Consider the following 56,130-nt stretch of genomic DNA (forward strand, 5'->3'; position numbering starts at 1 on the left):
ATATCATATATATATCGATTAAATGGTAAATAAAATAATCCCTATTTACGCTAAATAAAAACGTTACCATATTCAATTTAAAATAAATTCATGCACTTAAGTCAAACCTATTAAATGGTAAAAATATTTTTACCATTTATAATGTAGTCCCCCATGTGGCCACTTTCGTAACATTTGACATACAACCCAACAAATCAATCACTTAGAGCTATCAAGCGTGATTTCCGTTTCTCTTTATACTGTAAGCATAAATAGTTATTGGAGTTGTTATGGATATTAAAAGTGCATTTGATGGAACGAGGTTTACGTTTCAGAACAATGATTCTCTAATCGAGGGTATTTATAGTGGTGTCCCAAATCATATTTACCACCAAATACCAGCAATTAATCACTCAACGATAAAGCCTGCTTTTATTACGTTGGCTCATTACTTTGAGGAAGTTAATAATAAAACAAAAGACAAAAATACAAAGCCAAAATCAATTGGATCGCTATTTCATTGTATGTCATTAACTCCAACCAATACCTATGATGATTTCTTTGCGTATCCAGAAGCCCTGTATTATCCAAACGATATTCATACCACCAGCCAATTAAACCACGCGCTTATGCTTAAAGGACGCTCTCAAAGTGGAAATAAGCAGGACTTAATAACCGCTCTGCTTGAAGCTGACCCCCAAGCACAGATTTTTGATAACCGTCTTAAGGAATGCTTGATAAGCAATATCGGTTGCGATGCGTTTAATGCCGCGTTGGAGTTGGCAGGTGGTAAATTTGCCTCAATTCTTAGCCAATTAACAAAGCCTGAGTTGGCCAAATTTCACCTTAAGCAAGCTATGAGTCAGTCGGATTGGGATCTTGCTGAAACTATGGCAACCAAGTTTTTATCAAAGGCCGCTAACTGTGAGCTATTAAGTAATGGATACCCGGAGTTAACGCTGATCGCTTTCGACAAACATAGAAATATTTGGGTTAAATGTAAGATTGATTACTTAAAAACTAACTTAGTGCCGGTAGACCTCAAATCTACAGAAAATGCCTCTCCATCCAGGTTTTCGTATTCAGCCAAAGAGTATTTTTACGATACTCAGGAAGCTTTCTACGGATATGTGGCATCTTTACTAGGCCTAGAACTTTTACCAATGAAATTCGCTGCAGCAGAGAGCTTTGCGCCCTATGTGAGCCAAATTTATACCTTGCCTGATGTGGTGCGTTTAGATGCAAAAAACTTGGTTCAACGCACCTTGAACCAGATTATAGACGCAGAAAGAAGCGGTGTTATTACCGGCTATTGTGCAAATGAAATGGTATTGCCGTTTAAGAGGCGTGCTAATCCAAGGGCTGCTAGTCAACCTCACAGTACCGAATCTTATTTTTAGGAGAAATTTATGCACGATACCGCTCTAGCACCATACATTACGCAACTTAAGTCTATCGAGTTGGAATACAAACAGGCTGCGCGTCAATATCCTAAATATCGGCTCAACTACCGTGACGAGGCTAACGCACTTATTCGCGAGTTCGTGCGAATTGGTGGTTTACAACTTCAGATCCCAAAGTCAGCTCTTAGTACAGCTTTGATGCTCGCTGTAAGGCTTGGAATTTCGGTATGCCCGCTTAAAAAGCAGTGCTACCTTGCAGTAACATACTTGGAAAGTGGTATGGCTACTGTTGATTTGGCCATTGGTTATCGCGGATATGAGGCTATTTTTTGTGGCTCTGGCTTACTTACTCGAATTGATGTCGGTTTAGTCTATTCAAAGGACAATTTTACTTACCAAGGACCGCGACAAGAAGTAATTCATACATCTAGCACTTTATCTACCGACGTGGATAAAAGAGGGCAATTGGAGTGCGCCTATTGCATGGCAGAGCTAAGCGATGGTTCAATAATGACCTCAACTATGAGTATCGATGAACTCAATGCAGTTGAGGCCATGGCGAGAGAGTATGGCCATTCAAGTTCATGGGATTCAGCTTTTAGTAATGAGTGCCGTAGAGCTGCAATTATCAGATATTCCGCTAAAGATTGGTTCCGCATTGCTGAACATCACGACTGCGATACTTTACCCATCAAAGAGCTCGAAGAAAATGAGAGTGCTAGGGAGTACTTATGACTATATCTTGCTTTGCAAATAGAGGCGGCAAAATCCAAATAATTCCACCTAGCATCGAGTTAAATGCTAAAGCGAGCAGTCTGGATTCTAAGTTACTTTCAGATGGCTACTTACCAACTGACTACCAACTTAGATTGGTTAAGAACATTAGAAATGAAGACGCCGTGACGTGTGAATTTACCTTTAGCTTTTACGAGCGAATAGTTCGTGAATGCGGTTTCACATCACTTGATGGTTATCTACTTTCTAAGTTTGATACTTATGAGTATCAAGGCCCTAGAAAACCGATCCGTATCATTGAGTTATTGACGAGCCCCTTGGAAGCGCTAGATTGTGGTGTTTTTGAAGTGCGGTCAACTAACAATGTGCATACTGGGGTAGTCAGTAGAGAGGAAATCGAAGGCTTTTGGAATAGAACGCTATTACATAGGTTTAACCACGCTAAGCCAATTAGCAATATTCAGGTGGCGACATTACTCAAGTCATTTTTGGGTTATAGGGCAGTTAAACGACTTGCCAGCACACATTCAGAGCTTGATGCAATCAAGCTATTTCACCTTTCAGAAAAGCTCATGGATTCCGAGGACTTTGAATGAACAAACAAACTCACTTTTCAAGCATCAAATACTCAACTGATAACGACTTTATTGAAACAGTCATTGGTGAGCAGCTAGTCGTTGTTTGTCCTATTGGTGTGCCGCTATCTTGCGAATTTAGAGTACATAATAGTAATGAGTATGACTTTTACCTGAATGGAGAACAGTTTTCTTTGGGGTTAGCTGCAGCCAGTGAAAATCTTCTCTTAAACCGTTTGATTCGTACTAAGTGTAATGTGATCCGCTTTGATGCCATTAAGAGTAATGGACTAATCAATATTATCAATTACTACGATACAGATAGTAGCGGTGCATCTTACTCAGAAGATATGGAAAAGGCTGAAATGCTATTCACTTCAATTTTCCATGTTCTTAGGCCAAAGGTAGTTGATTTGGTCAAAATTAAGGATCTATTGAAGTCGCACGTTATCGTTACCCGATTTTCAAAAACAGAGCCCACCGGGATTTACCTTTGCCATAACCATAAAACGCTACAAGCTAAGGTTAAGCGAAGAATAGCGTCACGAGCACACGTTAGAACGGAGTGTGGCACTGATGCTGTCTACAGCGCTCCACTGACTTTTGAAGCGTCAGATAGCGTAGTTCTACTAGATGAATGTGAACAAACTAAAGGCATTCTAGGGCGAGATATGTTGGAGACCTTAAATGGGTAGATGCGCGCAAGCCCTTTTAAATGGGAAAAAGTATACAGAGTGTAGAATGTTAAAAGAAAATGTATTTGAATAATCAAACTACTCGCTTAACTTCACTGAGGATAAATTTGGTATGGATAAGGTAATATTTCCAATTATCTTTGCTATTGCAGTAATGGGCTCTCTAGCATATATGGAATACGTCAAAGCTCATGAAGCCTATTTAAATAACTTCCCCTATTTAATAGAAACTGAGCAAGGTGAGTTTGGAGTTGAACTGGCGATTAATGAAGATAAAAAGTTTATTGGTCTACCTAATGAGTGTGTATGGCAACGAGTTGGTACAAAAATTACTATTCTAAAAAATGAAAACATTATTCAGATTGATGCCTCAGAAGATGCTAAAGATGCTGGTTGTAAGCCTCGAATGTTTTTAGCTGCTAACTCAGAAAGGGATGAGGTAGCAAAGGCATTCTTATTAGCTTTTAACGCTCCTAAGCGTGAAAGTGATCTGAGTTTAGAGTTTGAACCGATTAATAGTGGTTCTTCTATTGAAGCTGAAACACATGGCAACACTAATTGAAACCTAACATGGGAAAACAAGAATGAAATTCTCGATGCTGCATTGGAATGTACAAGCAATCGAGTAGGCCTAAGAGCTGCTGTTAAATTTCAAAAAAACTATACGGGATAAGATCTTAATATTTATATGATGGTGAAATAACATGGCAAGACGACCAGTAGGCCAATTTGTTGGATATAGACAGTTCGCTGTAGACCATAAGTGGTTGGCCGAGAAGCGGGAACGTGAAGCCGCAATGGATCGAGCCGCTTGGCATTCTAAATGGATTACAGTATGGCGTCTAAAAACAGATCGCCTTTGGACTGACTGGGCTATTTGTCAATGGTTGGGTAAGCCAGCTAGCCAAGGTAAGTACAAAGTGTTTGCGGTGGTTGATGTAAAAGCCGCAGAGCGCAAGAAAACATTCAAGGAATGGCATACTCCACGATTAGAAAAAAAACAGCTAAAAAACCCTTTTTTTGAGATTAAAAAACTATAGGAAACAAGCATGACCTCGAAACCGTTCAGGAGAAAAATTTACACACTGGTTCTAAATGGACAAAAATTCTCTCTATATCTTGATGGTTATTGGGGTTTGATATTGAGAACAGAGATTTCAATAAATGCTGAAGTATTGTATAGCCAGATCTGGCATACGGGTGTGAATAAATATCTTGGCTTATCTGGCACTGGTTGGCATTTGACTAGGTGGCGTAATGAAGCTGTTGAAGATCTCAATGGGTTATCTGACAAGGAAAGGCGAACGTTGTCTACTGAGTTTGGCCTGCCAATTTGTACGAATTATCTTGAACTTCCATATAGTAACGAAGAATCGTTTCTGGCATCGCGTTGCGCTATCAAGGTTAGAGATTGGATAAAAATGCACCCGATAGTCTCTAAACGTCTGCTAAACAGTGGTGAGAAGGTCAAAGAGGTTTTTGAACTGCTGGGTGTGCCAACTATATAAAGGGAAGAAGATCATAATGGCTCAATGGATTGAAAACCACGGTAAGCAATCTAAATTGTCATTTGTCTCAGTGTGATTTGATAACTGCACAGGCAACTTACTAAATTAATCGAACTAAACTATGCGAATTTCAATCTGTGGATCGTAAAATTGCGCACTTAACAACGATCAATATAATTTGTGACTTATTAGTGACTTAGCAGCAATCCAAATTAAATCAAGTCTTTGCAGATACCTTTCAATTAACGTTAAGATTATCCTCAAGATATCCACAACTTGCCCCCCAAATTCCCTCTTGCAATAAAGCCAGAGCCTCATTATCTTGTATATAGAATAAGTATTAGCAACTATATGTAGTAGTTATATATTCTTTGAGGCTGTATTGGATTTTACGTTTTAGCCAGGATTGAGGATCTGTGAATATTAACAGCTTAGGTAAAAAATAAATCACTCGCTAATTTACCATTAATAATGGAACTAAAAAGTAAGTCCTAGAGCTTAACCCTCATTTCTTACTATTTAAAAAAACATGTATTGTTAGCTTCAAGAGGTCAACATTAAAGCGACAAATTAAGTGTTTTATTGCGAAACCAATGGATTGAATTGTACTGATAGGGATATTGAAAGGGCGTGAAAGCTAACCGCGGGAACGGCTAACTTTCACATTGTAAATTCACCGGAGCAAAAATACTTTTCGTACACAAGATTAACGGAAAACCGTTAAAACAACTCTATTATAGAGTTGTTCACGAATCAAAGTCTTTTTGCTCCAATGTTTGGGAGTAAATCATGAAAAAGCCAAAAGAACCGGATTACCACATTGTAGTTCATCATAGGCACTACCATGAGATCTCAATCTCTTCAGTAGGTATTGGCCGCTACTCTAGCGCCGCTTTTATCCTATTTTCGTTGATTGAGACAGCGCTACAAATGTTCTAAAAATAGAAACGGCCACAACACTCAAGAGTGCAGTGGCCGTTTGGTGTTTCACCAAAGAAGCTTTAGTTTTTGCTTTTGGTAAGCGCGAATCTCCACCATTCTAAATCACCATCAAGAGCAAGTTCCGTTGATAACTGCGTTGCATACGCATTGCCATTAGCATCGGTTTCTACTTTGACTGTAATCTGTTCTGGCACCATTAAATTCGCCTCGAATAGCGCTCGACTATAGGCATAGTCAAAGCTACCAAGAGCAATTGCATCATCTACCATCAATTGACTTACTACCTGCTGCAAAAGAAGTTCTTGCTGCACTAGTGAGTCTGGTGTTGGTATCGCTAATTCTTCTGTTAACTCGATCACCGAATTGAGCATACATTTTCTCCTTTGGTTGCGGGATGCTCTTTGGAGTCACCTAAATAAGAAACTCTAAAGAGCACCCCACAGGGATACTCGTATGCTGTTAAATCAAGTAACTGTCTATCTCACGGCTTATAGCCGTAGAAATATCACTTACCTGGTCAACTGTTATAAAGCGATTGAAGCCTGCCACAAATGAAGTCTGCAAGCCTACGGCTATTGTCGTAATACCACTGGTTTTAGCAAAAAATAATGCTTCTTCAATTGGCGAATTTGAATCAGGGTAGCCATCAGTTAACACAAATAATAATTTGCGTTGCTCTGGTCTCTTGATTAAATCTGCCACCGCACCAAAAATTGCCTCTCCTGTAGGAGTTGTACCGTCTGCACTGACCTTAAAATCAGCCTCTAAAGCTTGGCCATCAAATTTTTTAGCTTGGTGAATACCCCAAGTGTATTTATCTGATTTTGGATCTATAGGTCTCGTTAGCATTGGGTAATACAAGACTTCTGTATTGATATGGTTAGCAAGTGAAAGTCCTTTAACAATGCCAAATAACGTGCCATTGACACTGGGCATTAGGTCATTCATTGAACCACTTCTATCCACAAGAAAAGAAATAGCGGTTGGAGTACGTTTGCGAATCGGCACTCTCTTTGAAAAAACGCTAGTATCACCGGCAACGATCTGCGCAAAGCGATTGCGATGTAATCTAGCTCCAACATCGCTTGGCACTTCACGACACTTCACTGGTGAAACTAATTTCGCAATTAGTGCGCTAGTATCTGAAACCGAACCCAAATCAAGTGAACCCGTTAACTTCATTTGCTTAAGCTCTACCGGAGCATCAAGGCCAGCGATAACATCGCCGCTCTCTCTTGCATCCTCAGCTTTTGAATTAACGGTTTGCTTCAGCTTGTCATGCAAATCTTTAGGGCGCTCTTTGCACTTTAAGATTGCTTCAATTGCTGCTTTTTCTTCACTTGAATCACTCAACACTAATTGATCGTTTAAAATCGCAATCAATTGCTCGCTTAAGGAGAGAGTGTCTGCACAACTCACTGGAACATTATCTAGGATCAGTGCTTTGATTCTCTCAATTGTTGGCGCCAAATCAGCTAAAAGATATTCTTCAGCGTTGGCAATGCTAAGTAGTTTCTGTTGGCTTCGTATGTTGCCTCGAACCCAGTTCAGTAACCAGTTATGAAATATGATTTCAATTGGCAAATCGACATTTTGAGTACCAAAAAAGCCGAACTCGATAGCCAGGTCTTCTAACTTATCCAGTGCTTCTTTTGCTACATAGGTTTTTCTAATTCGTTCATTTTCCATTCGGGGATCTTCAAAAAGGTTTGTTAACCACTTTGTAAGACCACCAGCTTTAGATGATTTCTGAACGATATTAATGTCAGTTTCGATTAGATGACCTATCTCATGCTCAAGAAGGCCTTCAAGTAAATCCACGTATTGAGGATCGCTTAAATCTCCTTCAGGCAGAGTGATAGCCCCACTTCGCATATCGGCTAGAGCCTTACTACCCGCGATTTGAACTGTGACACTTGAATTTCGTGTTGAAATTCTCGACCACGCTCGAAACTTGCTGGTTAATTGGTTTTGAAAATTCATTTGACCTCCCATAAGACCATAGGAGATACCATGACGGTATATCGCCATGGGCATGAGTTTAAAGTTTATGGTGTGTATCATCGATACGTCAGGAATATTCCCCGCTAATTAACGCTAGCTACGCATTGCCATTGGCAAAATTCTTTATATAACACGCTTATCTAATCATTCCATTAGATAAGCGCCCTAAAGGGCGCTTGTACGGTTGGTAACGTCTAATTGATATTACATACCGGTTTTGTTGTTGTTTCTTTCCATACTTCCTTAACTAGCTTGATAGCTATTTCTCTCTCTACGGATTTCAACGAGTTGAGATAGATACCTTTTAGTGCATCAATAGGCGACTGACTTACGTCATAGGCCATTTCGAGAGTCCAAGCAATTGAATCGCCAGGTCCGAACGGTGCATTAAAGTCGGGTTCTACCAAAGCCTCTCTTAGTAACGAGGCAGTTTTTACTACTCTTAACGCAATTCCATTTGGAATATCAGGGCAAGCCTTTTTAATAATCGACATTTCCTGTTCTGGTTGAGGGTAGAATGTCTCAAGCATCTTCATGCGTCGCGCTAACGAGCGATCATACGTCTGAGATGAATGATAGCGTTGGTTTTCACCTGTACCGTTAGTGTTTGCCGTGGCAACAATAACCGCCATTGGTGATGCTTTTACGCTCATATTCAATGAAGTTAAAGACAGTTCTCTACGATCTAAAAAAGCATGTAGAAAGTGTTGAACACCAGCCGGTGCTTTGTCTATTTCATCAATTAGAGCAATACCACCCTGCTCGTAAACTTTAACAATTTCTGACAACTTCGAAATTGTTTGACCGTTTACTAGCTCCTTACTGCCCTCTAGTTCAGCTGAAAGCATATCTTCTCTCATGTTCACCCTTTTTAAAGGGATACCCATTCGAGCTGACACGTACTCAAAGAACAATGTCTTCCCCGTTCCAGTCTCACCATATAAGCACATAGGCTTAAGTTTCTGGTGATTATCGCAATGGGTAATCCAAGTCTTAACTAACGATTCTGGCGGCAAGATCCCCGTCCAAACATCAATTGTTTTAGAGGTAGCTGGTACTGTCAGAAACTTTTTCCCACGTGGTAAATCATAGTCGTAGAAAATGTCAGCAACGTCCTTTTTGACTACTTTAAGTTGGATGCTATTTAGTTTGGTGTGTGCTTGTGTATTGGCCATTTCGAGCCTCCTGTTTTATAAAGAAGACTCCCCTAATGGGAAGTCTCCCATTGGGTTAAATGCCAACTACTTCGGCAAGATTATTTAATACCTCATTATATTCATCGTATTGTTCGAGAATATATAAGTCTGAAATCAGACTTTTGAGGATTTCCATATTGGCTTCTATATCACTGTCGTCAACAATTTTGACGATCCTTGATGGTAAACCAGCTATGGGTTGGTTGCGGTTGAAGCGGTATCGCGTTGAGTATTCTTTAGCGAACCAAATTGCTTTGGTTTCATCAATGATGGCCATCGCTCGATTAAAAACCGATTGACTGTCATCATTTTCAGAGTACTTAAGAAACAGCTCAGTAGGATCAATTCCTACCAGCTGACAGACTATCTGGAAGTGCTCTGACTTCAAGTAACCTGTTATCTCATTTCGAGTTTGTTCCTTTGCTTTCAACAGTTGTTTGAAATGGATATCGATAAACCCGAGCCAAAACTGCAAACAGTCTTGTTCAGTCCATTCAATCCAATATTCACAGTTTTGACCGTCAAGATATGGATTGTTAATGTCCATAATCGCGTCTTCAAAACCACTCATTCCTTTTCTAAATTGCTTTAGAAAATCTTCGCCTAAATCGTGAGCAATGAAATCTTGCTCATACGCCCAACATAATTGCGGCACCATCTTTAAAGCTGCCATAGAACCTCCCATATAGAGAGAAATCCCTTTTAGGGGATTTCCCCCTAAAGGCTGATGTTGCTAGTTGGACATACTTCTGATTATGTCGATTTGTTTTGATAGTCTGTTTTTCTCAATATGAGAGTTACAGACCCGCTTACAAATTTTACGTCTACGACGCGAAAGGTAAGCTGCCAGTTTTTTAAGGTCTTTTCTATTTTGAGTTACCATTTTCCGCTCCCCCATGTTCCAGTGTCTTCTGACTCCGCAGCATTTGCAGGTTCAGCGTTCAATGTCGTCACGTTTGAAGATGTTTGTGTATTAAGAGTCGGCAAAGTATTTGGCATGACACCGGTAGCTTTACGTGATTCATTAATAGCAAACTGCTTCAGCTTGTGCGGATCGGAAAGCTCAAAATATAGCTCTCTCAAAGTAAGCAAATCTTTATCAACTAAATAGCCACTGTCAGGCAGGCTATTCATTACCGCTTCGATGTAATCAACAACGTATAAAATGTCGTCATCAAGGAATGATAAACGTGACATTTTGGTTGTCATTTGTGCTAACTGAGTACGAAAAGACTGATTTTTCTTGTCTTTCAGCTCGTTTAGCATTTTTAGTGCATCTTCAACGACTTCGATATAAAGCTGTCTTGTTTGAGTTTCGGTGAGACTTTTCGCATCTTCTAGGTACACAGGAGTTACGTGCATCGGTCTAGGTGCTTTAAAGCTAAACTTTGAACGCCATTCAGCAGCGGTCAAAGAGTGCGCTTTTATTAAGTCAGCAATCGCAAGATTGTCAGGGTGAGTCATGTGTTCTTCAAGGATTTGATCCCATTGATAAACCATATCGTCTAACCGACTTTCTGCAGTTTCAATCACTTCTGCTAGTTCCTGGTCAACTTTTTCCAGATCGTTTGTATTAACAAAATAAATATCATTAATACATACTGAGTATTCTCTCAGAATCCGGCGAAATGCAGACGAGACATACGAGCTTACCTTAGTGCTTCTAAGCGTATGTTTGTCAGGATTACTCCTGTCCATATACTTAGATGGCATCCAAACGATGGTATTTTTAGTGATGTTTTTGTTTTTGACTTTGACACCGGCAATTGTAATTTCTGCTTCAGGTACAGTACTAGTACCGTAACAGCCAGAAGAGTTTTCAGTGCCAATATGGTACATGGCCACAGTAGTATTTTGGTCTGTGATGCTCATAGAGCCTCCTTGTTTTGGAATGAGTTAGCCCCTAAGGGTTTTCCCATTGGTGGTAGTGGTTGGCATATAAAATATGCGTCAGGCATAAGCCCCGCTGAAAGATCGTCAGCTCGATTTGTCTGCAGAGCAGTCAAATTTTAAAAAGTCATTCGATTGAGTTATCGAATAATTTTTTGGAGGTGTTGAGGGGTGATTGGTTTACCAATGGAGGCATACATAACAAGTAAAAGTATTATTGTGAGTTACTTACTTAGGATTAGTTATGAATATGGTGTATTGGTTGCGACAAGTTACTTGTCATAGGTAAGTAGGTTTTAACCTACTTAATACGATAATGCGTGGTTAATAAAAAAGCAATTAATTTACGCCCCAATGGGGCGTAAATGGCTAATCAAAAGCTGTAAGATATTCTAAAGATTCACTCTCAATATCTCGTATAACAGCTTTCCACTTATCTAGCTCAGTTTGTTTATGCTGTTGGTCATAACCTTTGGGAAGACTAAGCTTAGGTATTTGACATCGTTCAACGTCAGTCTTGACGTTCGAATATGCTTTATACCAACTTAAGATCCCCGTTTGGTCACTTCCAAAAGTTATACGTCTAGCAGCGGCTAAACCTAACGCTTTCTTTCGGTTTATATCCATATCGACCTCGTAGTTAGAGGAAGCCCCCCTATCGGGAGTTACCCCCGATAGAGCAGGCAGATTATTAAACTTGCAGCGTTACTTTTGATGTTGCTATTGCACAGCAAATGAGCACGTCATTCTTGTCCAATTCAGCAAGTGGTGCTTGTACGTATTTAACCGTCCCACTCAGGAGCTTTACTCTGCATGAATTACAGAATCCAGCTCTGCATTGAGAGTGAGTTCGTATATTCAACGCTTCAAGGCGGGTTAATAGTAGGCCGTTGCTTTGAGTCAGTTCGATCTTCATATATCCCTCCTTATTAACTAATGGCAAAATAGTCATTGCGGCGAGCGTTAAAAACACTAGTCGGTATATCAGTAATAAATGCATCACGATATTCAATTACTACCCCCGATTCATGCAGCTTATACAACTCTTCAATGCTTGATATAGCGGTTTTTCTAATGAATAGGTTTTCAGGTAAATCCGCTGGCCAATGTAGGATCTTGTATCCTCGTAAGCCTCTAGATAACATGCCTAAATCTCTATCAATAATTGGTTTTACTATCATGTGTGTGCTCATTTTGCCTCCGGCTGTTTAAGGGAGGCACCCCTAACGGGATTCCTCCCATTAGGTTGAGTTAACTGATTAAATGATGGTTAGTTCTGCGTAAGCTTGTTGTGTTGTTGCCACTTCCACCCCTAGTTTGCCACCAGCAAGCAGAATGTCGGCTTCAATCTTAAAGCTCAAAGGTAAATGATATGTCGCTCTTTTTTTCAAAGTACGTTTATCATTTTTGGTGTTGTTCTTCATTACTCGCCGGTAAACATCAACCTTACAAAAGCTATCCTGAATAGAAAGCTCTAAGTTGCTGATGTCCCCAGGTCTCGGATTAAACTCAGTGCAAAAAAGTGAATTACTCATAGTGCTAAAGTTAATACCCAAGGTGTCTGCAAGCCCCCCCCCACAGACTAGTCCGTCGAGGTTTAAGGCTTTTGGTTTGTTTATCGAAACGGCTACACAATTCTTTAAACTCACTCAGAGAGTGAATTTCCGTCACTGTGCCTTGGTTTGGACTAGTACAAGAGATGTGGAAACATCGGTCATCATCGCTGATTATTGATTCACGCCACTTGTTATCATCGCAAGCCGAGAAAAACCAAGTCCCACAACCATTGGATTTTAAAACCCAAATATAATTGCTGCCTTGTTGAGAGTCGAAAAGTAACTGCTCTCTATCAATCTCGAATAGATCTTCAGAATGGTGTTGTAGAAATGGCGCGCCAGCATTATTAGCAATGGCGCAAAGTTGATCGTAAATTTTCATAGTATGTCCTCAGATTAGTTAGAGGACAGCCCTAAGGGGAGTCCCCTTAGGATGAATTTACATGTGTTGAGCACTAATAAAGTGCGACAGGAATAATCCCCGCTGAATGCATCAGCTTGCTTTTACTGCTTTGCAGTGAAAATCAATAAACTCATAATAGCAATTCGAATCGACTAGTCAAACTCAGCTCTAGCGAACGTTGTAACTAATGTGCGTTTGGTGTTTTCTTTGATAACCAAAAAGTGAATGTTGGACACTGGATTCTTCCACACTTCAACATTGTCAGAGGTGCCGTATTTACGAGCTTTATGCTTTAAAACCGAGCTTGGAAGTTGCACCTTCATTATCGCTGAGCTTTGAAGTCGCTTAATCAATGAACTCCATGGCTTAGTCAGTGGTGACTCATTCACTCTTCGGCTCATTTCAAGCTCATACTTATCTACCGCGTGTGTTGTGACATAGACATCTGCAAATGCCGCTTCAACTAAACAATGCATTTGACCATGAATCGATGGATCCAATGTTACTGACTCAACGGCTTCTACTTCATCAAAATCTTTATCTAGGCCATCCAAGTTTTTCGACACTACAACCTCTACACCATGCATACTCAAGCCGAGAAATGCTGCATATTTGATTAAATGTTCTTTGGTTGATTTGCGTTGAATTAACTTTTTAATTGCCCCTTTTGAGACTACAAGCTTGTAGCCAATACCTGAAATTGGATAACGGTCATGGATTTTGGCTGTAAACAACAAATGCTGAATCGCCACCAGCTCGGAAATTACTTCTGCATCAGCTAACAACGGATCATGTATGACATCAAGGATCCCTTTGGTCTTAATCCCTGTTCGCCATTCGACTCGGCAGCGGCCTTTTTCCATTGCTGTTGAGCGAGTTAATAGTGTCATCATATCGTTATTTTCCTTGGGAAGATTAGCTTGCATAACCAGTACTATCTCATACTTTAAAAATTACGCTTATTCAAACATTTCAGCAACACCCGCATACAGCTCAAGCTCTTTCCATACATCTTTATAAACGATGCCTTTGCCAGAGTCTAAACCAATGACTTTAGTGTTCGAGTTAGCCTCTTTAACCAAGTTAACACGCTGATCGTTTTCTTCTTCGTTCAGTACGACCAATAACCTTGTTTTAACACCATCATCATCAATAATACCTAGTACCAGATCGGCATCTGAGTCGGAGATTTGCGTTACCGGCTTACTAATAAAAAAGTTGTGTTCACTACTTTTTGAAGTAGCTATTAAGCCTTTAGTAACAGCTTTCTCAGTGCGAGTTCTTGTTAATAAAGGCACATCTGTACTTAATACTGGATGAAGCCAGATTGTATGCGGCATATATTCTGAAGTTTTTTCATGGCGAGCAATAGAAAGCATGACAACGGCCTCCCCCTCAAAACTCTCTTTTGGAATAATCAAAGAATGAAAAGATAGCGTAACAGCCCCCTCCTCATTACTTAAAAAGACACTCTCAGAGTTTTGTACTTGATAATCGTTTAACACCATAAATACGAGTGCATGAGGTCTACCGCTGTTTGCAGGCCAATCTTCTTCGACTTCGATCAGCTTCTCTACTGCCATTTCTATCCCTTGTTTACCAAAGAATAAATACTCACTTAACGTACTATCGCCAAATTCAATGTCATCAGCCACACCCAACATAGTTTTGAACTTGTTCTCTATGCTTTTATTCTGCCTATTCGTCCATGTAGTCATACCTGAGCGCCTTAAGAGGTATCTCGCGACCCTTTCTATTAGAGGCGCCTTTTTAGTTGATAATGAGCAGGCTGAGGAAGAAGTGGTTTTGGTAACACTATCGAATATTGATTCGTTTTTAAAAGCGTTATGCAGCTTTACTTTTGATAAATCATCGGATTGATGGCCCAAATCGGTCCATAACGGACAGGACTTGTCATGATGGCCTAGTTCATGGTGATTAACCAATGTATATTTTCCATGCGACAATCTTGCAAACATTACCACGCCAGGATTACAACACATGCACGATAGATGCCTTATTCTATGGATGCTTTTTAAAAATGCTTGCCCTTCACTGCTTTGCCTCGCTAGTGGCAGCACTATATTAGGCTTTTCCATAAACATGATCGTCTGATTTTCTAAATTATCTTTGACTGCAATTTTCATAGTATTCAATGCCTCCTAATACGCATTTAATCATAGTTTTCGAACGATTCAGGCCGAATTAGGTAAGCGCAATTCTGATTTATAGTTACTATGTATTCATTTGATAACTTAAAGATATGATGATTATGATTGGCATTATTTCGAAAGATGTTGAAAGGCTTGCTGGCAAGGCCGCTAGCGTTAAAAATTCATCTGCAAAAGATTTAAAACATCGCGCAAGTTACTGGGTAAACCAAGCCAATTCTATGATGTTTAAAGCTGATGAAAACTCCGAAGCATATAAGCTGGCAGAGTCTTTCGCACACATCATGATTTATGTTCATAACAGCAGTTCAAGTAAGACAGTTGCAGAGTTAGTTAGCTGCGTACCAACAGTGAAGTGCTGGCTTATTCAGCTTGAGCAGTCGCTAAAGAAGCTAACCGATGCAAGCAAAGAGAATCACAGGCAATTAGAAATGATAAGTGACGGTGTGATGGTAGAGAGGTGCATCATAACTGGTATGGTAAGAACGACTAAGCTAGATCAAACGTAAAGCCATACGAACATCGATAAGCCAATCTATGAATACCTGAGTTAAATCCAACGTGCCCTCTAAATCAGTCGCTTTGACCGTTTGAATGAAGTGGATACCTTTTGCATCTTTAATTAACTCGATTGACTCAGATGCGTTGATTCCTCTAATGATATTGTCATCAACAGATTTACCCGTTGAGTAGAACATTGACAAATGAGGGCAGCCAATATTTTCCTGTCCAAGTGCAGACCACGTTAATAGCTTTACCGTTGCAGTTGGATCGATTTTATCAAACTTGACCACTACATGATTACCGGATAATTGGGCTTCAGTAACCCCTTTATCACTCAAGGTATCGAGCCATGTTTTGATATTAAGCAGCGTAAAATCTTGCATTGCTCTGACCTATATTGTCTAAAACTAGTCTATCGATTGAATCATGTAATACTTCGTTCGATTTGGGATCTTGAAAAACGGTTTTGATTGTCTGTTTATAGAGCTCAAAATCTACTCCCCAAGTAATCGCTATTATCTCCAAAATAAGGCTAGTTTCTCTTGTCGTTACAGGGAAGTTTTGGCCGGACTCTTTTGAAACATTAACGCTCAGTTCGATAGATAAGAGAATTAGCCATCCTCTAATTTGGTCTTCAATAGACATAGTACTTGCCGCTTCAATCCATGAATTAAAACAGCTTTTATCAACGGACAATGAAAAACCCGAATCTAATCTAATGACAGCAGAAAAAATTGCTAAATGACTCTTAGCGACCAAAGGTGCACCTTGAGCTTGGCAATTTATAGCATTATAAAGCCGATTCCAAACACTCAAGTTATAAGCGCAATTATGTGCAACTCCATAGTCTTCCATTGACGCCTCTAAAAACCTTATGGTGGTCCTTTTAATGATCCTTAGGCGAGCAGACTTAGCAACTATCCCTACCATGCAATAACCTTATTTCCTAAACTTTTTTGCACTGTTAACTTTTTAACTGAAATGTCAATGAATTGACGTTGCAGTGATAATAAACAGTTAAGCAGTCAAAAAACAATATTTTGACAATATATTCCCGTAGACGGGAATATGCAGGTGAAAGAAAAGTTTACACCTGCAACAATTGTTAACTATGTGTTTCGCGTCGAGTTGACAGTTTTATTTGCCACCAGCGCCTTTAGCAAACGATGTAACTACTTGTTGGGTTTGCTGCGCTGTTTGCATCGCTTCTTTTGCCATTGATGCGACAGCTGGCTGCATAGAGTTCATTATTCCGTTTAATTTAATTCCAGCTAAGGCCATTAATGCCATATAAATTATCGGGCTAAATGAGTGCACTTTTTGACCAACTCTTACTGAAATCACTGAGTTAGCGACTCCATTAGTCGCGATGGCATCAAAAAGAGTGTCATAAACCACATCGACCAAATCTTCTATGTAATCATTTAAAACGAAGACCATATTCATAAACTCAAGGGCGAAAAGTACCCCTAAAACTTGTAAAACAGACTTAGGGTTATAGCCAGTGAAGATGATGAAGATAGGCAACATCATGTAAAAGATCATCTGAAAAACATTCAACATTACGGGATTTGAAGCCTTAACGACTTTAGTTTCGAATGCACCTGTAACAATTTGAGTAGAAGTGCTAAATGATAAAATCGTGTCTCGTAGGTCTTCGAATACCTTCCCGCTGGCGAAATATGGAACGGGTGATATCGGAATATTTATGTCTGTACCTTGAACCTCCCAAGAGCTTACTCCCTCAGTTCGAGCGCGATATTTACCTATTAATGCTTCATTGATGATCATCTCTTTGACCAATTCATCATCAGATATTGAGTTGTTAAACCCTGAAGATTCTAAGAACTTTTCAATAAACACAGTTGAAGACGCCATAATACGGTTATACCAAGTGGCATTAGTGTTGATGATGGCATTACCTAACTGTCCAACAATGTGACTGCATTGAAAAATGTAGTCGCCGGTATTTGAAATGACAGTGTTTGCATTAGTTGTGAGGCCACTTGCGCCACTGTCTACAAACTCTCGATTAACCGTCATTGAATAGGATGGATAATACGGAGCGATTAATGAGCCGTTAACTCCAAGAGCTTCTAGATTCGCTTCAGCTAATACATTTTGATTCATTGATTCTTTATATGCTGGCGTATAGCACTGTTTTATAAAGTCTGTACCGACCTGTTTAAGTGCTGGACTTTCAATATTAATTTCCGAAAATGTTAATTTCTGAAGTTTTATATCCGAGGGACAAGGTACTGCGTTAGCTACCGAGTAAGTGATACCGCTCGACCAATTGTGCGCGATTTGTATGCCTAAAGGCACTTTAGGGACATTGCCGTTATAACTCGTTTGAATAGTATTTCGAATATCGTTGTAGACTTGGTTTGGATCCGAAACGACATTAGCTGAACTACATGATGAATTGACATAGCTTACTGGTGGAGCTGGCTGATAATTGGTAAGAGGCATGACAAACACACACATTATAATCAACATGCCAACAAACTCTAACTCAGACCACTTTAGGGCCAACATTGCTGGCGAGCCTTCATCGACCCCTTGCCCTCTTGCTTTTGCCCAGTTGCGAACGAGCATTGCAGCAAATGGCAACAGAGTAAAACCTAACTCATTAAATAAATAAAAAATCGCATTGTTTAAGTAAAAGCCAGAAAACAGAGTATACATTTCAAAGAAATTATCGGAATACATGCTAGATCCCCTCTATCAATGGCACAGAGAAAAGTACTAACGCGCAAATACAAAACAGCAAACGCTTACGATTGAAGCTTGCAACCTCAATTTTGGTTAGTTCCCTTGATAATTTACGTTCTATATACGCCCTTGAACCGAAGAATATTGAAAGAAAAATCACCCCTTTTGAGATTGTTGGTAGTAAAGGAAATATCGTGGTTAGGTGGTGTAATACCGGTGCTAGCATCAATAAAAGCATCATGCTCCCCGTAATAAGAAAAGCTTTTTTCACACCCTGAGTAGCGTTTTTTAATGACATTTAGTTAATCCCTAGTGATGGTGATACTTGAGGAGTGCCAGTCATTTGCTGTAAGGCATGTGCTTTGTAGATATTTTCGATGGTGTTACCGGCCACCATATTTCGTAGCCTTAACTCTTGCTCAATCATATTGAGTTCAGCGTCTATAACTTCTACTTTGGAATTGTGTTCCTCTACTGATGGCTTGAAGTCCTTGAGGCGTGTCGAATCAAGACCAGCAACCAAAATACGACGAAGAACAAGAAGTTTCTCGACCTCTTTAGCAAAGGCTATCTTTGTTACTAAAGCGTCCACATACTGAGTTCTTTGATGTGGTGTAAACCCCTGCAGCATACTAATCAAATCGATACTGATGTTGATTGTCTGACCTGCCGATAGCTTATTAAGGTCATCGCTGTTGATTAACGCGAGTCTCTTATTAAGAACGGTTGTGAAGTCTTGGTAAAGGTTGTCAGCGCGCTTTGCAGCCTCACCTTTTATTCCTTTACCTGGCTTGCGCTCAGTTTTTGAGCCTGTTGCCGTTCGCAATTCTGTTTCACCAACCACTGTTGCAGCATAATCTTCAACTTCTTGAGGTGAACTAAACACGGAAGTAATAGGATCTTGCACGTTATGAACAGGCGAAGTATCAGTTACCGTTCGGCCCAATAATCCATTGAACCCAGCTTTAGCTGTTTCAGAAACAACTTTAATAGCATCTTGCCCAACCCCCCCCTTAAAGACTCCGGGCAATACTTCTATCCCCTTTTCTCCAGTACCTACTTTTTTAACCACTTTAGTTACATCAACCGAAGATGGATCTTGTTCGGCTTTTTCAATCTCATTACTAAGGTCTTCAGTCTTGGCAATATCTTGGAGACCGCCAAACACCTTATCAATCGATGCCGTTTGAATTGCTTCACAACTTCCGATGGCATCGTTGAAGTTCATTTCACCGTTGAACACACCATTCATGATGGTTTCGTATAAATCAGGGTTAGCTCGTTTGATTGCAGTTCCTATAAGACCAACAGGGTTATAGGCCGACTTTAATTGGCCAATTACTTGCTGCTGCATTCGTTTGAAAGTGCCGTCATCAAATGATGATAAAAGTGACGTGTCCAAGTCGAAAGCTCCACAACTAAGAGGCTTTAGTGGATTAAATCCAAAATCAATTGTAGGTAGAGGGATTTGACGACCTGAAACCACACGACTGTTTTTAGTAATGCGGTAATCAATGGTGATCCGTTCGTTTTCATAGGTCTCAGCAATAACAGGATTTGACGCAAGAACAAATGCCACGGTTAAAGGCGCGAGTTTAAGGATTAGCGGTTTCATAATGTCTCCCATTTTGCGATATAGCTGATTATTGCAAAGAGACATCTTTTACTGACGTATAAAGGGGATTAGGTAATTCCTTTTACCTGTTTTTCAATGGTGTTTTATTGACTGGATACCAATCTTGCTTTGAACGTTTAACCTCGGCCACCAGCCCTAGCAAGCGTTTATACATGCTCTTATCAAAGTGAACTTCAACAAGTGTGCTCTTGCCATACAAGACGATTCCCTTTACACGCCAACACCAAAACCTTTTGGCTAATCCCATATAAGTAATCACTTGGTATTGTTCATAGTCTGTTACTCGCTGACCTTGATTATCCCTAGACTTATACTCACAAACGATCAATGCCCACTCAAAAGGGTTAAATATCAAAGCGTCTGGTTGTCCCACAACTTTGCGATTACCAAGGCGAAGAGGTTTACCTTTTTCAATCAAGTCTGTACCGATCAATATTGAGTATATCGGTAGCTGAAAATGGTTCTTGATTCTATAGCCATAAATGAGCCATCGATAAACAACAAAGGCTAGAATGGTAGTTCCCACCCCCAATACAGCCCAAAACAAATCACTGCTAAGACCATAATCAAAACTGGAAATATCCATTCAATAGCTCCTCTTTTTCCTAACTTGTAATGCTGCTTATCACCGTATTCTGCAGCAGCTTGGTTATATGCCTTGCCTTTGGATTGACAAAACTTCTCTGGATTATCAGCATACGCTGCCAGCTCTGTTACTGAGATCCGCTCTCTTGCCATTTTTCCGCCTTATGAAACCAAGAAATTCAGGAGTATAGTGACACACTATCGAAATGACACATGCTAAATATGTCTGCTTGAAGAACCAGATTTAATTCGGATAAATTACGTTCAAGCGAGAAATGGACACACTGATATAGTGAAGATTAATTAAAAGGGATGCGGGATGGTTAATTTGAAAAGCACATTAGAATTTTGGTTAAACATCGAACGCTTTACTGCGAGTCGTTTGCCTAAGTATGAGTCATCTCTTACAACATACAAGCGCTACAAATCAGATGATTCGATTCAATTGTCAGCTGTAAGCGAGCTAGATAAACCTTTAGCCTTGTATTGCGGTTTATTTGATTACAAGAGTTTCGTCTATCCCATTTTGACTGAGTATTTCCAACTCTCACCCGAATTTAATGAGTCAAACCTTGAGTCTTCAGCACTATATGCACTTGCAAACTCTAAAGGGCAGCTCGATATAGAGTCGCTAACCATTTCCGAGTGTTTGTGTTCAATCAGCCAAGCCGTTCAAACTCAATTTGGCTCTTACGCTGATATTGACCATTCTTCATTTAGTGCCCTTGAAGAAGAACTCAAGCGAAAGGTAATTGAGCATTTTCCGAGTGAAAAACTTGACCCTGAGCAATTCGAAGTCTCTCCTAACTGGACTAAGCCGCTTCAAGTCAGTGATCTAAATAAAATTGTAATTTGGTCATTAAAATTGCTCAAAATTGACAGCTATAGCAATAATTTTGATTTTAACCTAATTACATCTTCTGTCAGTGCAATTACCGATACCGCACCACTGAATAGTTTCTTTGCCAGAGACTTATATCGCATACTTGAGTCGAATGATTACCATCAAAGTACACTTCTTAATAAGCTCTTAGCTGAACCCGATACAGATAGTCGAATCAATATCAATATCGACGTCAATGTATTTAAAGAAGCATTGACCCCCAATGCATTCCCTCTTGGCCGATGGCCAACCAAAACCGAGTATTCTCTTAGCCGTAATCAACAGTTCGCTATAAATAATATCCACTCAGCGTTATCTATGTCTGCTGGTGTCTATTCAGTAAATGGACCGCCTGGCACTGGTAAATCCACAATTTTGCGTGATCAAATCGCTGCAGTCGTGACTAACAGAGCGATTAAATTGTCGCAGCTTGCTAATGCTAGTGAGGGATTTGTAGGTAAAGAGACATTTAAATCTGGTGACTACACTCGAACAGTCAATAAGTTGCATAAAGACCTAACAGGATTTGAATTGGTCATTGCGTCTTCAAGTAATGATGCTGTAGCTAACATCATTGACGAAGTACCAACTGCCGAAGCTGTTGAGAAAGAGCTAGTTACCGACTTTGATTACCTTAATGAGACTGCATCTATCATCGCAGATAAACCATGTTGGGGATTAATCGCAGCAAAGCTTGGAAACAGAAAAAATACTAACAACTTTTTTAGCAGGTTGCTTTATAGCGAAGCATCTAACAATTCAGATAATCTATATCACACTCTCAAACAGTCGAAACCGGATACTAACGACTGGCAAAACGCCGTTGAAAACTTTAATGCGGCCTTGCTACATGAAGCCAATATAAGAGATCAGCTAACTCAAATTGAAAATCTTGCTGAGTACATTAAAGGAGCGCCGCAAACTCTACTCCACGATAAAGGCCAGCTATCGAATCTCAATAGCAAGTTGGTTGAAACAAACTTGGAAATTGAGCGTTTATCTACTGTAAACCGCACACTGAAAAGTGAATTAGAGCAAATCCAGACTCGCATCAACACGCATACTCAATTGAAGCCATCAATTTGGGATAGGGCTAACCCGTTTAATTCCGCTAGTAATGACTGGAAAGCTACCAATCAGGCTTTAATTAGCGAGTTCAGCGCTCTTGTTAGCAAAGAGGATAACTGCAAGAAAGCATTGGCTACTATTTCGGTGAACAAAGCTCATACTGAGGCTGCTATTACTGCCGTTCAAAATTCGTTGGAAGCATTTAGCGCCAATCTTGAGGCGAAAAAAACAAAATTAGTAACACTAACTGCAGAGCATAAAGTTGATAGCAATCATGATCCAATGCTTGCGCCTTGGGACTCCAAAAGTTGGCAAGAAGCCAGAACCCGTTTGTTTTTAAAAGCGCTAAATTTACACAAAGCATTCCTCTTTGCGAATGGTAATAAGTTTGCTCAAAACCTTTTAGCGATAAGCTCGATTGCAGCTAGTCAGTGTCCATTATCGCTTGCGCCTCAAACAAGGTTAGCAGCATGGCAAAATCTATTCATGATCACTCCACTAGTTAGCACGACCTTATCATCAGTGGAGAGGTTGTTTTTCAAGTTGCCTTTGGAGTCGTTTGGTTGGTCTATGATAGATGAATCGGGGCAAGTCTCACCAGCGCATGTAGCGGGCCTTACTTATAGAAGTAAGCGATTGATCCCCGTTGGAGATCCATTGCAGCTTGAAACCATTTCTATACTTCCCACAGACTTCCAATCAAAGCTAGCTGAGAGGTATGGGCTAAAAGACAACGTAGTTCCCGCTATAACTTCCGCGCAAACTTTAGCTGATGGCGTCAATAAATTTGGCACTTATGTTGATGTTGGTGAACGCCACTTATGGCTTGGATCACCACTTAATATTCATAGGCGCTGTGAATCACCTATGTTTGAAATCTTCAATGCAATTTCTTACAACAACACAATGTTGACTGCAGTGTCAAATCGAACGTCAATCTTGCCTAAAAGCCAGTGGTTTTCTGTTGAGTCAAACAATAGCTCAGATCACTTTATCAAAGCTGAAGCAGATGAAGCGTTTAGATTGATACATCATCTAAGAACGCAATGTAATGTTGCTAACAGTGATATTTTTCTGATCTCCCCATTTAAAGCTGTAGCCTCTAAAATTACCAGCATGGTTAAAGAAAAGCACTTAACTGGCATAAAGGCCGGTACTGTTCATATAACTCAAGGACAGCAAAGAAAAGTGGTTATATTTGTGCTTGGAGGAGGTACGGTTGGCGCTAGAGCTTGGGCTGCAGAAAAACCTAATTTGCTGAATGTTGCGGCCTCAAGAGCGGAACATAGGTTTTATATAATTGGAGATGAAAACAAGTGGGGCTCATTACCGTTCTTTACTATGGCCTCAATAAAGCTGCGAAGCCATAGTAAAGTTGAGACTATTGCTGAATTAGAGACTCTGTAGACTCATAGTACTCAGCTTTATTGGCTATCTTCTTAGCCTGCTTGTTTAAAGTTAAGATCTCTTGGCAGAATTGCTCTGATGGATAGAGTGTATAGACGTAATCAATGATTTTGCCCGTTGATTCGTCTTTTTTATTCTCGATTTCATAGCTAGTAATAACGTCACTATTAACAAAGTCTTTCATGGTTGTTGTCAAGTCTCGGCGTAATGCAACAAGCCTATCCCCAACATCTTCTGATAGGTCAATTTTACCGAACTTGTGCATGGTACTAATCAGTGACACATGATAAACCCTGCCCATACCTGCATATCTAAATTGATGATAAAGTCGCAGCATCATCCAACGCGAAAGCGAACGCTTAAAGCCCTGTGCTCTATCGTAGTAGTAACCGCGAAATTCTAGTGAGGCTATTTTTTGGTTCATTAACGGGTTCAATATCGCAACGCATTTAGTATCACGTTTACGCCCTTTCGTACCGGCATAATGCAAAGAACTAAGATAATTCATCTTAGTTTCGTAGTTCTCTATCTCGTCTGTGCCATCTTTAGTGATCTGATAGTTAATATCCATCGTTGAGCCTTGAAGAATATCAAGGGCATCTTTTATCTGATCTAAACTCATTGTTTGCTTAACAGCTTTAAGCTCGTTAGATAATTCGTTTAGAGAAAACATCACGGCACAACTGCTATAATCTTGACCTTTGATCTTTACGATATTGCCCTTGCTGGCAAGTCTCATTAATGCCTTTTCTACCTTATCCTCGGCATCGCCTGGCCAACAAAAATGTTCCTGCCCATCTTTGTCTTTAATTATCGCAGGATGAATATTAATGACGCCTTGGTAACTGTCCTTATCTAGCGTGTCCACCAGCTTTCGAGAGCGAATAGTTTTGCCTGTATATTCTTCGATTGCGCATCGTTTAGGTAAGCTACTACGGTCAAATCTAGGCCATAAGTCATAAGCTTTAAACGAATTAGAAAATAAGGCATTCCTATCTGAATTTGAATTAACTATAACTTGGTTGTCAGTGTTATCGACAAACAAAGCCAGCTGCTTATCATCTTGAATTGATGTAACTGTGTCGATAGTGCCCTTTATTGAATCGGGGAGATTCATTGTTGATAGCTTAGCGGTCATAAAGTTGGGCGCCTCTGGCGTATAGTTAGTTAAACGATAATAATGAACACTTACTCACTTTGGCAAGTTTGATATGCACACAAATCAGAGTTGTACGCGCTTTTGCCTAAATCTAAGACGAAACTTCGACTTTGGTTAAAAACAACTGCCCAGCTTTTGAGCAACACTTAAATTTACGCCAAAGTGTCCATACATAATTGCCATTATCTGAGTTAATAGTTTCTGGAAATGCCTTGTCATCAGGGAATATATAACAGCTGTCCCCTCTGTCGCGTGGGTAGTTCAGTTGCCACTTTCCGGCTTTGTCAGACATCTCTACTTTTTTACCATAACCCCAACCTTTCGTTTCATCAGGGGCTTCAGGTGGAGCGGTGTAAATGTGTGGCCATTGATGACTATCGTTTGTGATCAAGTCAGCGACCTTGTTTATATTCACAGAGCTAGTTATGTAAGGGTCATCACCCGTAATAAAGCCAGTTCTCGGGAAAATATCTCCCCACTTTGTATAAACACCTGAGTCCATACCGTGAATGATTCGATTAAAGTTCATCGGCCATGCGAACATTTCGTAAATCCCCATTCTCCACTCAAAATCGAGCTGAGAGCTGTAATAAGGGAATAAAGGAACAACGTCACTATTGCACCATTCAAAGTAGCCAGTGGCTCCAAAAATTGAGTCATATACTTGGTCGATGGCTACGATGTCAGGGCTGCCAATCACGTTCACATCAGTAAATTGTAGACTTGAACGCCTACTGTGCTTTAGTGGCTTTGAAGTGTTTGTTCCCTGTCCAGGAGCAAAGCCTAATACCACTTCAGCCAATGATGATACAACTGAGTTAAGCCAATCTGTGATAAATCCAGAAGTTGAAGCCTCACCACGCTTACTTTCAACAAGTAGATCAGGCGAGTAGTGGCTATTGAGTATTGAGTACTCCACACTACAATAAAAAGTTCTACATTTAAGCCAAAAGCACATGCCAATCACTTCCATCTGAACGCATTGAAAATTGAAGTGGTCTTGCGTCAAATCGACAATACTTAGTTCATCACTTGCATCTGTCTTGGGAGAATAGGTGCCAAAGGACAATGTAAGGGCGACGCCAATCGCTAATAATGATTTCTTCATTCACATAGCCCTCCATTTTTTTTAAAGGCTTTGTATTTCTTGAATGAATCGAATGCATTAAGGCCGTAAATGACACACTTGTCATTTACAACAAAAGCAGGGTATCGATTTAACCCAATCGTCATGGCTTTTGCCATCGCCATTTCACCTTGAGCAATCCGCTCTATGTATGGCTTAACTTTTTCACCTTGAAATAACTTAGATGCACGTTTGAATACATCTTCTTGAGTACCTTTGTTATTAAATAGACCATTCATTTCATCTAGAGCTTTAGATGAATCACCAATTCGATATACATTCACAGGCAGCTTGACTACTCGCTCAAACCGCTTTTGGTCAAAGTTAGTATTTAGGTCCAAAAAAATATCAATATGGTCAACAGCAGCTTGAGAAACGGTTGGAAACCCGAATATGAGTCCAAGAGACAATACTTTAGCTTTCAGCATCAATACCTCTCATTTTATCGAGTTTGTTAGCCAAGCTAATGGCTGCACCTACATCATTTGAACCAATAGCTTCGCGCTCTACTCTCAGTGCTTTCTTTTCTTTACCGTCAGAACCCGCTAGCACCAAATGCAAACTAGGTGGTACAGACCTAAACAGCGTTGGTTTAACGCTATCAGAAAAAATAACGCCCTCTGTATAAGCTCTACTCTGCTTTCGGCAGTTTTTCATTAAGGATTTCTGCTCCTCTGAAAGCTCCCTAAATCGCTCAAGCTGCTCAATCTCATTCTTAGTAGGCGTGAGCATTTGCCACCACTCGATCATGTTGAGCAATTTTGCTGCGTTATCAGGGAAATCCTTGAGATTTTGAGTAGCAAAGATCGGCCAAGTAGTTAGCTTTCGCATCATTTTGACTGCTTTAACCAAAAAGCTAGCCAAAAGAGGATTTGTTGTAATGATATGTGCTTCATCAGTAAGCACGATATTATGACGGCCTGAGGACTGGTTTTTCTCGGCTATGCTATTAATCTTCATCATCAGGCTTACATAGGTCAGAGCAAGCTCAGCTTCGTAGCCATCTTTGGTGAGCGTGCCTAAATCTACAATTGTTACATCAGCATCAACCCAAGGCTGTCCCTCTCGGTTAAAAAGCTCAGCACCAAAACCCGTTGTGTATGAGTCAATTGCAGAAGACATATCTGCAAGCTTTTCTCGATGTTTTGGAGGTGTATTTTCGTCTAAAGCTGCAGTTTTTAGTTCATCACGTAAATCTTGGGTAAGCATCATACGCTCAGCATCACGACACTTTACTGCTGTATTACGAATACAGCGCCTAAGTAGACCACGCTCAGCCCGCCCGTACTTTTTCTGCTCCTCGACCTCGCCACCAGTGATCATTAACATGGCCGAAACTTCCATTTCCCCCATTACATCACGTTGATCATCATCCTCTTCTTCATCACTATCTTCTTCAAGATCTTGATAAATATTGTCGCTGAGCCCTTCCTCGTTGAAACCAGCTTGAGCCTCTTGTTCGAATATTAGATGTGAGTCAGCAAATGGCGGCAAAGATGTACCAGAGCCCGGTGTAATGCTCACACGATTAACAGTCACACCATTTTGCTGAAGATACTTACCAGCAAGTGAGAAACTATTTCCTTTCTCTACAATGAACATACGTGGCCTATAAACAGCCATGAGTGTGAGGATCTTATCAACTAATTTAGCACTCTTACCTGAGCCTGGCGGTCCAATTATTAATTCAAACGCATTGTTCACTTTGTCCCTGTCAAATTGGTCATAGGTAATAGGGCTTCCACCACGATTAAACTCAATTTGCGCGACATTTCCTGTTCCCTCTGCACGACCCCAAATTAAGGAAAGGTTTATCGCGTGTTGCAGATAACATAAACGAGCCACCCTATTCTTAGGATCTTTGTTTGGGTAGAAATTCATCGGTAAGAGGTCGATGTACGCTTTATTTGCCAAACTGTCTTCTTGAAGTTTGTATGAAGTGATGTTGCCCGAGAACAAAGAGGCCGTAATGTCTCTACAGCGTTTTCTAAGCTCAGGTAGATCTTTACCTCGAACATATACAGCAACAGCCAAACGGCAGACGTTTTGTTTGTTTATTAACGATTCTTTCAATCCATTGATAGCATTTAGGGTTTGACCTGCAGCCTGAGAGCCACCACGACATTTAGACTCCAATGCATCAGCCTGCATAATAGTGTCATGCTGAGCCATCATAACCATTGTTTTAGCAATGACCGTCCCTGCCGGTAAACCATCCATAAATGAATTTGTAAGCGCATCAGTACCTACGCCATTGGCAATTTCACCAGAAAGTTGTCCAATTTCAGGGCGCTTGTTGAATTTTGCTGAGCGAATAACTGCATGTGGCATTTCATCAAACCACCAGCAGTTATTTTTAACGTCCACTCTTGGTGGCGAATGTATTAAGGCCTCACTCAGATCAAAACCAAAAGGTAGATCTTCAACCTTATCGATACCAAGCAACTTCATAAAGCTGTCTTTAGAATCTGCTAAAGCATTGCCCGGATTAAACCAAAGTAACAACCAATTAAAAAAATCTATGCCGTTATCACGTTTAAATCCGATTCGATTACTGGTGAATTGACGCTCAATCCCCTCACGAATAGATAAAATTTCTTCAGCTGGATCATAGTCAGGATCTTTAATTTCACTGGGAGAAGAACGCCTATAAACAATAAACTTGCACCTGCGCTGCTCACCTTTCCATTGCTTTTGAGTTAGTTCGTCCTTAAAAATCCCATCGGGATTAGCAATACCTTTCAAGTGTTTCTCCATAAGCTTGAAGTACTTTTTCGTATACTCAGTACCTTTAGCTTCCGGTGAAACATTGGCTTTCATATCATCTAAGACTGATACAATCTCTGACTCTTGATACGCAAACTCTTGAACAATCCAAGGGTGCTTTTGCTTTGGCTGGATCTCATTTTCAAAAATGCCTTGGATCTTGTTACGCATCTCGGCCAGCATTTCAGTACTGCGCCCCTCAGTCGGTACTGGCTTGACGGTAAAAACAATTGCATGACTAAAGCCATCTTCAAGTAAGAAAGTTTCTGTGTCTGTCAGGTACTCTGTATACGGCAAAAGGCTTGGGAAACTTTTATGGTTTTTCGTCCCTAGCTGCTCAATATCTTGCTCGCTATATGCATTAACTTGCTCAGGATAAGACGCCTTTCCCAGCCCAAGAAAGTCTAGAAATTTCGTCATTTTTGATTCGGCTAGTTCCATTGTTACCTCTGCACTTCTTTATTTGACCAAGTACTTATTTGCTCAACAGCTGAAAATTCGCCAGGCAAAGCATATTCATCTCGCGTGAGTAACTTAAACTCAGTGATGTAAGACGGCATTGGTATTCTGTCTTGACTCGAAAGGCGAGAGTTTACGAATAAGTACATAGTTGGATTCGGCAGTAGGCGATATTCCGGCTTGTTCATTGAGTGCAGCGCATACGCATCGAGTCTCAGTTCGTGATCTTCTAACGCTCTTTTAGGTACAAACCTTTCTTTGGGGCCATTAGTATCTACGCTAGTGTCTTCGTTTTCTCCTCGGTATTGACCATAGTAAACCTCTTTTGCCGTCAACCCTTCTTGTGGAATAAGGCTTTCTTTATTAGATGTGCAACCGGCTAGGCTAGTTAAAATCGTTAAGATAAAAATCGTTTGGCACTTCATAATTTAGCTTTCTCCCATTTGGATCGTAATCAATCTCAATTTGTTCCGTAATACGAATATCCACTAGCTTGCCGACTGCGACATAGGCAACATCGAACATGCTGTCTTGTCTTTCTTTCATCGTGTCAATGACCGACTGAATACCTGCTGAGCCTGAGTTCGCAAGAGCATAAGTGTCCTTGTTCCCATCGACTGCAGATGAACCACCGTCTGATGGACTTGATGATGTTTGTGCAGCTTGATAACCCTCAGTTATCCCTTGAGCGACTGCCAACAAACCATTGGTCGTTAGGTACTCAGGTAGATTACTTATGTACTTATCTGCCGTGATACATGGCACACCATACATATCGGTCAAATACCCTAATTGACCGGACTCAGAATCTTCTGATCTAACAGTCGTTACTCGCCCGTCTTCAAAGGTGAATTGCAAGGTGTCGATATTCGCTTCAGCGCATTTCAATGAGCGATTACCAATCGCTGTACCAATTGCCAAAATGTCAGCAACACCATCAACTGAGAAACCTTTACTGACTAGAACCTCAGGCCCAAGTTTTACAGTAAATTTCATAGGAGCCACGACAGTAGAGCCAATAGGTACTTTTGCCAAAATTGCAGACTGAGTAACAGCACCAACCAGCGTTGTAGTCGGTGGAATCGTCATATAAGGGATTAATTCAGCTTCTTTCTCTGATACATCACTGCCGTTATCAAATTCCTCATGAATAGGTATAGAAGATGCGTTACCTTGCTTGAGCTTGGGTACATAGGTGTACTCAACACCATCATCATTAATGCCCTTAACTGCATCAATTGGAAGCTGCCAAACTACTTGCTCACTAGCGGAAAAGTCACCGCCATAATTATCATTGTCGTCAACAGTGGCATTTCCATTGGGGCGGTTTAACTGAGGCAACCCATAGTCATTGCCAACTACAGGTTGTACGCCATCTTTTGGTACTTCATCCGGCAGAAATCCAAGGCCATCACTATTATCATTTTGATTGAAAGCGGCTAACTTGTTAGCTAGGTTTTCATAGTTTTGTTGAACAACATTCAATTGGTCTGAAAACATCTGACTGACCTCAGAGCTATCCTGGCCATCATTTCTCTCTTGCTTATTCAACCTATCTTTAAGCTGTTTGTTTTCCTCTTTTATAGCATGTAGCTCACCCTGTAAGCTTTCAAAGTTAATGTTGATTATCCGCATCTGCTCTAATGTCCCGGCCGCATCGGGTAGAACCTCAGGTTGCGTTAATTGATTTGGCTCTTGTGCTGCAGGTCGATTACCAAACTTATGCGGTGCTATCTCTGCGCTCTCTGATTTTAATAAATAGATAACGACACCAGCGGAGATCGTCAGCCCCACTGCGATAAATATTGCTGGTTTACTTACTGACTGAGCCATAAGCCCCCCTTGATAGGTATAAAGACTTTTGTATTGGCTTTTCCGTGACGATATAGATAGTTGTTTGGTCTCGTTCGCTACCCTTTCCCGTCACAAATAACTGCTGCGGAGTGAAATACAACCAATCAGAGTTAATGTCTTGACGACGAATTGTTTGGATTGATGAAGTGCGGTTTTTAAGGTGAATAGCAGTTAAATACAGACCACCTGCTCGCCAGCCTTTGATAACATCAAGATTAAAAACGCCATAGCTAGAACCAATGAAAAAATGCTCTAAATTGAGATTCAAAGGTACTTTGGTTTCAGTAATGCCTTTTCCAGTTGGAATAAGGCGTTCTGGCATATACAAGCTAATACTTGCATAACGGATCAAGTCCACGGCTGAAACTCTACTAGCGTGAATTGAGCCCTTGTTTCGACTTGTCTGGGTTGATGCTTGCGGTTTATCTGAACCTAACTGAATAATCACATCGCCTAGTTGTTCACTCGACTCGACAGTAACGAAGTCAATTAAAATCACTCGCTTACTTTCCATTAAACGAAATCTAATGCGGGAATCCAAAATCTTGTCAGTAGCCTTGGCATAAACGACCCCTTGTGCGCTGGGGAGTAATAATCGCGATACAAGAGATTTTGGAATAGCTACTTCAACATTGTCACTAAACTTGATTAGCCTTTCTTGGCCTACAGCTAACTCGACCTTTAACGGCTTACCTGTCCAGTTCAGGACTTCAGTTGCTAGACTTAATGGGGATACCAAGATTGTTAAGGCAAACACTAAATACTTCATAAAGAGAGTCCTTTTGGTAGTGGAATTTCTTTGGGCGTACTATCAAATCCATCAAGTCGTATCCCCCAAGGGTTATACTCCTCATGAGTGGAACCAAGCGTAACAATCAAAGGCCATCGAATACCTTTGCGCATATACAAACGCCCTTTGTAAGACTCTTCAACAATAGTATCGATAAACACAACCCAGCTCGTATCAGTAAGTTGTGTTACCCGCTCAAGTGAATAACCTGCTCCGGGCATTTCTTGAATTGTGCGCGTTTTGCCCGCAATGTCGTTTTTTTGCACGCGAGACCGATACATTAAGGTCATTTCATTTTTGAAATTGGCAGATATTAAGAATTGATATAGTGATAAGTTATTCAACATATCTTTTGAGCCATCTTTGGACCAATAATTGATATTTTGAAAAAATGCAAAAGCAGTGTTGTATACCGTTGCTGGATGGATTTCACCAACCTTTTGTGAGAACCCTTGTCTTGCGTTAGGTGGCACATTAATGGTTATAAACTGGGGCATTAACACTAGTCCACCAACAGCGACTACGAGCAATGAAGCAAGTAACACGTTTAACCTTTTTAGATCTCTGATTCGCTCTTCTAGCGCTAAACTCAGTGTTCTAGACTTACTCTTGGTCATTCTTGCTCCTTACTTCGCTTAATAAGCTTGCGCTCTTCTAAAAGATTAATTTCAAAGCTTTCACTACTAACAAAGTGACCAGTTTTCGTATTTAGGTGACGCTGCAAGAACATTTCAAAATCAACCCAAACCAAAGAATCTGGTCTCGTTTCCTTCGCGCTCGAAAGCTTTCTTGTAAATAAAATAACGAGCAATACCATCAGGAAGATTGCGACAGCCATACCTAGCCACCAAACGCCGGTGATTAAGCCAATAAGTAAAAGCGGTATGACACCGCCACCGACAATGGCAAAAGCCACGCAATACAAGAGCTCGTCTTGCGTGAGTCCCGCCCAAACCGTGGGTTCAAAATCCAGCAGTTCGATTGAGTTATTAATTTCGATGTCAGGTTTAGGTGCCATTTGGGTTTCAACTTAAAAAATTGCTAAAACAGCATTGAGAATGAAGATAATGGCAGTTCCTAAAACAACCCCAATTAGAGCTTGTTTGCCCACATCGACCATTGTTGATTTCCCATCTGGTCCTGTGTCTTGGTAAACCTTTACCGTGTTCATACAAACTACGATCAAGAAATATGACAAAATGGCTGTTACTGTGAGACCTACGCCCGCCACTAACCAATCGTTACCCTTATCAACCCAATCAGTAGTATTTCCAGCACCACTAACCGTTGGTATACCAGACGCGCTTGCACTAAAGGCAATAGCTGACGATAAAGCCACTCCAAATTTTACTAATTGTTTTGTCTTAGATTTAATGTCCATCTTCCTTTCCCTTTCTATATTAAAAATATGTAAGCCTGCATAAACGCCATAATTTTTGCGTAGCAAAACAAGGCTTCGCTACCGTTAATTTCGTTGTCTACCCAAGCCTTATAAACTCCAATCATGATCCAAATAAATACAAAGAACCCAGCCGCATAGACCCCCCTGCTTATAAACTGATGAACAGTGTCAGCCCCTCCAACACCAACTCCTTGAGACCAGATATTCCAATAATCAACAACGTCTGAAGCAATGCTCATATACCAACCTTTGTGTTAGTGTTTATATCCACGAGGAAGAACAGCTTTGTTCATGTTCGAACGTGTAATCGTGATTAATTGATTTATGTCTTGCTTAAGCATTGAAAAATCAAAAAATAATCTGTCCCTGTGAATAACAATTTGTTCTGACTCAGCAACTAACCTTTCCAAACTCTGCAACTGGTCGATCACTCGCTCATTTCTTTCTAATTCTTTCCATCGTTGGCAAATAAAGTTGGATTGATATGGCGAAAATCGATCACTCAATGAGCCATATCCATCTTTGATAAAAACATCTAATCCATGGTTTATTTGATTCAATAGAGTACGACTTCGGTCATACACTTCGCTCTGTGCGCAGCTGAGTTCAGCTCCTTCTTTTAGCAACAAATTGATGCTGCCCAAATGACCTTGGATGCGTAATAAAGCGTGCTTTTGCTCACTAGCATTTACATAGCTACTGATACTTAAGGTCAAAACGATTAGAAGAATTAGGCGCATGTGCGTGAGTGCTCTTTGAAATAGTGCTGAACCTCTTCCCAGCTTTTCCATTCATTCTCCCCTTGTTCTAACCCCTCATATAATTGAGCTTTGGCAATATACGCCTGATTACTTCTCTTGCTTTTACCCACCAGCCTCAACACGACTGACTCTTGATCCAACGCTAAATAAACACATTTAGACGGCTCAAAAATCTCTGCAACACCGCTAGATAGTTGCCCCATGGAAACATTAATAAATAGGCCGATTAATTCACCACTCTTTCTCGGCACATTCCCGACTTTGACTAAGAAATTATTGGACGGCTCTTTCATAGGGCTCTCTTGATAAACTTCGATTAAGGCCATATTACCCATCACCAAAAACTAACCAGTGAATAAAAGGGAATAGGGAAAACCATTTATTGACAGTAGGGAATGAGCGGAAACGTATATTTGAAGCAACTAATAACGACGGAGTTAAAAATGAATAAGTCTCTATTGTGTCTATCTGCATCCATACTTATTGCATCTGCGGGGATCTCATATTCAATCTACGCATCTAACCAAGTAGTTGAAGTGCCCGAATATGAGCCAGAGGTTTCTTGGCAACAGCTCGCTATCGAATCACCGCGATTAGCAAAAATTGCAGCGTCCTGGATTGGTGATAATCCAGCATCATTAACTAAACCTCAGGAACGAGCTTTTTTTAACCTCGCAGATGCAATGAAAAACGATGTTGAACAAGCTTTACTGTTTACATCACTAGAGCAGTATGGATATTCCGCGAGTGTGAAAGCGATTGTTGGTGGATTTGTTGTTCAAAACAGATGGCGGCTTGATGCTGAGGATGGCTCTCAGTTCGCAAAAGGTTTCCCCGTTGGGGCAGCGATGCTGTTTGACGGCGAGACACTTGAAATCCCAGCTTGTGCAGAGGGTTCAGTGCCAATTTTATTGAGTGGAGAACTATACCCCCTAAAAAGTAGCCCCCTTGGTGTTTCAGTTGAACAAATTAACGACCAGTGGAAAATTTCAATAAATGGGGACACGTCCTACTCGCACCGAGCGTTAGTAGATATAGGATGCGTAATCGAAAAAGCTTAATTTAAGATAAAAAAAACCTCCTAATAAATTAAGGAGGTTTTTTTTCGCTTGTACACTTACACTTTACGCTTAAGCGAGAAGCCTAACAATAACAACAAAGAGATAAACCCTAAGCTACCACCGCCACTGCTATCCCCAGTATCAGGAGTAACAGGCGGAACAACTGGTGTTTGCTCTCCAGCCTTGATTGTTAGTGTTCCTGGACTAGATTCAGCCACGTTTAACCCATAGCGCGTACCAACTTGAAATGCTTTGTCAGCATCACTGTGAGTTACGCTAATATCTACGCTTTTCTGAGTCTCGCCAGCTAAAAAAGTAACACGTTGATAAGCATCACTATCGTAATGACTTACTGGTTGTGCACTTCCTTGCTTGGTGTAAAACTCTAAAGAAACATCATGACCTAAAGCAGAAAGGTTTCCCTCACTGTCATGTAGTTCAATCATTACTTCAACAGAGTTTACGTCTTTATCTATGCTGGTTGAGTCCATCACTAATACAGAGTTAACCATCATTTCCATTGGCGAAGAATAGCGGCCAAGATAGAAACGGTGATCGAAGTGATCAACTAGGTATTCAGGATCATTGTTAATAACCCCGTCTAGCCAAAGCTTATCGTTATCATTAAAGCCTGTTCTAGCACTACTAACATTTATGCACATTAGTACTGGGTTTGAATCACACTCAGCTGATGATGGATGCGCCATACCAATATTATGACCAAGTTCATGCGCCATAATACTCGGATCCCTTTTTAAAGACTCACCTTTGATAACCATTCCAAAATTTTGAAATGCTTGACCAATTGCGCCGTTTGTAGAATCAGAGTTTTGACTGATAAAGACCAACTTATCAGCATGGTACTTATCTACCAATGGGCCGATTGTCGGTACGAATGGTTTAGCATACGGATCGCCTTTAAAGCTCTCGTTGTATTCTTGTTCGGTATAGCGAATCGAATACATGATGTCAGCGAGTGATTGCGCAAATGAATGATTTTGAGCTAATTGTTCGCTCACATGATTATCACGCCAATCAAGTACAGCTACGATGTTATGGTGTAGATCATATTCTTTGAACTCCTGATTCGCTCTTGCAACTTGCTCTAAAAGTTGAGTGCCAAGCTCTTCTCTACTGATACTTTCGTATACAGCCGGCTCAACAACTACGAGCAAATCAATTTGTTCAGTCGCAAATGTTGGAGTAGCTAATGATGTAGCGGTTAATGCTAACGCTGTTAGTAAGGTTTTCATGTTAATCATTCCTTGTCGGTTGAATTTAACCCATGCTAACCCAAAGCATCAATCACGCTTGATAGGTTATTGAGTTGGATCTATAAGGTTAAAATACACTGTATAAACAGTTATGTGTGTGTTTTTATGTAACAGACTAAAGACTGTTGTGGTTATGGTTGTGGTACGTAAATCGACCCTATGGTCGTCGGCTTTCGCCTAAAAGAGCGTTAAGCAAAATGCTTAACGCTATTTAATTCAAATCTATGTTCTAAGGACAATATTGATTTAGATTTACGCAAAGTGGCCCCGACATAACCACCCATGATCCCCACTCACCACTAGAACCACACGTTCTACGCTGGTATCCAGGTTCACAGAATTTTCGATTGCTTGGGCATCGCTCATTAGTGTCGGCAGTTTGGGTTTGATTTACAGTACAGGATGGTGTCGGCTCAGTAGTAGTTGGCAATCCAATGTTGCAGCGACTATCCGTTGCACCATATCGCGCACAATTAATTCGCCAAGTATTGAGAGTTCCGATAGCACTCGCATTAGAAGCACTCTTTGATAGTGCCGATGCAGCATTGTTGTAAGCAACACTTAGGCTTTTACTTCCATAGGCATATACATCACCACTAGCCCTAACATTACCAGCAACATTCACATTTCGTTTAAATGATGCATCTAGATCTAATCGCGCAAACTGCGTTGAATTAACGCCATCCAGTTTATCTGCATCCTTTGCTTTGGCATTTATGCCAAGGTACTTTTGTACCAAGGGTGTGCCTTGCTCAGTAATTGAACCTGTTGAGTTAACACTTGTAAAAGTCGCCGCTTTACCTGAGATACCACCGTTTACTTGCAATAGGCGAGTAAATGTATTGTTTCCGGTGAAAATATTGGTCGCATTTCGCTGAGCAAATGCAGTTGAATCTAGGCCATCGAGCTTGTCTGAATCGACCGCTTTTGCATTCTTACCTAGATAACGCGCGTTTAGCGCTTGGCCATTTTCATAAATGGTAGAGCCGTTTGCAGATATAACCCATCGTCCATCCACTTTTACGCCACCATTAGCATTTAACTCTCTTGTGAATGAGTTCACACCGCTAAAGGTGTTAGTCGCACTCCGTTGAGCAAAAGCCGATGAATCAAGACCATCTAGCTTTTCAGCATCAACCGCCTTTGCATTTATTCCCAAATAGGTTTGGCCGAGAGTCATTCCATTTTGAACAATCGCCCCATCAGAATATCTTAGGTATGTTTGCTTACCATAGAGTCCAATATCACCTTGAACATCCATTTTTTGGCTAAAGTAGAAAGGTCTATTGGAAACAAATTGCGTTCCACTACTTGTCGAGCCAATAGTAAGATTGCCGTGAGCAGTGTTTATCTGGACAGGCTGTAAAAACGTATTAGCCTTACTAAACGTATTAGTTTCATCACGTTGAGCAAATGCAGTAGAGTCTTTACCATCTAGTAGGTCGGCATCATCAGCTTTGTCATTGATCCCTAAGTATCTCTGAGCCAACGCCTCCCCATCTTCATATAAAATGGAGCCATCATCGCTAACTACTCTTGAGCCATTAGCGAAAAAACCGCCTTTGGAGTCAATGCTACCACCAGTAGTAACACCAGTAACCGTTAGCATTCCATCTATCTGAGCATTACGCCTAACAAACAAGTCACGACCAATTTCACTATCAGTATCAACTTGCAGCGTTCCGAAACGTCCTTCTCCTTTCGCATACATATCTTGATTAACAGTTAAACGATCTATGATGCCCTCAGTTATGGTGGCAGTACCGTTTACAACAATAGTGTCAGTCTCGATGGCTTGCCCGGCACCAACACGAATGCCTTTGTTAGCAAAAATGACATCGTTAAACACAGCGCTGTCTTGAAAAGTGCTCACGCCTTTAAATTCAGCAGCACCGTTGAATTGAGAGGTTTGATTAACTAATAGTTTATCGAGTTCAGAAGTACCACCAGCTTTAATACCACTTAGAAATGTCGCTAAAGCCGAGAACTCTGATGCAGCACCAAACTTTGATGTACCGGAAACCTCAAAGGTTTTTTCAACCTTTACATTTCCTTTAGTCGTTTGATCACCGCCAATCGTGATATGCCTAACTATATTGGCATCGCGCTGAATATTAAGGTCTTCAGTTGCATTGATATTTACAGCATTTACGACTCGTGTTGAAACTTCGTCAGCATCAATTTTGAGTACGTCTAAGATCGAATGCCCACCCAAAGATAAGTTTTGCTCCATGCGAGAACAATTCGGATTTGCTGGATCATTCTTTCGACAAAGCATACTGCTAGCAATTGCTAACGTAGATGGAGTAGCAACATCAATTTTAAAAACGTTATTACTGGCAACACCACCGCTTTTTGCAGCAATTGATTTCGTAATTGAGGCTGCTTGATTACCTGTTGGCAATACTATGGTTAAACCATACTGTACACCTGATTGAACACCAGTGATTGTACCGTAAGGCGTGTCAAAACTACCGGTGTAGAACCCTTCAGTTCGTAAGCTATTTAAAGAAGACGGCCAACCACCTTTCTCTGCATAGTAGTTTGTCAAAGCTGACCTGATCGCAACGATTTGTTGAGATGAAAGGTCAACCATATTCCTACGATGATTCTTTACATTTTGAGACATCTCTGCAGAAGCAGTAGCCGTCATAGTAGAGTTATCATTAGAAGCTTCCGTTCTAGGACTCACTAACAAACTACTTGCTAGAAAGATAGCTCCACCCAAGTTGAGCTTATTCATAGTTTCCACCTTTAAGCCCTACGGACAGGGCTTATATCCGCTAATTCGATGCTCTAGCAAAACATCTTCATTACCCCATAGTTCAGGAGGGTAGTTGAAGCTGATTTCACCACCTGAACGTGAGGAGTCAAAAGTGTTAAAGCGTGTTATGACACGCTTAGCTAACTCTTCTGAATCGAGTCCAAATGTTGCCGTTAATTGAGCATGACCAAACGAGGAAGATATGGAGAATGAATATTGAAGTGACAATTTCTGAGATAAATAACCTTGGTTAATTAAATCATCAATTGTCGGAGCGGAGAATACGCCGCCATTAGAACGACACTCCGCGAGATAATAGTCATTGTAAGCAAATAGCACGCTTTCAACATGCGTTGAAATAGCTACGATCTTAGACCTAAAATGCCTCTTAGAAAGTTCGTCCATAGCAATAACTCCCATGGACGATATAAACATTAACACAAATACCACAATAATTAATGCCGAACCGGAATTTTTTCTAGCTCTTGAACGACCATGTAAGTGTTTTAGCTGATTCATCATAAATAGCAGACCCATTCGACTTTCTAGCGATACTATTACCGCTTGCCTTAGGAATATCCCCAAACACAACATTTAGTTCATACGCTGATGCGCCGACACTCACAGCAATTGAACCGCCATAAGGGTTAGCATCACTGCAGTCACCATAAGATGCATCAATGATTTCGTCAGTCACCATTTGTGCACAATCAACACCAGTGTAATGACCGACACCATTTGAATAGTCAATTGCCCCTTGTTGCATATCTTTTGCCTGATTTGTAATCACTGCATTTCGCCACAACGACATAGCTTTAGGTACACCTTTAGCAGCAACACCGAGTATCGCCATGATGATGACAATAACGACCATCATCTCTACCAATGTGAACCCCTTTTGATTACGCTTCTTGTTCATAATGTTGCATCCCCGATTGTGATTAAAACTAGTAGTAAACCCATAAAACTTATCCCTATTCCTGAAAGCCCTAACAAAATTAATATGACCGATATTTTGGTTTGAAATGATCTCAACTGAGATATGCAGTCATTGACTGCATTATTCGTGATTTCAAACATTGCATCCTCATATCGTGTACTGCCATTACTGCTTGCAACCTTTAACCTAACCTTTGATCTAGTTGGTAAAAGCCCCGTATCCATCACATCAAACCCCGATGAACCATGCTCTGCCAATAAATTGAATTGCTTCAAATGCCAACGTAAATATGGTGGTAGATAGGGCTTGATTATGTCCACGCTGTCGTATGTGGAAATACCGGACCTAAGTAACATACCCATGACCCCCAACAATCGAGAGCACTTGAAATATGCGTATAGAGATATTCCAGTCCAACCAAAGTAATCCTCTGCAGCTTTCCTTGTTTCACCAGTCCAATATGGCAACATTAAGACAACAGGAATGATTAGCGCTATAACGAGTAAAGCTATCACCCAACCATATTGCCCTATCCAGTTTGCAGCACCGATGATAATAGGTAACATGCCATTCCTATTTTCTGCAGAGCTAAAGTCATCAATCAGTGGCACCATGCCAAAGATAAAACCAGCAAAAAACAATGCTCCAAAAGCCACCAACATTAGTGGCATACCTAACCCTCTAAAAAACTCTCCTTTGGCTTTCTGTTGCTGGCCCATTTGGTCAGCTAGTTGAACTAAAAGGTCAGAGTTGCTGGCACTTTCTAAAGAGGCTTTGAATACAACGCAAAGGTCGGGGATCATCCAATCTTTAATGATGTCCACCAGCAGTTCCTCCTCAAATCTTTCGATTATCTGACTCGTTACGTACCGTAACGTTGATTCTTCGCCGTATTCCGTTCTAAAAATATCTTCCATTGCAAGTAGCACTTCTAAATCCAAGCGCCCAGGTATTTTCATGCTTGAATAGGTTTCCATCCACTCAAACTGTTGTTGAGTGCCAAACATCTGCCTTTTAAACCAGTTGTTAAATGACATTAAGGTTTACCTCCTCTAAGGAGGCTGAGTTTAAGAAACTGTCATAGACAACATCAAAGCCCGGTACTACCAAAGCGTCACTAGGATCAACTAAGCCACTTTTTACCAGTTGAAGACAAATATCCTTCATTTCTAACCAGCCCTCTTGCTTCAACAAGTTTTTAAGGCCGACAAAATCTTGGTTAAGGACTAAATTACGGTGATGTTCTTTGAGTTCTAAATACTCAACAATTGGCGCCCGATGTGAGATGCCGTTGAAGCATTTTTCACAACCATTTGGGTTTCTCTGCTGGATATTTTGCCCACTAATAGATGAAGCTTTATAACTAAACAGTGGTGCCTGTTCTCTACATTTAGGCTCTTGGCATAGAAATGGTACGAGTTTGCAAGCTGCAATAGATAGCAGCATCTCACCTTGAGCTTGAACGTTGTAGTCAATGCCTAAACCACTTAGGCGAGGGAAAACTTCCTGTACGCTATCGCAGTGTAGCGATGATAAAGTCAAGTGACCGGTTCGAGCAGCGTTTACTGCTATGGAAGCTGTTTCAGAGTCACGGATCTCACCAATTAAAATACCGTCAGGATCCAATCGAAGAATTGAACGGAGTTGGTTTGCATATCCTACCGACTCAATATACGAGTGCTGAGATATGAATGGGTTATAGTCAGCAAAAATCTCCACTGGATCTTCCAATGTCGAAAGGTACTTATCTTGCGGGTAATCTTTTAACATGCCATGCATAAGCGTGGTTTTACCACTACCAGTAGGGCCTACAACAAGTACTAGCCCTTTGGGTTTACGCATTAGGTTTTTCGAAACCTCTTGAAAGCCATGGTCAACATTCAGTTCAGCTAAGCTTTTAACTTTTTCAATTTTATTGACACGCACAACCGTTTTAAAGTCGCCCCGCACTGCAAATGGGTGTTTCTCTACACGGACAACGCACTTGTGATGCTTTCCATTTGCTTCACATTCTTCTGTGTAACTCGTGTGCTGAATTGAAACCTTATCGAAATCGCCACTTGATTGCTCTCGGCCATCAACACCAAGCATCCTACTGACCATTTTCACGGCATCATCATAGGTAGGGACAGTATTTGCCCCCTCCCAAGCCACACCAAGGCGTCGAAATGACACCGAAGTTAATGGATTACAAACGCGGATATGAATGTCGCTACAATCATTTACCAAAGCAATACGTAACAACTTCATAAAATCATTTTTAGCGGCAGTATCCTGTGCCTTTAAACCAGAACTATCTCTGCTAGTTACACGTACTTTCTGGATTTCGCCTTGAATAAATTGATGTGAAGCTACGTAGATAGCATTAACGGCACACCCTTTTATCTTTAGTTCGTTTTCAAGCTCTAATATCAACTCTGTTTCAGGGTTAGCCTCTTTATCTATGAGTAATGTTCCATCTTCATAGACAACCAAAGCGACCCCTTTTTTCTGGAAGATCTCAATTGTATCTTTCGCTTTTAACGAGAGCTGTAGCCCGTCTAAATTTGAATAGTTAATTTCACTAAACATAAGGCTACCCCTGAAAACAGATAGTTGTAGGCTTGTTTAGGGTAAGGTTCTTTAAAGAAGCGCAACCTAAATCCATGTTTACCGATTCAACTAAATACTTCTGAGCGATCACATGCTTAACGCGAACCCCTGTAAATTCAGAATCCCCAATCTTTACTGAGATAACACCATTAGCAGCGATTCCAGCTAACGATAAGGTTTGATTTTTCTTAGATGAAACTCGTTTACCATCTTCGCTAATCTGACTCAGTTTTGGGTATTCGTTTGAGTTAGGGTACATTCCGTTAACTTTGTTATCTTCAACTAAGTCACCGCTATTAAACTTCTTAATGTTAGCTTTGCTCTTGGCGATTTTTTCTTGCAGAGCGTAATAATCATTTTCAGCACGTAACACCCTGACTGACATTCTTGATGATACAAAATCTTCTGCTTCAGCTTGATCCATTGCTCGCTTAATGATTGCAGCTGCGGCGTATGCATCTTCATAACGAACAGCTTGGACAATTCTTACAGTGCCGGTATCACTTTTAGTTACGACAGGCGTTTTTACTTGTGGTGTGTCAGTACCCATTTTTTGATTAGGTGCAAATACCACAGGTTCATCGTCATAGTCTTCATCTGAGACGAACGAGAAGTACACTAGTGGTGCCAAAAAAGTCATAATGAACACATATAACGCTATTTTTTTCTTGCTCATACTGGGCCTCTCCTATTGCAGATATTAGTTATTTACCGAAAACGGTTAAGTGAATGTATCCATGCAGATAGGGCTCACCTATTTTTCGCTTTTCTAGGTAAACTTCATCTAGCGACAAGCTTCTTGTTGCGAGTAAACTTCCTAAACTATCTAAGTCGTAGGCCGTCCATTTGCTAAAACCAATCTCATATTGGCTTTCTACCCAAGCAGAGTTAGCCATGGATTTTGAACCTTTTTCTTTAATAGTTGCTCCGTCCCACCAGCTCGATAAGGCATTGCTGATGTATGCTGCTTCGTCACCAACTGACGAGGGAATAACGGCCTCAGTTAACGGTGCTGAGTTTTCAATAGAAATGATGATGGTGAAGACACCTTTTATTTGTTCAGTTATATAGTTGCGCTCTTGAGCCCACTCTTTTAACTGTTTGAAGTTCCCCCCCTCATTTGGCTCAACCGTGAATACAGTCAGTTCTTTCTTGCTAATGGCTTTCTTAATTTCCCAGCCCTGTAACGATTTCACCTCTAATAAATCAAAGTAAAGCCTGGCTAATTGAAATTTCGCATTCGTGCCCGAGACCTGCAGTTTGTCAATAAGTGGTTGGTAGATGTTGACTGCTTTTGGCTCTTCAACTTCCTCAGGAAATGCTGCATAGAAGATCATAAAGGCCATTAACACGACACTTACTGCAGCTAATGCGATGTTTCGGACGGAAACTGGGATTTGGATTTTTGAAGACTTAATAAGTTGGTATTTTTCAAGTTTTTCAAACTTGTTAATGTCCAAGTTACTATCTTCAAAAGCACTAATATTTGGAAATAATTGATTCGCTGTTTTATTGTCAGGTCCGTCTGCCTTGTAAAAAACCTGTACCTTGTGCAACTCGATAAACTTTGAGATCACTGTTTCTATAAATGGCACACTTGCAGCGCTATCATTAAAAACATGAAACTCTTTGTACACACGGCCAGCCGTCATTAACGCGACATATACTGAGTCATTAAAAGTCTGTACAAATACCAGACTGTCATTGGTGTTAAGAGCCGCCTGCAAAGCCACACTTAATACCCAGCCTTCTTCCCCTGCTGAGTAAAGCGTAAAGTCCAAAGCGGAGTTTTTGATTAATAGATGGTACTTATTAGCAGTACTGCTCTTTAATGCTTGACGGAGCTTAGAGGTGCAATCAACACCCGTAAACTCAGTCTTGGCACTATCTATTATCCAATCTACTTCGAGATTAGCGTTTGTCATCATTACAAAATGCCCCCAATAATCGTTGGCGTTATCGCGATGATGGTTTCAACTCTGCGCTTAGATGAAGTTTTTGCAGTACCAAGCACATCTAAACCGGCATTAGTATCTTTTGAGATTTCAATCTCACTCGAATAGGCCGCAACGAGTAAGGTCTTGCCATTAGGGATCATGACAGTGTTGTCAAAATCCTTATCCGCGACTTCAGGGGCTTCAACATAAACATTACTCCCCTCTGAGCTTGTCGAGTCTCCCTCAGTTTCAACCGCGCCTTTCTTGGTTAAATTGACCAAAGCACTCATATTAGTTGTGACGCGCATGATCACCTTGCCATCAACGATGGTAGGTAAAAGGTAAAGTGAGAACCCAGTTTCGACAGTTCCCTGCTTGATACTGCCCTCTGTACCAATATTTACCGTGTTTGTAATCGAACGCTCAAGGATAAAGTTAGTACGATCAATGGAGCGCAGCTTAGCCACTCGATTATTCATTGCGGTGCTCATAGGCAACGTTTTTACGTTTACAGCGCCTTGGCTTTGCAGAGCCTTAAGTAGTATTTGAGATCCCGCGAATTGGCCATCAGTTCGAGTGAAGTCTAATAGCATCGGTGCAGAGGATGATGTTGCAGCTTGTTCGCCAAATATTGAGGTTGCCCCCATATCTACGCCTCTACCTGCCAACTCTTTAGCAACAACTTGCCAGTCCAATGAGCCCATCGTTTCATCAGTTGTCATCACGTCATAGACAACCATGCTTAACGATACTTGTTGTGTAAGCGTTTCATTCTCTTGTCGAATAAATTGTGCTGCTTTAGCTACGTTTGACGGGTAATCCTTAACGATTAATGTCGTCGTCGCGCCCATAAGCTGTACTTTGCCATCATCACTTAGCAGTAATTGAACTCCTTCAAGCATATCTTTAATAGCATTTAAGCTACCGGACGTATGAGCAAACTCGTCTTTAGAGCTAATAACAGTCGCTTTCGTTACCTCGATACTTTGCGAGCTATTATTAATTGTCTTTTCGCCTTTCTTGCCAATACCAAATTCTTCAATACCTGGCACCATGGCAATTTTGAACGAAGCAACTTTAAATCGTGACCAAGTAACAGACTTATCATGGATTTCAAAGCTATAACCAGAAGAGGCTGCTATCGCCTCTAGCGCGTCATAATAAGTTTTACCTTTTAGCGATAATTGAACATGAGTATTAATGTCCACTTCATCAATAAACTTAAAGTGAACCCCCATATTATTAAACGCTTGGTTTAATGCTGACTTCATCGAGCTTGAAATGCGTTGATCTACGATGGCTTTATTAGTCCAAGCTGGACGCTTAGCTTCATCTATAGTCACCTGCTCAACATAAATCCGCTTCATGATTTCAATATTGCTATAGCGTGGCTTTTGCGTTCTCATCTTTGCCGTCTTGATAATGTCGGCCTCAGATTTTTCTCTAATCTCTTTTGGACTTTCATATAATGCACAGCCTTGAAGCAATGCTGCAGCAGCGAACAAAGGGATCAGTATTCGAATTGACATATTCATCCAATTATCTCCTATAGCCAACAGTGACAATATCGTTAGGCCAAGCACGACCAATTAGACGTTTTGGTGATGTATATGGCTTTATCATCTCGTCTACCAAACCAAGCATGGTGTCAGACTCAATCCAAAAGTTATTAGGCATGAAATGCTTATCAGAGATGTCGCTATAAACAGTTTTGGCGGTAGTAAAACTTAAAAGAGCATCAATATTTGAACGCAGAGTATCCCGCTTAACTAAGAAACGGATCTTGCCATTGGTTTCGTTAATCTGCAGACGAGAGTTAAATGCGCCCATAGGATTTAGAAAACTGAACTCCTGTGGCAATAGCACATTTGAATAGTGCTCATATCTTGTTGGCGCCACATTTTTTAAATCGAAGTTCGCATCCACCGGCTTTGATTGAACACTCATAACGGGAGTTTTAACTACTTGCATATCTACTGGTGTTGGATCGATAAAGTGAGTATTTGCGGGACCACTTCCAGTAGAAGAACAAGCCGCCATAAAAACGCATAGATTGATTGCGCACAATTGCTTAGTTACACCCATGCATAACCTCCGTTGCAGAAATATTGAGACTTGAGTCTTTGGTGTATCGTTTAGGCATTAATGGAAGTCCATCGAAGAACTCATTAACAGCACGATTTGGATTAGTAATATCGATTTGGAAAGTTGAATCAAAGCGCCAATCTAAACACTCAGGTATGTCCGATGACCATCGGATAGTTTGGATCCCTAAGCGTCTTGCAAACAGGCCGAGCTCCAACCGGAATGAGTTGGGCTGAACCGTATAATACTTATAGGCGTTTACCCGTTTGATACTGTCGATTTCACTAGAACGTTTATTAATTAGTTCATCAAAACGACCAACTTCAGTGGCAATCTCTAGCTCTTTGGACTTAATGAGAGCTGCAAGCCCTGCATATTGTGCTCTAACTCTTTCAAGTTGATCACGCATTTCAATAATCGACTCTTCGCCTAATTTATCTGAAACTAGTGGCGAGAGCGTTTCAACTTGCCTTGCCTCTGCAGCCAAACAGATACTTGATAGAGCGAGGCCAATAACTACCCTCTTCATCACTATTCTCCCTACGCATTTAATTCGATGTAGCTATCATGACATTGACCGAATTTATGGCAGGGTGAAAAAGGAAAGCAGTTAATCCAATTAAAATTGAAAGCGAGCTCTAGAAGAAATCTGAGTAGTGGTAGGCTTTGTTAGAATAGGAATTAGTGAGTTCGCCATTTGCAGCAACATCAATGAAGTTTGGCGTAGTAACACCACTGGTATTTGTAGTCACTATTGAGATCGATTGTTGTAAAAAATTTAGCTCTATCTGATGCCTTAAATCTTCTTCAGAGTGACAATCAATAACGGTACTAAACGATTTTATTTGAACACTTTTCTTAAGCTCACTCATGTTCGTTCCCTCAACAGTTCATCGAATGAAAAACGTTTTGTCTGCTCCAAATATTGATGCTGAATACTGCTACATGCTTTCTTGTATATGCTTTGGGGAATAGTTGTACAGTAGCGAGCATCGATTGATATTGACTCATAAGAACTTACGTCTTGCGTATTAGAGTTAATGAAGCAACTCACTCTCACCCAAGGTTGAGCATCCATGTGATATAGCTTATTCATAAACTCAATACTTTCTACATTTTCATATTGGGTAACAATCCCGATTCTTCCGTCATACCCACCATCTAGAATGACACTTTTATTGTGATTGGCCCAATGCGTACCACTGAGTTTTAAATCAGCGCCATCATTTAAGATAACGGCAACGCCCTCCCAAATCGGATCAATATTTAAGTTGCTTTGACTAGTCAGATATAACTGCCTTAAAAAATCATTTTCGGCATGTAAGGTTTGTAATCTAGGTAGTAAGAGAACACTCATAAATTGCATCGCCGTCGAGTCAGGAAATCTATGCGAATACGTTAGCATTAATGGAAAATCACGCTTGGTAATTGAGAACATCAGAAAACCAATTGTTTATGAATACCGACTCTATTACTTCAGACCATTTTGTAAAAAAATGCCCCGCATAATGCAAGGCAAATTTTATTACATAACGATGATCCCGCTCTCATGCATTAGCGCATAATTAGATCTGACTACTTGCTCTAACTCAGAAACGTCATTTGGGATCCCTTGGCCACTAATTGATAACCAACAATCCGATTTAATCGGATTGTAACCAATCTGACGAACCTCACTATTGCCAGGCGTAAGACCAAGCTCTTTTGCAAACTTAAGAGCATTGCGACCACGATATAAGAGATTACCTCTCAAAAATGCGTGTACAGTGCGGGTTATTTTATCTCCTCTTTCAAGACGAGATAACGTGTCTTCTCGACCACTAGTTTGTACAACCATTTCAACATCTGACAATAAGACCAGTGCATTACTAAACTTAACAATTTCACTCTTAGCATCACGTAGAGAGTAAATTCGTTTGTGGCTTTTGCCCATAGCGCGTTTGTTCAAATATACCTCAAAGCGTTTAGGTGTCATGTGTTGTTCCTCAGTTGAAGCTTATGCGCCTAACGGCACATAGAGCTGATGGTGAATACTGGCGATGGCCAGTGAAGAGTAGGCATAAAAAAACGCAGCTATAAGGCTACGTTTTGTTAATAGCTAGACGGACGTCTTAGCTGTGGTTTTTACGATTAAGTAAGCGGTATCCAACTACAGTTACAACCGTACCAATTACGATGTAACCTAGTAGAACTAAACCGACAAATGTTTGAGTCTCCATATAAGTACTCATATTAAAGTCTCTTAATTAGAGAATAGCATCGAGCTTATACACAGGTCAATTTGTGACCATTCATCCTTTCGACTGCCCTTCTAAGTACACAATTTTTAAAACATGTAACCCAAAATGAATTTCAATTAGATTTACGCCAATTAAAATCATATAGACAGACACGTCTCCCGAAACCGCACTTGCTAAACCAATGGTCGCAGTTCCCAAATCCAAGCTAGTAGTCAAAAAGACGTTGAAGAAAAAACGTCTAGTCGAAATTCTAGATTGAACCGAGTTATAAACTACGATGATCCAATGTATTAGCAACACGCTGAATCCAACCACAATTAATGTAGCAGGGATCAACGAAATGGAATCGTTATCGGTTATTAAAGCTTGAGCACCAAGAAAGATGGTGAAGACAGCAACAGTAGACAAGCTACCGTTTATGCTGATCAAGAGTTTGCTTAACATTGTTATTCCTCCAAATATAAGAGAGGAATAACCCCAAAGGGTATTCCCCCCTTGGGTGTTTGCTTCTAATGAAGCGTGGTTTTATGCGTAACCTAATTTACGTAGCACCGGATAAACCAGTGAGTAGTGAATGCCTAAAGCAACAGGCGTAAGTAAACCAAGTATTACAAGTTGAATAGCTGTTTCCATGATGTTTCTCCTTAATTTAGATAGGAGAAACCCCTAAGGGATATTCTCCCATCGGGTGCATGAATTATTACTAATTCAATGTTTTGATATGCCAACTCACTTCCGCAGGAAAACTATTCCCGACTCGTTTCACGTTTTCATAAGGCAAGCCTTTATAAATACGTGATTTATTTGAGTTATTAATTGAATAATACAGAATGTAATTGTCTGATTTCATAGCTTCTCCAAGTAGATGGAGAAACTACCCCTAGAGATAAGGATCTCCAGGTTAATCGAACTTTGGCAAGTGTTGAACACTATATAGTGTGTCGGGTATAACCCCGCTAGTATGCTACCAGCTAGCTTTTTCTGCTAAAAAGCAGAGAAAATCGTTGATACAGTACATATAGAATTTAGTTTCTGTATGTGCCGTGTTGGTTCGTTTTACTCAAATTTATAGTATGACAACAAAAGGAAATGTACAAGTTTTAGACAAGCAAGAGCATGAATTAACTTTTAAGAAAATCATCTAAGGTCTCATACATTGTCGCGCTTTCAATGATCACAGAGTGAAACCCACAAGTCGCATGGCTGCACAAAATACCTATTGATAAAGCCGTTTCGTGCTTATGAGACAATGCAACCACTCGACTCGATGACTGATCACTACACCTAACGGCAAAGCATCCTTGTGAATGCTTAGTTTGGTCCCACACCATACAACCACCTTTGTCACGGTGCAAAAGATATGCTTCTCCTTGCTGAATTGGCTGCGGGTAACAAACCACAGCAGACAGATCAAAGCGCTTTATATCAAACACACTGCCAGTTCTTAATGATGACTCATAGCTATCGTATATTGCTTGAAACTCTGAATTTAATTTTGCGATGGCACGAAATCGTTCATGATTTTGCCTGTTCTTAGAAAGGTTGCCAACTATCTCGTGACGCCCTAGTTTGGGAATATGCGACCAGTTATCCATAGTGAGTTCGGATAGAAACTCACTGATACTCAACTCTACCACCTCTGTTACAGCATTATCTCGTACCAATATTTGATGTGCGTTATGCATCTCTGCTTATTCCTCTATCTGTGAGCGACAAGAATTGTAAGAGACTTATGAACACCAATTTTCCCTGCGTCCTTTCCACTTACGCCCAAGGTTTTTATTAATAAGTAGACGAGACAAGCTTTCACCATCTACCACTACATCTGCAAGAACCCTCTTATATCTATCTTGTCCTACGTTATATAACCTAACTTCACTCGCGCTCTCTAGTACTTGCCGAGCATAGTCTCTTGCTTCAATTGCGCCACGAATTTCGGAATCACACTGACCTTTGATTTCGGGGGTATCGATCCCCCTTAGTCGAACACGCTGATCTTTTGCATAGCCGGGCAAATACGCTCTAAATGTGTCACCATCATAGACAGACTTTATTGAAGTAACGACAATATAGTCTTGAGCAACAGTGCTAGTGGCTGCAAACAATCCAAATGCAAACGCAATTAATGACTTTCTTATTTCATTCATCCGGTATCACCCATTACTATTGCAGCTGTCCCCTTAACGGCTGCTTACGTTGAGGTATAAATATACAACGACTCATATATTACGCTTGATAAATTCGCCCTCAGCAAAACCCAATATCCAAACGGCTCAAAATAGAAAGGCCTCCCAAATGGGAGGCCTAATGGGTAGTGAGCCACTAAATTTGTGACTAACTTTGTGGTTACGCTGCCTTAACAACTCCAAGAAGTAATTGGTAATCGTTAGATAACTGCAAATTGCTATCAAAACAATCTTCAACTTCTTCAAGTGGAAGGTCTAATTCTTCAGCGGCCTCATGTTTGGATTTTAGCCAGCCGACTAAACGACCAAACTCGACATTAAGCTTACAAATAAATGACTTTGAGAAACTTAGATGCAAGTTCCCGTTTTTGAACGCTTTTATCTGAAATAATTGCTCTTTGGTTTCGTTGGTATGATGGTAAAAATGAAAAATACATTTTTTACCAGATTCCCAATCAAAATCACCTGCTCTTTCACAGCCATGTGTGTCATAACCCAAGTTATGAGCGACTGTACATAGATCATTAACAAAGCTCGCAGCCCTTTCGGCCAGTTCACCTCGTCTATGAGACCAGTAAGTGTCTAATCCACCAACTCTCGATAATACAATCCGATAGTCAAATTTGTAGTGACTTAGGTCGTCAGGTTTTCTGCAATATTTCCAATCTTCATCGGTGAAAACACGACTATTTGACTTATAGAGGATCACATTTGCTTTTTCCAACATCGTCGAATAGCAATCTATCAACTGCTGATCGAAATACTGGTTAGCATTTTTTATCACCCACTCCAAAATGCCGAAAGCATTTCCAGAGGTAAAGTCAACATGCGTGTTCTTAGTCAAAACACTGAACATCTCACTTCGACTCGTGGCCGTAAGTCTATCCGTCACTTTTTCTAAGTTCTCAAATAGTAGACGCCAATATTTATCCTTTAAGCTAGCTGCTTTTTGTTTTAGCCCACCAGCTAACACTTTTTTATCAATGTCTAATTCACTTAAAATCGAACCGTCAACATCACATATAGCACTATAGGCATTAAGTAGCTTGTTAAAGTCTCTTTGGTATAACTGTTCAAGAATGCTTACTAAATCTTGTCCAGCAACCAACTGAGTTTGTATTTCATCTTTAACAGCATCCCCAATGTCATTTGCATTGTCATCGTTTGTATTAAGTGGAAAATTAGTATCAAACCATAAAGTAAACGGATCAACATTTAGGTCCGGGCTTCTATAACCATATACCTTAGCAGCCAATTCAATTTTCAATACATCAACTTTCGCTCTTGCAGGCCTATCTGCAACAGTGAAATCCGTTTGGTGTATAACCTCTACCTTAGCTTTTCGTTGTTTGATAGCGTCTGCAATTGCATCTGATTTAGCCCACCTTTCCGGCAGTACTAAAAATACAAAAGTGGCTTGAGCTTCCAAAATTATTTTTTGTGCCCACATTTCAAACTCAGAAAATGGAGGGTTACTGAAAATCACATCACATCGCTTGTCTAACAACGTCTGCTCGTGAAAATCTGTGCCAATGATAAAAATATCAGCGTCCAAACTCTTGATTAGTGGTTTAGATTTTTCAATCGCGTACCTAGTGCCATTGGTTAAATACTTCAATGAACGACCGTCACCAGCTCCGACATCGAGTAACGACTCGTTTCCTTTCAAGTGACTTTTTACACTAGCTAAAATGTCATCGGTTGTTGGATACCAGTTGTAGTCGCAGTTCTCAGCTTTGATTGTTTGCAATAATGCATTTGTAGTTTTCATGTTGTTCCTTAATCATATTTTGAAAAGGAACTCCCCCCAAAGGGCGAGCCCTTTAGGGTTAGATAGTTATGGTGTTAAATTAAATTATGCTCCGCAAAACTGTAGAAAGATCCTGTTCCATATACCAAATGGTCTAGAGTGTCGATTTCCACAGTGCTAAGTGCGTTTTTAATTCTGGTGGTCATATTTTTATCTGCGCGAGAGGCCACAGCATCTCCCGACGGGTGGTTATGGCATAAAACAACCGCTGCAGCATTATGCTTAAGCGCTGTTTTGACTACCTCACGAGGATAAACACTAGCCGAATTAATAGACCCATAAAACAACACCTCAATTTCGATGACATGATGTTTCGTATCTAACAAAATCATCCAGAACTCTTCTCGCTCAAGTCCCATCATCAATGGCAGAATATAGTTTCTAACTTCGTCTGGATTAGTGAAAGCGACTTTATCAACCAGAAAACGCTTAGCCTGGTTGCCATTACATTCACCAATTCATCAAATGAACCAGTCCCTTTAACGGAATACTCGCCATTCGTCTCTTGTAGTTCAAACATGGTTATTTCCTCTCGATAATGCGTTATCCCCAAGGGGCGTATCCGCATTTAGTTGAATACCACCAATTAAAATTGGTTGCCGGTACTAGTGAATTGTTTGATTATCATCGTGTTCATATTTAGATAGCTCTATTTTGAGCATCTCTATTTTTGAACATAAGTAATCAATGGTCTCCACTGCGCTATCTGATAAAGAAGAAACCTTTTCAGATAGCAATTGGTAACGCTCTACAGAATTTGCATGAGCAATAGTCGCAGCAGTATGGCTTTCGCAAATATGAGCCATCAGCGCTTCAACAGCTGACTTTTGAGATTGCGATAAACCTAGAGTTTCAATCTCGCGCACAAGGGCAAAAATCTCATTCTCAGTTAATTGGTGTGAACTCATGTAGCCTCCATTTAAGTTGGTATGAGTTTATGTTGCAGTTATTGGTTAACATCAAAAATGATGTGACGAGCATTGCTCCGCTAGTAGACCACCAGCTAGGTTTCGCTGCCGTTGGCAGAAAAATGGTATGACATATCGCATTTGTAGCATGACGCTACAGATACATAATGAGGGAGTTGATTACTCGTGAAATACGAATGTGGTGTTGGTTGGGTATCTATATGAGATACGGATGAAATAAAGGCCAAAGCCTTTGTCTTTAAGTTAGCAAACTAGTAAGTATCAATCAATAAACGTTGCCTTTGATAACAGCAATTAAATATTAGCCATTATTTAGAAAAAAGCATTAAGCCACATAAGACGTCACTAATTGGTTTACAACCCATTGTTATCATGATCAACTTCTATTTATATTGCCGGTACACCCAGTATTTTAAAAATATATAAGATCTTCTCACTTCTACTTGATAGGCGTTTAGAGATTATCGGGTGCATTTTGATCCAATCCCTAAGCTTGTTAGCACTCGGTGATGTTAAAAATGAATCATTATTCCTATATGGAAGTTCAAGATAATGAGTGCAAATCGGAAGCCCAAATTCAGTTGAAAGCAATAGCCTTTCATTGTCAGTTAATCCATTGAGTTCTTCTACGGCCTCATTTCCCCATCGCGTAAGATGCCAACCAGTAGCAGTTAAACCAAGATGTTTATTCTCGTCCGTATGCCAGATCTGACTATGCAATATCTCTGCATTTATTGAAGTCTCTGTTCTTAATATCAACCCCCAATAACTATCTAAAAATAGAGTGAATTTTTGTTTATTTAAGGGAAATGTGTAAATTTTTCTATTGTCTGGGATCCTAGCCATTATTGTTACCTATCTAATTCATTCAATTTGCTTTAGTTACAACTGGACTGATAGTACTAGTAAACTTATCACAGCTAGCTATGTAGAGCATTCAAATCACTTTTAACAACCAACTGCAACACTCTAGACTAGATTTTTATTAGATATTTGGTATTTACAAGCAAGAAAAGCCCCGCAATAGCGAGGCTTTCGTAGTTAAAACTTGGATATATCAAACAGCATTAAAGTTGAAGTGCAGTTCACAGCTACAAGCCTTTGCATAGTTAAGCAAAGTCTTAATAGTCGGATTGCCTTTACCTTTTTCAAGCCTAGATATATTAGCTTCTTTAGTCCCCATGCGTTCAGCAACTTGTTGCTGAGTTAATCCCGCAGAATTACGCATTTTAAGCAAAGTACTAATCAACTCGAACTCAGGTTTGAGAGCTTCATACTCCTTCCTAGCTTCTGGATCAGCTAACACTTTGCTACTAAGAGAATCAAGGCTAGTGGTTTTAGATAAAGTGGTCATTTTTCACCTCATTCATACGCTTTAGTGCTAAGGATAACTCCTTTTTTGGTGTCTTCTGGCTTTTCTTCACAAACGCATTGAGAACGATAATATTAGGCCCATTTAGATAACAGAATAAGCCTCTGCAAATACCGTCCTTTGCTTTAGCGCGTAACTCAAATAACCCTCCACCTAACGATTTGGAGTGAGGCTCACCAAGATTGGCGCCATGTTCTTGAACGAGCTCAAGAAGATGAATCATTCTAGCTCTAAGGCTAGTCGGCATATCTAGAATGGCTTCCTCTACACCGTCATAAAGATTAACAGTCCATTTCACTGTATTAATCCTTTTATTTAAACTTATCATAAATGATAAGTTTGGTTTTTGTCAAAATCCGATTACATCGTGATCAACCAACATTGCGAACAATTACGATAAAAGCGCCATTACTGGCGCTTTTTAGCGTGGTTAATCAAAAATGTAATGTCGCTCTTCTGTTTGAGAAACAACCTCAACAGCCGGCAATGCATGACTATTTACAGCTAAATGCAAAATCTGACTAGCATCATAGTTTCCGCTGTAAGCTGCCGTAAAACCGAGAGACTGCCAAAAGGCCAAAGTATCTCCCGAGCCCAAGTTTGCACTTTTCAACCGCAAGTATTTGATGTGAGGCGGCAAGTTCTTTAGAAAGTCTTTAAACAACGACTTTCCAACTCCTTGATGCCGCTGAGCTGGTGGCACGTAGAGCATGTGGATTAGACAACGCTCTTCTTCGTGTTCGTGATCGAGATATGGCACTGCTGAAT

66 protein-coding genes (1 of these 66 only partly in view) are annotated in these 56,130 nt (G+C 40.4%); 11 read left to right on the forward strand and 55 right to left on the reverse strand.

What is annotated here, in order from left to right:
• Positions 1–269 precede the first annotated feature (269 nt).
• The 8 genes from K5Q92_RS10625 (at position 270) to K5Q92_RS10660 (ending at position 5,834) form a co-directional block, all read left to right on the forward strand.
• Complete coding sequence (locus K5Q92_RS10625) at positions 270–1,379, forward strand: PD-(D/E)XK nuclease-like domain-containing protein (protein WP_220768979.1); 1,110 nt, start codon at positions 270–272, stop codon at positions 1,377–1,379.
• A 9-nt stretch (positions 1,380–1,388) separates the two neighbouring features.
• Positions 1,389–2,117: a recombinase RecT gene (locus K5Q92_RS10630; protein ID WP_220768980.1), complete on the forward strand. Its 729-nt coding sequence runs from the start codon at positions 1,389–1,391 to the stop codon at positions 2,115–2,117.
• Positions 2,114–2,713: a hypothetical protein gene (locus K5Q92_RS10635; RefSeq protein ID WP_220768981.1), complete on the forward strand. Its 600-nt coding sequence runs from the start codon at positions 2,114–2,116 to the stop codon at positions 2,711–2,713. The genes K5Q92_RS10630 and K5Q92_RS10635 overlap by 4 nt, the downstream gene beginning before the upstream one ends.
• Entirely contained in the window at positions 2,710–3,387 is a 678-nt protein-coding gene (locus tag K5Q92_RS10640) for a hypothetical protein (protein WP_220768982.1), read from the forward strand. Before K5Q92_RS10635 ends, K5Q92_RS10640 begins: the two co-directional genes overlap by 4 nt.
• A gap of 112 nt (positions 3,388–3,499) precedes the next feature.
• A complete protein-coding gene (locus K5Q92_RS10645) occupies positions 3,500–3,949 on the forward strand; it encodes a hypothetical protein (protein WP_220768983.1) in 450 nt (149 codons plus the stop codon).
• A 142-nt stretch (positions 3,950–4,091) separates the two neighbouring features.
• On the forward strand, positions 4,092–4,427 hold the full coding sequence (locus K5Q92_RS10650) for a hypothetical protein (RefSeq protein ID WP_220768984.1): 336 nt from the start codon (positions 4,092–4,094) through the stop codon (positions 4,425–4,427).
• A gap of 9 nt (positions 4,428–4,436) precedes the next feature.
• A complete protein-coding gene (locus K5Q92_RS10655; RefSeq protein WP_220768985.1) occupies positions 4,437–4,895 on the forward strand; it encodes a hypothetical protein in 459 nt (152 codons plus the stop codon).
• Between the two features lie 789 nt (positions 4,896–5,684).
• Positions 5,685–5,834, forward strand: a complete 150-nt coding sequence (locus K5Q92_RS10660; RefSeq protein WP_220768986.1) for a hypothetical protein — start codon at positions 5,685–5,687, stop codon at positions 5,832–5,834.
• 62 nt (positions 5,835–5,896) lie between these two features.
• Here the strand turns inward: K5Q92_RS10660 and K5Q92_RS10665 are convergent, their stop codons facing one another.
• The 12 genes from K5Q92_RS10665 to K5Q92_RS10720 form a co-directional block, all read right to left on the reverse strand.
• Positions 5,897–6,208: a hypothetical protein gene (locus K5Q92_RS10665; protein WP_220768987.1), complete on the reverse strand. Its 312-nt coding sequence runs from the start codon at positions 6,206–6,208 to the stop codon at positions 5,897–5,899.
• An 88-nt stretch (positions 6,209–6,296) separates the two neighbouring features.
• Complete coding sequence (locus K5Q92_RS10670) at positions 6,297–7,820, reverse strand: VWA domain-containing protein (RefSeq protein ID WP_220768988.1); 1,524 nt, start codon at positions 7,818–7,820, stop codon at positions 6,297–6,299.
• 215 nt (positions 7,821–8,035) lie between these two features.
• On the reverse strand, positions 8,036–9,016 hold the full coding sequence (locus tag K5Q92_RS10675; protein ID WP_220768989.1) for an AAA family ATPase: 981 nt from the start codon (positions 9,014–9,016) through the stop codon (positions 8,036–8,038).
• Between the two features lie 55 nt (positions 9,017–9,071).
• Complete coding sequence (locus K5Q92_RS10680; protein ID WP_220768990.1) at positions 9,072–9,710, reverse strand: hypothetical protein; 639 nt, start codon at positions 9,708–9,710, stop codon at positions 9,072–9,074.
• Between the two features lie 203 nt (positions 9,711–9,913).
• A complete protein-coding gene (locus tag K5Q92_RS10685) occupies positions 9,914–10,909 on the reverse strand; it encodes a DUF3150 domain-containing protein (RefSeq protein ID WP_220768991.1) in 996 nt (331 codons plus the stop codon).
• A gap of 387 nt (positions 10,910–11,296) precedes the next feature.
• Positions 11,297–11,554 carry a hypothetical protein gene (locus K5Q92_RS10690; protein ID WP_220768992.1) on the reverse strand — a complete coding sequence of 86 codons (258 nt, stop codon included), beginning with the start codon at positions 11,552–11,554 and terminating at the stop codon, positions 11,297–11,299.
• 64 nt (positions 11,555–11,618) lie between these two features.
• A complete protein-coding gene (yfaE, locus tag K5Q92_RS24525) occupies positions 11,619–11,927 on the reverse strand; it encodes a class I ribonucleotide reductase maintenance protein YfaE (protein ID WP_374758450.1) in 309 nt (102 codons plus the stop codon).
• Complete coding sequence (locus tag K5Q92_RS10700) at positions 11,857–12,108, reverse strand: hypothetical protein (protein ID WP_220768994.1); 252 nt, start codon at positions 12,106–12,108, stop codon at positions 11,857–11,859. Before K5Q92_RS10700 ends, yfaE begins: the two co-directional genes overlap by 71 nt.
• Before the next feature lie 78 nt (positions 12,109–12,186).
• The gene (locus tag K5Q92_RS10705) at positions 12,187–12,351 is read right to left on the reverse strand and encodes a hypothetical protein (protein WP_220768995.1); all 165 of its coding nucleotides are present in this window, start codon (positions 12,349–12,351) and stop codon (positions 12,187–12,189) included.
• A gap of 121 nt (positions 12,352–12,472) precedes the next feature.
• Positions 12,473–12,865, reverse strand: coding sequence for a hypothetical protein (locus K5Q92_RS10710; protein ID WP_220768996.1), 393 nt, complete (start codon positions 12,863–12,865; stop codon positions 12,473–12,475).
• A 173-nt stretch (positions 12,866–13,038) separates the two neighbouring features.
• Complete coding sequence (locus K5Q92_RS10715; RefSeq protein ID WP_220768997.1) at positions 13,039–13,779, reverse strand: hypothetical protein; 741 nt, start codon at positions 13,777–13,779, stop codon at positions 13,039–13,041.
• Between the two features lie 66 nt (positions 13,780–13,845).
• Positions 13,846–15,033 (reverse strand): hypothetical protein, encoded by a 1,188-nt coding sequence (locus K5Q92_RS10720; protein WP_220768998.1) that lies wholly within the window; start codon positions 15,031–15,033, stop codon positions 13,846–13,848.
• 125 nt (positions 15,034–15,158) lie between these two features.
• Here K5Q92_RS10720 and K5Q92_RS10725 point away from each other — a divergent pair, with 125 nt between their 5' ends.
• Positions 15,159–15,566, forward strand: coding sequence for a hypothetical protein (locus tag K5Q92_RS10725; protein WP_220768999.1), 408 nt, complete (start codon positions 15,159–15,161; stop codon positions 15,564–15,566).
• Here the strand turns inward: K5Q92_RS10725 and K5Q92_RS10730 are convergent.
• From K5Q92_RS10730 to K5Q92_RS10755, 6 genes are all read right to left on the reverse strand, one after another.
• Positions 15,552–15,944, reverse strand: a complete 393-nt coding sequence (locus tag K5Q92_RS10730) for a hypothetical protein (RefSeq protein ID WP_220769000.1) — start codon at positions 15,942–15,944, stop codon at positions 15,552–15,554. The genes K5Q92_RS10725 and K5Q92_RS10730 overlap by 15 nt on opposite strands.
• Positions 15,922–16,416 (reverse strand): hypothetical protein, encoded by a 495-nt coding sequence (locus tag K5Q92_RS10735; RefSeq protein ID WP_220769001.1) that lies wholly within the window; start codon positions 16,414–16,416, stop codon positions 15,922–15,924. The genes K5Q92_RS10730 and K5Q92_RS10735 overlap by 23 nt, the downstream gene beginning before the upstream one ends.
• A 282-nt stretch (positions 16,417–16,698) precedes the next feature.
• Positions 16,699–18,273 carry a conjugal transfer protein TraG N-terminal domain-containing protein gene (locus tag K5Q92_RS10740; RefSeq protein WP_220769002.1) on the reverse strand — a complete coding sequence of 525 codons (1,575 nt, stop codon included), beginning with the start codon at positions 18,271–18,273 and terminating at the stop codon, positions 16,699–16,701.
• A gap of 1 nt (position 18,274) precedes the next feature.
• A complete protein-coding gene (locus K5Q92_RS10745; RefSeq protein ID WP_220769003.1) occupies positions 18,275–18,574 on the reverse strand; it encodes a hypothetical protein in 300 nt (99 codons plus the stop codon).
• The gene (locus K5Q92_RS10750) at positions 18,575–19,891 is read right to left on the reverse strand and encodes a hypothetical protein (protein WP_220769004.1); all 1,317 of its coding nucleotides are present in this window, start codon (positions 19,889–19,891) and stop codon (positions 18,575–18,577) included. It lies immediately after the preceding gene.
• Positions 19,892–19,973: 82 nt separating this feature from the next.
• Positions 19,974–20,498, reverse strand: a complete 525-nt coding sequence (locus tag K5Q92_RS10755) for a hypothetical protein (protein ID WP_220769005.1) — start codon at positions 20,496–20,498, stop codon at positions 19,974–19,976.
• A gap of 318 nt (positions 20,499–20,816) precedes the next feature.
• Here K5Q92_RS10755 and K5Q92_RS10760 point away from each other — a divergent pair, with 318 nt between their 5' ends.
• A complete protein-coding gene (locus K5Q92_RS10760) occupies positions 20,817–23,855 on the forward strand; it encodes a DEAD/DEAH box helicase (protein ID WP_220769006.1) in 3,039 nt (1,012 codons plus the stop codon).
• Here K5Q92_RS10760 and K5Q92_RS10765 read toward each other — a convergent pair.
• From K5Q92_RS10765 to K5Q92_RS10825, 13 genes are all read right to left on the reverse strand, one after another.
• Positions 23,830–24,993, reverse strand: a complete 1,164-nt coding sequence (locus tag K5Q92_RS10765; protein WP_220769007.1) for a replication protein A — start codon at positions 24,991–24,993, stop codon at positions 23,830–23,832. The two genes, K5Q92_RS10760 and K5Q92_RS10765, sit on opposite strands and share 26 nt — an antisense overlap.
• Positions 24,994–25,105: 112 nt before the next feature.
• The gene (locus tag K5Q92_RS10770; protein WP_220769008.1) at positions 25,106–26,122 is read right to left on the reverse strand and encodes a TraU family protein; all 1,017 of its coding nucleotides are present in this window, start codon (positions 26,120–26,122) and stop codon (positions 25,106–25,108) included.
• Complete coding sequence (locus K5Q92_RS10775) at positions 26,119–26,568, reverse strand: DUF1525 domain-containing protein (protein ID WP_220769009.1); 450 nt, start codon at positions 26,566–26,568, stop codon at positions 26,119–26,121. The genes K5Q92_RS10770 and K5Q92_RS10775 overlap by 4 nt, the downstream gene beginning before the upstream one ends.
• The gene (locus tag K5Q92_RS10780; protein ID WP_220769010.1) at positions 26,555–29,326 is read right to left on the reverse strand and encodes a conjugative transfer ATPase; all 2,772 of its coding nucleotides are present in this window, start codon (positions 29,324–29,326) and stop codon (positions 26,555–26,557) included. Before K5Q92_RS10780 ends, K5Q92_RS10775 begins: the two co-directional genes overlap by 14 nt.
• A gap of 23 nt (positions 29,327–29,349) precedes the next feature.
• Entirely contained in the window at positions 29,350–29,790 is a 441-nt protein-coding gene (locus K5Q92_RS10785; protein WP_220769011.1) for a hypothetical protein, read from the reverse strand.
• Positions 29,750–31,198, reverse strand: coding sequence for a hypothetical protein (locus K5Q92_RS10790; protein WP_220769012.1), 1,449 nt, complete (start codon positions 31,196–31,198; stop codon positions 29,750–29,752). The genes K5Q92_RS10785 and K5Q92_RS10790 overlap by 41 nt, the downstream gene beginning before the upstream one ends.
• On the reverse strand, positions 31,179–31,988 hold the full coding sequence (locus K5Q92_RS10795; RefSeq protein WP_220769013.1) for a TIGR03749 family integrating conjugative element protein: 810 nt from the start codon (positions 31,986–31,988) through the stop codon (positions 31,179–31,181). Before K5Q92_RS10795 ends, K5Q92_RS10790 begins: the two co-directional genes overlap by 20 nt.
• Positions 31,985–32,626, reverse strand: coding sequence for a PFL_4703 family integrating conjugative element protein (locus tag K5Q92_RS10800; RefSeq protein WP_220769014.1), 642 nt, complete (start codon positions 32,624–32,626; stop codon positions 31,985–31,987). The genes K5Q92_RS10795 and K5Q92_RS10800 overlap by 4 nt, the downstream gene beginning before the upstream one ends.
• Complete coding sequence (locus K5Q92_RS10805) at positions 32,623–33,027, reverse strand: DUF3487 family protein (protein WP_220769015.1); 405 nt, start codon at positions 33,025–33,027, stop codon at positions 32,623–32,625. The genes K5Q92_RS10800 and K5Q92_RS10805 overlap by 4 nt, the downstream gene beginning before the upstream one ends.
• Before the next feature lie 12 nt (positions 33,028–33,039).
• Positions 33,040–33,390 carry a hypothetical protein gene (locus K5Q92_RS10810; RefSeq protein ID WP_220769016.1) on the reverse strand — a complete coding sequence of 117 codons (351 nt, stop codon included), beginning with the start codon at positions 33,388–33,390 and terminating at the stop codon, positions 33,040–33,042.
• Positions 33,391–33,404: 14 nt separating this feature from the next.
• Positions 33,405–33,650, reverse strand: coding sequence for a hypothetical protein (locus K5Q92_RS10815; protein WP_220769017.1), 246 nt, complete (start codon positions 33,648–33,650; stop codon positions 33,405–33,407).
• 15 nt (positions 33,651–33,665) lie between these two features.
• Entirely contained in the window at positions 33,666–34,202 is a 537-nt protein-coding gene (locus K5Q92_RS10820) for an RAQPRD family integrative conjugative element protein (protein WP_220769018.1), read from the reverse strand.
• Complete coding sequence (locus K5Q92_RS10825; RefSeq protein ID WP_220769019.1) at positions 34,142–34,498, reverse strand: hypothetical protein; 357 nt, start codon at positions 34,496–34,498, stop codon at positions 34,142–34,144. The genes K5Q92_RS10820 and K5Q92_RS10825 overlap by 61 nt, the downstream gene beginning before the upstream one ends.
• A 117-nt stretch (positions 34,499–34,615) precedes the next feature.
• On the opposite strand from K5Q92_RS10825, the gene K5Q92_RS10830 reads away from it, so the two are divergent.
• Positions 34,616–35,233 carry a hypothetical protein gene (locus tag K5Q92_RS10830; RefSeq protein WP_220769020.1) on the forward strand — a complete coding sequence of 206 codons (618 nt, stop codon included), beginning with the start codon at positions 34,616–34,618 and terminating at the stop codon, positions 35,231–35,233.
• A gap of 56 nt (positions 35,234–35,289) precedes the next feature.
• On the opposite strand, the gene K5Q92_RS10835 is transcribed toward K5Q92_RS10830, so the two are convergent.
• From K5Q92_RS10835 to K5Q92_RS10950, 24 genes are all read right to left on the reverse strand, one after another.
• On the reverse strand, positions 35,290–36,486 hold the full coding sequence (locus K5Q92_RS10835; RefSeq protein WP_220769021.1) for an SVAGG family GlyGly-CTERM protein: 1,197 nt from the start codon (positions 36,484–36,486) through the stop codon (positions 35,290–35,292).
• A gap of 250 nt (positions 36,487–36,736) precedes the next feature.
• The gene (locus tag K5Q92_RS10840; protein ID WP_220769022.1) at positions 36,737–39,250 is read right to left on the reverse strand and encodes a hypothetical protein; all 2,514 of its coding nucleotides are present in this window, start codon (positions 39,248–39,250) and stop codon (positions 36,737–36,739) included.
• 18 nt (positions 39,251–39,268) lie between these two features.
• Entirely contained in the window at positions 39,269–39,793 is a 525-nt protein-coding gene (locus tag K5Q92_RS10845) for a hypothetical protein (protein WP_220769023.1), read from the reverse strand.
• On the reverse strand, positions 39,750–40,190 hold the full coding sequence (locus K5Q92_RS10850) for a prepilin-type N-terminal cleavage/methylation domain-containing protein (protein WP_220769024.1): 441 nt from the start codon (positions 40,188–40,190) through the stop codon (positions 39,750–39,752). Before K5Q92_RS10850 ends, K5Q92_RS10845 begins: the two co-directional genes overlap by 44 nt.
• Positions 40,187–41,248 (reverse strand): hypothetical protein, encoded by a 1,062-nt coding sequence (locus tag K5Q92_RS10855; protein ID WP_220769025.1) that lies wholly within the window; start codon positions 41,246–41,248, stop codon positions 40,187–40,189. Before K5Q92_RS10855 ends, K5Q92_RS10850 begins: the two co-directional genes overlap by 4 nt.
• The gene (locus tag K5Q92_RS10860; RefSeq protein ID WP_220769026.1) at positions 41,238–42,782 is read right to left on the reverse strand and encodes a GspE/PulE family protein; all 1,545 of its coding nucleotides are present in this window, start codon (positions 42,780–42,782) and stop codon (positions 41,238–41,240) included. Before K5Q92_RS10860 ends, K5Q92_RS10855 begins: the two co-directional genes overlap by 11 nt.
• A 4-nt stretch (positions 42,783–42,786) precedes the next feature.
• Positions 42,787–43,479, reverse strand: a complete 693-nt coding sequence (locus tag K5Q92_RS10865) for a hypothetical protein (RefSeq protein ID WP_220769027.1) — start codon at positions 43,477–43,479, stop codon at positions 42,787–42,789.
• 28 nt (positions 43,480–43,507) lie between these two features.
• A complete protein-coding gene (locus K5Q92_RS10870; protein ID WP_220769028.1) occupies positions 43,508–44,731 on the reverse strand; it encodes a hypothetical protein in 1,224 nt (407 codons plus the stop codon).
• A complete protein-coding gene (locus tag K5Q92_RS10875; RefSeq protein WP_220769029.1) occupies positions 44,731–46,275 on the reverse strand; it encodes a hypothetical protein in 1,545 nt (514 codons plus the stop codon). The genes K5Q92_RS10870 and K5Q92_RS10875 overlap by 1 nt, the downstream gene beginning before the upstream one ends.
• Before the next feature lie 4 nt (positions 46,276–46,279).
• The gene (locus K5Q92_RS10880; protein ID WP_220769030.1) at positions 46,280–46,825 is read right to left on the reverse strand and encodes a hypothetical protein; all 546 of its coding nucleotides are present in this window, start codon (positions 46,823–46,825) and stop codon (positions 46,280–46,282) included.
• Positions 46,812–47,354: a hypothetical protein gene (locus K5Q92_RS10885; protein ID WP_220769031.1), complete on the reverse strand. Its 543-nt coding sequence runs from the start codon at positions 47,352–47,354 to the stop codon at positions 46,812–46,814. Before K5Q92_RS10885 ends, K5Q92_RS10880 begins: the two co-directional genes overlap by 14 nt.
• A gap of 109 nt (positions 47,355–47,463) precedes the next feature.
• Complete coding sequence (locus tag K5Q92_RS10890) at positions 47,464–47,697, reverse strand: hypothetical protein (RefSeq protein WP_220769032.1); 234 nt, start codon at positions 47,695–47,697, stop codon at positions 47,464–47,466.
• Entirely contained in the window at positions 47,694–48,182 is a 489-nt protein-coding gene (locus K5Q92_RS10895) for a hypothetical protein (RefSeq protein WP_220769033.1), read from the reverse strand. Before K5Q92_RS10895 ends, K5Q92_RS10890 begins: the two co-directional genes overlap by 4 nt.
• A 168-nt stretch (positions 48,183–48,350) precedes the next feature.
• A complete protein-coding gene (locus K5Q92_RS10900) occupies positions 48,351–48,800 on the reverse strand; it encodes a hypothetical protein (protein WP_220769034.1) in 450 nt (149 codons plus the stop codon).
• Between the two features lie 316 nt (positions 48,801–49,116).
• A complete protein-coding gene (locus tag K5Q92_RS10905) occupies positions 49,117–49,509 on the reverse strand; it encodes a hypothetical protein (protein WP_220769035.1) in 393 nt (130 codons plus the stop codon).
• Between the two features lie 677 nt (positions 49,510–50,186).
• Positions 50,187–50,750, reverse strand: a complete 564-nt coding sequence (locus tag K5Q92_RS10910) for a hypothetical protein (RefSeq protein ID WP_220769036.1) — start codon at positions 50,748–50,750, stop codon at positions 50,187–50,189.
• A gap of 45 nt (positions 50,751–50,795) precedes the next feature.
• Positions 50,796–51,212: a thermonuclease family protein gene (locus K5Q92_RS10915; protein WP_220769037.1), complete on the reverse strand. Its 417-nt coding sequence runs from the start codon at positions 51,210–51,212 to the stop codon at positions 50,796–50,798.
• 199 nt (positions 51,213–51,411) lie between these two features.
• Positions 51,412–53,022 carry a DUF4942 domain-containing protein gene (locus K5Q92_RS10920; protein WP_220769038.1) on the reverse strand — a complete coding sequence of 537 codons (1,611 nt, stop codon included), beginning with the start codon at positions 53,020–53,022 and terminating at the stop codon, positions 51,412–51,414.
• Between the two features lie 74 nt (positions 53,023–53,096).
• Positions 53,097–53,519: a JAB domain-containing protein gene (locus K5Q92_RS10925; RefSeq protein WP_308443584.1), complete on the reverse strand. Its 423-nt coding sequence runs from the start codon at positions 53,517–53,519 to the stop codon at positions 53,097–53,099.
• Positions 53,520–53,666: 147 nt separating this feature from the next.
• On the reverse strand, positions 53,667–53,969 hold the full coding sequence (locus K5Q92_RS10930; RefSeq protein WP_220769040.1) for a hypothetical protein: 303 nt from the start codon (positions 53,967–53,969) through the stop codon (positions 53,667–53,669).
• 408 nt (positions 53,970–54,377) lie between these two features.
• A complete protein-coding gene (locus tag K5Q92_RS10935) occupies positions 54,378–54,836 on the reverse strand; it encodes a hypothetical protein (RefSeq protein ID WP_220769041.1) in 459 nt (152 codons plus the stop codon).
• A gap of 211 nt (positions 54,837–55,047) precedes the next feature.
• Positions 55,048–55,344 (reverse strand): helix-turn-helix domain-containing protein, encoded by a 297-nt coding sequence (locus K5Q92_RS10940; protein ID WP_220769042.1) that lies wholly within the window; start codon positions 55,342–55,344, stop codon positions 55,048–55,050.
• Positions 55,328–55,660 (reverse strand): type II toxin-antitoxin system RelE/ParE family toxin, encoded by a 333-nt coding sequence (locus K5Q92_RS10945; protein WP_220769043.1) that lies wholly within the window; start codon positions 55,658–55,660, stop codon positions 55,328–55,330. The genes K5Q92_RS10940 and K5Q92_RS10945 overlap by 17 nt, the downstream gene beginning before the upstream one ends.
• 132 nt (positions 55,661–55,792) lie before the next feature.
• On the reverse strand, positions 55,793–56,130 hold the 3' portion of the coding sequence (locus tag K5Q92_RS10950; protein ID WP_220769044.1) for a GNAT family N-acetyltransferase. 43 nt of this gene lie beyond the right edge of the window; only the last 338 of its 381 coding nucleotides appear in the window; its start codon lies off the right edge, out of view — the gene reads right to left on this strand; it ends in the stop codon at positions 55,793–55,795.

This window comes from Shewanella sp. MBTL60-007 (assembly GCF_019654915.1).
Classification (GTDB): domain Bacteria; phylum Pseudomonadota; class Gammaproteobacteria; order Enterobacterales; family Shewanellaceae; genus Shewanella.

Coding starts and splice junctions, on each gene's coding strand:
- K5Q92_RS10625 (WP_220768979.1), top strand. CDS start 270: ATGGATATTAAAAGTGCATTTGATGGAACGAGGTTTACGTTTCAGAAC.
- K5Q92_RS10630 (WP_220768980.1), top strand. CDS start 1,389: ATGCACGATACCGCTCTAGCACCATACATTACGCAACTTAAGTCTATC.
- K5Q92_RS10635 (WP_220768981.1), top strand. CDS start 2,114: ATGACTATATCTTGCTTTGCAAATAGAGGCGGCAAAATCCAAATAATT.
- K5Q92_RS10640 (WP_220768982.1), top strand. CDS start 2,710: ATGAACAAACAAACTCACTTTTCAAGCATCAAATACTCAACTGATAAC.
- K5Q92_RS10645 (WP_220768983.1), top strand. CDS start 3,500: ATGGATAAGGTAATATTTCCAATTATCTTTGCTATTGCAGTAATGGGC.
- K5Q92_RS10650 (WP_220768984.1), top strand. CDS start 4,092: ATGGCAAGACGACCAGTAGGCCAATTTGTTGGATATAGACAGTTCGCT.
- K5Q92_RS10655 (WP_220768985.1), top strand. CDS start 4,437: ATGACCTCGAAACCGTTCAGGAGAAAAATTTACACACTGGTTCTAAAT.
- K5Q92_RS10660 (WP_220768986.1), top strand. CDS start 5,685: ATGAAAAAGCCAAAAGAACCGGATTACCACATTGTAGTTCATCATAGG.
- K5Q92_RS10665 (WP_220768987.1), bottom strand. CDS start 6,208: ATGCTCAATTCGGTGATCGAGTTAACAGAAGAATTAGCGATACCAACA.
- K5Q92_RS10670 (WP_220768988.1), bottom strand. CDS start 7,820: ATGAATTTTCAAAACCAATTAACCAGCAAGTTTCGAGCGTGGTCGAGA.
- K5Q92_RS10675 (WP_220768989.1), bottom strand. CDS start 9,016: ATGGCCAATACACAAGCACACACCAAACTAAATAGCATCCAACTTAAA.
- K5Q92_RS10680 (WP_220768990.1), bottom strand. CDS start 9,710: ATGGCAGCTTTAAAGATGGTGCCGCAATTATGTTGGGCGTATGAGCAA.
- K5Q92_RS10685 (WP_220768991.1), bottom strand. CDS start 10,909: ATGAGCATCACAGACCAAAATACTACTGTGGCCATGTACCATATTGGC.
- K5Q92_RS10690 (WP_220768992.1), bottom strand. CDS start 11,554: ATGGATATAAACCGAAAGAAAGCGTTAGGTTTAGCCGCTGCTAGACGT.
- yfaE (WP_374758450.1), bottom strand. CDS start 11,927: ATGCATTTATTACTGATATACCGACTAGTGTTTTTAACGCTCGCCGCA.
- K5Q92_RS10700 (WP_220768994.1), bottom strand. CDS start 12,108: ATGATAGTAAAACCAATTATTGATAGAGATTTAGGCATGTTATCTAGA.
- K5Q92_RS10705 (WP_220768995.1), bottom strand. CDS start 12,351: ATGAAGAACAACACCAAAAATGATAAACGTACTTTGAAAAAAAGAGCG.
- K5Q92_RS10710 (WP_220768996.1), bottom strand. CDS start 12,865: ATGAAAATTTACGATCAACTTTGCGCCATTGCTAATAATGCTGGCGCG.
- K5Q92_RS10715 (WP_220768997.1), bottom strand. CDS start 13,779: ATGATGACACTATTAACTCGCTCAACAGCAATGGAAAAAGGCCGCTGC.
- K5Q92_RS10720 (WP_220768998.1), bottom strand. CDS start 15,033: ATGAAAATTGCAGTCAAAGATAATTTAGAAAATCAGACGATCATGTTT.
- K5Q92_RS10725 (WP_220768999.1), top strand. CDS start 15,159: ATGATTGGCATTATTTCGAAAGATGTTGAAAGGCTTGCTGGCAAGGCC.
- K5Q92_RS10730 (WP_220769000.1), bottom strand. CDS start 15,944: ATGCAAGATTTTACGCTGCTTAATATCAAAACATGGCTCGATACCTTG.
- K5Q92_RS10735 (WP_220769001.1), bottom strand. CDS start 16,416: ATGGAAGACTATGGAGTTGCACATAATTGCGCTTATAACTTGAGTGTT.
- K5Q92_RS10740 (WP_220769002.1), bottom strand. CDS start 18,273: ATGTATTCCGATAATTTCTTTGAAATGTATACTCTGTTTTCTGGCTTT.
- K5Q92_RS10745 (WP_220769003.1), bottom strand. CDS start 18,574: ATGTCATTAAAAAACGCTACTCAGGGTGTGAAAAAAGCTTTTCTTATT.
- K5Q92_RS10750 (WP_220769004.1), bottom strand. CDS start 19,891: ATGAAACCGCTAATCCTTAAACTCGCGCCTTTAACCGTGGCATTTGTT.
- K5Q92_RS10755 (WP_220769005.1), bottom strand. CDS start 20,498: ATGGATATTTCCAGTTTTGATTATGGTCTTAGCAGTGATTTGTTTTGG.
- K5Q92_RS10760 (WP_220769006.1), top strand. CDS start 20,817: ATGGTTAATTTGAAAAGCACATTAGAATTTTGGTTAAACATCGAACGC.
- K5Q92_RS10765 (WP_220769007.1), bottom strand. CDS start 24,993: ATGACCGCTAAGCTATCAACAATGAATCTCCCCGATTCAATAAAGGGC.
- K5Q92_RS10770 (WP_220769008.1), bottom strand. CDS start 26,122: ATGAAGAAATCATTATTAGCGATTGGCGTCGCCCTTACATTGTCCTTT.
- K5Q92_RS10775 (WP_220769009.1), bottom strand. CDS start 26,568: ATGCTGAAAGCTAAAGTATTGTCTCTTGGACTCATATTCGGGTTTCCA.
- K5Q92_RS10780 (WP_220769010.1), bottom strand. CDS start 29,326: ATGACGAAATTTCTAGACTTTCTTGGGCTGGGAAAGGCGTCTTATCCT.
- K5Q92_RS10785 (WP_220769011.1), bottom strand. CDS start 29,790: ATGAAGTGCCAAACGATTTTTATCTTAACGATTTTAACTAGCCTAGCC.
- K5Q92_RS10790 (WP_220769012.1), bottom strand. CDS start 31,198: ATGGCTCAGTCAGTAAGTAAACCAGCAATATTTATCGCAGTGGGGCTG.
- K5Q92_RS10795 (WP_220769013.1), bottom strand. CDS start 31,988: ATGAAGTATTTAGTGTTTGCCTTAACAATCTTGGTATCCCCATTAAGT.
- K5Q92_RS10800 (WP_220769014.1), bottom strand. CDS start 32,626: ATGACCAAGAGTAAGTCTAGAACACTGAGTTTAGCGCTAGAAGAGCGA.
- K5Q92_RS10805 (WP_220769015.1), bottom strand. CDS start 33,027: ATGGCACCTAAACCTGACATCGAAATTAATAACTCAATCGAACTGCTG.
- K5Q92_RS10810 (WP_220769016.1), bottom strand. CDS start 33,390: ATGGACATTAAATCTAAGACAAAACAATTAGTAAAATTTGGAGTGGCT.
- K5Q92_RS10815 (WP_220769017.1), bottom strand. CDS start 33,650: ATGAGCATTGCTTCAGACGTTGTTGATTATTGGAATATCTGGTCTCAA.
- K5Q92_RS10820 (WP_220769018.1), bottom strand. CDS start 34,202: ATGGAAAAGCTGGGAAGAGGTTCAGCACTATTTCAAAGAGCACTCACG.
- K5Q92_RS10825 (WP_220769019.1), bottom strand. CDS start 34,498: ATGGCCTTAATCGAAGTTTATCAAGAGAGCCCTATGAAAGAGCCGTCC.
- K5Q92_RS10830 (WP_220769020.1), top strand. CDS start 34,616: ATGAATAAGTCTCTATTGTGTCTATCTGCATCCATACTTATTGCATCT.
- K5Q92_RS10835 (WP_220769021.1), bottom strand. CDS start 36,486: ATGAAAACCTTACTAACAGCGTTAGCATTAACCGCTACATCATTAGCT.
- K5Q92_RS10840 (WP_220769022.1), bottom strand. CDS start 39,250: ATGAATAAGCTCAACTTGGGTGGAGCTATCTTTCTAGCAAGTAGTTTG.
- K5Q92_RS10845 (WP_220769023.1), bottom strand. CDS start 39,793: ATGATGAATCAGCTAAAACACTTACATGGTCGTTCAAGAGCTAGAAAA.
- K5Q92_RS10850 (WP_220769024.1), bottom strand. CDS start 40,190: ATGAACAAGAAGCGTAATCAAAAGGGGTTCACATTGGTAGAGATGATG.
- K5Q92_RS10855 (WP_220769025.1), bottom strand. CDS start 41,248: ATGTCATTTAACAACTGGTTTAAAAGGCAGATGTTTGGCACTCAACAA.
- K5Q92_RS10860 (WP_220769026.1), bottom strand. CDS start 42,782: ATGTTTAGTGAAATTAACTATTCAAATTTAGACGGGCTACAGCTCTCG.
- K5Q92_RS10865 (WP_220769027.1), bottom strand. CDS start 43,479: ATGAGCAAGAAAAAAATAGCGTTATATGTGTTCATTATGACTTTTTTG.
- K5Q92_RS10870 (WP_220769028.1), bottom strand. CDS start 44,731: ATGATGACAAACGCTAATCTCGAAGTAGATTGGATAATAGATAGTGCC.
- K5Q92_RS10875 (WP_220769029.1), bottom strand. CDS start 46,275: ATGAATATGTCAATTCGAATACTGATCCCTTTGTTCGCTGCTGCAGCA.
- K5Q92_RS10880 (WP_220769030.1), bottom strand. CDS start 46,825: ATGGGTGTAACTAAGCAATTGTGCGCAATCAATCTATGCGTTTTTATG.
- K5Q92_RS10885 (WP_220769031.1), bottom strand. CDS start 47,354: ATGAAGAGGGTAGTTATTGGCCTCGCTCTATCAAGTATCTGTTTGGCT.
- K5Q92_RS10890 (WP_220769032.1), bottom strand. CDS start 47,697: ATGAGTGAGCTTAAGAAAAGTGTTCAAATAAAATCGTTTAGTACCGTT.
- K5Q92_RS10895 (WP_220769033.1), bottom strand. CDS start 48,182: ATGAGTGTTCTCTTACTACCTAGATTACAAACCTTACATGCCGAAAAT.
- K5Q92_RS10900 (WP_220769034.1), bottom strand. CDS start 48,800: ATGACACCTAAACGCTTTGAGGTATATTTGAACAAACGCGCTATGGGC.
- K5Q92_RS10905 (WP_220769035.1), bottom strand. CDS start 49,509: ATGTTAAGCAAACTCTTGATCAGCATAAACGGTAGCTTGTCTACTGTT.
- K5Q92_RS10910 (WP_220769036.1), bottom strand. CDS start 50,750: ATGCATAACGCACATCAAATATTGGTACGAGATAATGCTGTAACAGAG.
- K5Q92_RS10915 (WP_220769037.1), bottom strand. CDS start 51,212: ATGAATGAAATAAGAAAGTCATTAATTGCGTTTGCATTTGGATTGTTT.
- K5Q92_RS10920 (WP_220769038.1), bottom strand. CDS start 53,022: ATGAAAACTACAAATGCATTATTGCAAACAATCAAAGCTGAGAACTGC.
- K5Q92_RS10930 (WP_220769040.1), bottom strand. CDS start 53,969: ATGAGTTCACACCAATTAACTGAGAATGAGATTTTTGCCCTTGTGCGC.
- K5Q92_RS10935 (WP_220769041.1), bottom strand. CDS start 54,836: ATGGCTAGGATCCCAGACAATAGAAAAATTTACACATTTCCCTTAAAT.
- K5Q92_RS10940 (WP_220769042.1), bottom strand. CDS start 55,344: ATGACCACTTTATCTAAAACCACTAGCCTTGATTCTCTTAGTAGCAAA.